Annotated in this window: 43 protein-coding genes and 1 pseudogene (2 of these 44 only partly in view); 9 read left to right on the top strand and 35 right to left on the bottom strand. The window is 46.0% G+C overall.

Going from position 1 to position 57671, the window contains the following annotated elements:
- Together ACL9RM_RS03095 and ACL9RM_RS03090 are read right to left on the bottom strand one after the other, a co-directional pair.
- On the bottom strand, window positions 1-423 hold the 5' portion of the coding sequence (locus ACL9RM_RS03095; protein ID WP_250266774.1) for a stalk domain-containing protein. 1491 nt of this gene lie to the left of the window's left edge; 423 of the gene's 1914 nt are visible here — the first part of the coding sequence; the start codon lies at window positions 421-423; the stop codon falls past the left edge of the window.
- A 49-nt stretch (window positions 424-472) separates the two neighbouring features.
- Window positions 473-1717: a S1C family serine protease gene (locus tag ACL9RM_RS03090; protein WP_250266775.1), complete on the bottom strand. Its 1245-nt coding sequence runs from the start codon at window positions 1715-1717 to the stop codon at window positions 473-475.
- A gap of 359 nt (window positions 1718-2076) precedes the next feature.
- Between ACL9RM_RS03090 and ACL9RM_RS03085 the strand changes: the two genes are divergently transcribed.
- On the top strand, window positions 2077-3702 hold the full coding sequence (locus tag ACL9RM_RS03085; RefSeq protein ID WP_250266776.1) for a nitrite/sulfite reductase: 1626 nt from the start codon (window positions 2077-2079) through the stop codon (window positions 3700-3702).
- 112 nt (window positions 3703-3814) lie between these two features.
- Here the strand turns inward: ACL9RM_RS03085 and ACL9RM_RS03080 are convergent, their stop codons facing one another.
- From ACL9RM_RS03080 to uvrB, 3 genes are all read right to left on the bottom strand, one after another.
- Window positions 3815-5026 carry a hypothetical protein gene (locus ACL9RM_RS03080; protein WP_250266777.1) on the bottom strand — a complete coding sequence of 404 codons (1212 nt, stop codon included), beginning with the start codon at window positions 5024-5026 and terminating at the stop codon, window positions 3815-3817.
- Window positions 5027-5436: 410 nt separating this feature from the next.
- Complete coding sequence (gene uvrA, locus ACL9RM_RS03075; RefSeq protein ID WP_250266778.1) at window positions 5437-8298, bottom strand: excinuclease ABC subunit UvrA; 2862 nt, start codon at window positions 8296-8298, stop codon at window positions 5437-5439.
- 172 nt (window positions 8299-8470) lie between these two features.
- Window positions 8471-10462 (bottom strand): excinuclease ABC subunit UvrB, encoded by a 1992-nt coding sequence (gene uvrB, locus ACL9RM_RS03070; RefSeq protein ID WP_250266779.1) that lies wholly within the window; start codon window positions 10460-10462, stop codon window positions 8471-8473.
- Window positions 10463-10670: 208 nt separating this feature from the next.
- On the opposite strand from uvrB, the gene ACL9RM_RS03065 reads away from it, so the two are divergent.
- Together ACL9RM_RS03065 and ACL9RM_RS03060 are read left to right on the top strand one after the other, a co-directional pair.
- The gene (locus tag ACL9RM_RS03065) at window positions 10671-11498 is read left to right on the top strand and encodes a flagellar motor protein (RefSeq protein ID WP_013312221.1); all 828 of its coding nucleotides are present in this window, start codon (window positions 10671-10673) and stop codon (window positions 11496-11498) included.
- Window positions 11482-12297, top strand: coding sequence for a flagellar motor protein MotB (locus ACL9RM_RS03060; RefSeq protein ID WP_414126190.1), 816 nt, complete (start codon window positions 11482-11484; stop codon window positions 12295-12297). The genes ACL9RM_RS03065 and ACL9RM_RS03060 overlap by 17 nt, the downstream gene beginning before the upstream one ends.
- Before the next feature lie 236 nt (window positions 12298-12533).
- On the opposite strand, the gene ACL9RM_RS03055 is transcribed toward ACL9RM_RS03060, so the two are convergent.
- Together ACL9RM_RS03055 and ACL9RM_RS03050 are read right to left on the bottom strand one after the other, a co-directional pair.
- Window positions 12534-12761, bottom strand: a complete 228-nt coding sequence (locus ACL9RM_RS03055; RefSeq protein ID WP_023990607.1) for an aspartyl-phosphate phosphatase Spo0E family protein — start codon at window positions 12759-12761, stop codon at window positions 12534-12536.
- A 232-nt stretch (window positions 12762-12993) separates the two neighbouring features.
- Window positions 12994-14376, bottom strand: a complete 1383-nt coding sequence (locus tag ACL9RM_RS03050; protein ID WP_103744794.1) for a DNA-binding protein — start codon at window positions 14374-14376, stop codon at window positions 12994-12996.
- Window positions 14377-14632: 256 nt separating this feature from the next.
- On the opposite strand from ACL9RM_RS03050, the gene ACL9RM_RS03045 reads away from it, so the two are divergent.
- Window positions 14633-15013, top strand: coding sequence for a helix-turn-helix domain-containing protein (locus ACL9RM_RS03045; RefSeq protein ID WP_235308282.1), 381 nt, complete (start codon window positions 14633-14635; stop codon window positions 15011-15013).
- Window positions 15014-15102: 89 nt separating this feature from the next.
- Here the strand turns inward: ACL9RM_RS03045 and ACL9RM_RS03040 are convergent.
- Together ACL9RM_RS03040 and ACL9RM_RS03035 are read right to left on the bottom strand one after the other, a co-directional pair.
- A pseudogene (locus tag ACL9RM_RS03040) lies at window positions 15103-16458 on the bottom strand (DNA-binding protein).
- 66 nt (window positions 16459-16524) lie between these two features.
- On the bottom strand, window positions 16525-17898 hold the full coding sequence (locus ACL9RM_RS03035) for a helix-turn-helix domain-containing protein (RefSeq protein WP_414126189.1): 1374 nt from the start codon (window positions 17896-17898) through the stop codon (window positions 16525-16527).
- Window positions 17899-18194: 296 nt separating this feature from the next.
- On the opposite strand from ACL9RM_RS03035, the gene ACL9RM_RS03030 reads away from it, so the two are divergent.
- Both ACL9RM_RS03030 and ACL9RM_RS03025 read left to right on the top strand, forming a co-directional pair.
- The gene (locus ACL9RM_RS03030) at window positions 18195-18770 is read left to right on the top strand and encodes an RNA polymerase sigma factor (protein WP_061829961.1); all 576 of its coding nucleotides are present in this window, start codon (window positions 18195-18197) and stop codon (window positions 18768-18770) included.
- Window positions 18742-19878, top strand: a complete 1137-nt coding sequence (locus ACL9RM_RS03025; protein WP_414126188.1) for a DUF4179 domain-containing protein — start codon at window positions 18742-18744, stop codon at window positions 19876-19878. The genes ACL9RM_RS03030 and ACL9RM_RS03025 overlap by 29 nt, the downstream gene beginning before the upstream one ends.
- 72 nt (window positions 19879-19950) lie before the next feature.
- Here the strand turns inward: ACL9RM_RS03025 and ACL9RM_RS03020 are convergent, their stop codons facing one another.
- The 9 genes from ACL9RM_RS03020 to ftsE all read right to left on the bottom strand — a co-directional run bounded on the left by ACL9RM_RS03020 (window position 19951) and on the right by ftsE (window position 32466).
- Entirely contained in the window at window positions 19951-20310 is a 360-nt protein-coding gene (locus tag ACL9RM_RS03020) for a hypothetical protein (protein WP_069290510.1), read from the bottom strand.
- Between the two features lie 279 nt (window positions 20311-20589).
- A complete protein-coding gene (locus ACL9RM_RS03015; RefSeq protein WP_414126187.1) occupies window positions 20590-24654 on the bottom strand; it encodes a glycosyl hydrolase in 4065 nt (1354 codons plus the stop codon).
- A 303-nt stretch (window positions 24655-24957) separates the two neighbouring features.
- Window positions 24958-25341, bottom strand: a complete 384-nt coding sequence (locus ACL9RM_RS03010) for a hypothetical protein (protein WP_023990615.1) — start codon at window positions 25339-25341, stop codon at window positions 24958-24960.
- A 273-nt stretch (window positions 25342-25614) separates the two neighbouring features.
- Window positions 25615-26172: a class I SAM-dependent methyltransferase gene (locus tag ACL9RM_RS03005; protein WP_023990616.1), complete on the bottom strand. Its 558-nt coding sequence runs from the start codon at window positions 26170-26172 to the stop codon at window positions 25615-25617.
- 177 nt (window positions 26173-26349) lie between these two features.
- Window positions 26350-27666 (bottom strand): PDZ domain-containing protein, encoded by a 1317-nt coding sequence (locus tag ACL9RM_RS03000; protein WP_061829954.1) that lies wholly within the window; start codon window positions 27664-27666, stop codon window positions 26350-26352.
- A gap of 164 nt (window positions 27667-27830) precedes the next feature.
- Window positions 27831-29297, bottom strand: a complete 1467-nt coding sequence (locus ACL9RM_RS02995; RefSeq protein WP_061829953.1) for a S41 family peptidase — start codon at window positions 29295-29297, stop codon at window positions 27831-27833.
- 206 nt (window positions 29298-29503) lie between these two features.
- On the bottom strand, window positions 29504-30787 hold the full coding sequence (locus tag ACL9RM_RS02990; RefSeq protein WP_023990619.1) for a M23 family metallopeptidase: 1284 nt from the start codon (window positions 30785-30787) through the stop codon (window positions 29504-29506).
- Window positions 30788-30872: 85 nt separating this feature from the next.
- On the bottom strand, window positions 30873-31790 hold the full coding sequence (gene ftsX, locus ACL9RM_RS02985) for a permease-like cell division protein FtsX (RefSeq protein WP_013312238.1): 918 nt from the start codon (window positions 31788-31790) through the stop codon (window positions 30873-30875).
- Window positions 31780-32466, bottom strand: coding sequence for a cell division ATP-binding protein FtsE (gene ftsE, locus ACL9RM_RS02980; protein WP_023990620.1), 687 nt, complete (start codon window positions 32464-32466; stop codon window positions 31780-31782). Before ftsE ends, ftsX begins: the two co-directional genes overlap by 11 nt.
- A 223-nt stretch (window positions 32467-32689) precedes the next feature.
- Here ftsE and ACL9RM_RS02975 point away from each other — a divergent pair, with 223 nt between their 5' ends.
- Window positions 32690-34108 carry a VanW family protein gene (locus tag ACL9RM_RS02975; RefSeq protein WP_250260295.1) on the top strand — a complete coding sequence of 473 codons (1419 nt, stop codon included), beginning with the start codon at window positions 32690-32692 and terminating at the stop codon, window positions 34106-34108.
- A gap of 71 nt (window positions 34109-34179) precedes the next feature.
- Here the strand turns inward: ACL9RM_RS02975 and ACL9RM_RS02970 are convergent, their stop codons facing one another.
- Window positions 34180-35343: an S-layer homology domain-containing protein gene (locus ACL9RM_RS02970; RefSeq protein ID WP_069290516.1), complete on the bottom strand. Its 1164-nt coding sequence runs from the start codon at window positions 35341-35343 to the stop codon at window positions 34180-34182.
- Window positions 35344-35609: 266 nt separating this feature from the next.
- On the opposite strand from ACL9RM_RS02970, the gene ACL9RM_RS02965 reads away from it, so the two are divergent.
- On the top strand, window positions 35610-36398 hold the full coding sequence (locus tag ACL9RM_RS02965; RefSeq protein WP_414126186.1) for an alpha/beta hydrolase: 789 nt from the start codon (window positions 35610-35612) through the stop codon (window positions 36396-36398).
- Between the two features lie 77 nt (window positions 36399-36475).
- On the opposite strand, the gene ACL9RM_RS02960 is transcribed toward ACL9RM_RS02965, so the two are convergent.
- The 13 genes from ACL9RM_RS02960 to argC all read right to left on the bottom strand — a co-directional run bounded on the left by ACL9RM_RS02960 (window position 36476) and on the right by argC (window position 52834).
- Entirely contained in the window at window positions 36476-38110 is a 1635-nt protein-coding gene (locus ACL9RM_RS02960; protein WP_250260293.1) for a glycosyltransferase family 39 protein, read from the bottom strand.
- Between the two features lie 103 nt (window positions 38111-38213).
- Window positions 38214-39815, bottom strand: a complete 1602-nt coding sequence (locus ACL9RM_RS02955; RefSeq protein ID WP_250260292.1) for an ArnT family glycosyltransferase — start codon at window positions 39813-39815, stop codon at window positions 38214-38216.
- Window positions 39812-40231, bottom strand: a complete 420-nt coding sequence (locus ACL9RM_RS02950) for a GtrA family protein (RefSeq protein WP_061829947.1) — start codon at window positions 40229-40231, stop codon at window positions 39812-39814. Before ACL9RM_RS02950 ends, ACL9RM_RS02955 begins: the two co-directional genes overlap by 4 nt.
- Window positions 40194-41201 (bottom strand): glycosyltransferase family 2 protein, encoded by a 1008-nt coding sequence (locus ACL9RM_RS02945; RefSeq protein ID WP_250260291.1) that lies wholly within the window; start codon window positions 41199-41201, stop codon window positions 40194-40196. Before ACL9RM_RS02945 ends, ACL9RM_RS02950 begins: the two co-directional genes overlap by 38 nt.
- A gap of 23 nt (window positions 41202-41224) precedes the next feature.
- A complete protein-coding gene (locus ACL9RM_RS02940) occupies window positions 41225-43684 on the bottom strand; it encodes a glycosyltransferase family 2 protein (RefSeq protein WP_069290519.1) in 2460 nt (819 codons plus the stop codon).
- Window positions 43677-43928, bottom strand: coding sequence for a hypothetical protein (locus ACL9RM_RS02935; RefSeq protein WP_069292030.1), 252 nt, complete (start codon window positions 43926-43928; stop codon window positions 43677-43679). The genes ACL9RM_RS02940 and ACL9RM_RS02935 overlap by 8 nt, the downstream gene beginning before the upstream one ends.
- A 449-nt stretch (window positions 43929-44377) precedes the next feature.
- Window positions 44378-45790: an argininosuccinate lyase gene (gene argH, locus ACL9RM_RS02930; RefSeq protein WP_013312248.1), complete on the bottom strand. Its 1413-nt coding sequence runs from the start codon at window positions 45788-45790 to the stop codon at window positions 44378-44380.
- 87 nt (window positions 45791-45877) lie between these two features.
- Complete coding sequence (locus ACL9RM_RS02925) at window positions 45878-47113, bottom strand: argininosuccinate synthase (RefSeq protein ID WP_250260290.1); 1236 nt, start codon at window positions 47111-47113, stop codon at window positions 45878-45880.
- 63 nt (window positions 47114-47176) lie between these two features.
- Window positions 47177-48133 (bottom strand): ornithine carbamoyltransferase, encoded by a 957-nt coding sequence (argF, locus tag ACL9RM_RS02920; protein ID WP_103047454.1) that lies wholly within the window; start codon window positions 48131-48133, stop codon window positions 47177-47179.
- A gap of 48 nt (window positions 48134-48181) precedes the next feature.
- Window positions 48182-49444 (bottom strand): acetylornithine transaminase, encoded by a 1263-nt coding sequence (locus tag ACL9RM_RS02915; protein ID WP_250260289.1) that lies wholly within the window; start codon window positions 49442-49444, stop codon window positions 48182-48184.
- A 53-nt stretch (window positions 49445-49497) separates the two neighbouring features.
- Window positions 49498-50337, bottom strand: coding sequence for an acetylglutamate kinase (gene argB, locus ACL9RM_RS02910; RefSeq protein WP_061829941.1), 840 nt, complete (start codon window positions 50335-50337; stop codon window positions 49498-49500).
- A 116-nt stretch (window positions 50338-50453) separates the two neighbouring features.
- Window positions 50454-51680, bottom strand: coding sequence for a bifunctional glutamate N-acetyltransferase/amino-acid acetyltransferase ArgJ (gene argJ / locus ACL9RM_RS02905; protein WP_250260288.1), 1227 nt, complete (start codon window positions 51678-51680; stop codon window positions 50454-50456).
- A 104-nt stretch (window positions 51681-51784) separates the two neighbouring features.
- Entirely contained in the window at window positions 51785-52834 is a 1050-nt protein-coding gene (gene argC / locus ACL9RM_RS02900) for an N-acetyl-gamma-glutamyl-phosphate reductase (RefSeq protein ID WP_250260287.1), read from the bottom strand.
- A 416-nt stretch (window positions 52835-53250) separates the two neighbouring features.
- On the opposite strand from argC, the gene ACL9RM_RS02895 reads away from it, so the two are divergent.
- On the top strand, window positions 53251-54171 hold the full coding sequence (locus ACL9RM_RS02895) for an SMP-30/gluconolactonase/LRE family protein (protein ID WP_250260286.1): 921 nt from the start codon (window positions 53251-53253) through the stop codon (window positions 54169-54171).
- Window positions 54172-54269: 98 nt separating this feature from the next.
- On the opposite strand, the gene ACL9RM_RS02890 is transcribed toward ACL9RM_RS02895, so the two are convergent.
- From ACL9RM_RS02890 to secA, 3 genes are all read right to left on the bottom strand, one after another.
- A complete protein-coding gene (locus ACL9RM_RS02890) occupies window positions 54270-55169 on the bottom strand; it encodes a YitT family protein (RefSeq protein ID WP_250262164.1) in 900 nt (299 codons plus the stop codon).
- Between the two features lie 97 nt (window positions 55170-55266).
- Window positions 55267-56380, bottom strand: a protein-coding gene (gene prfB / locus ACL9RM_RS02885) for a peptide chain release factor 2 (protein ID WP_155765234.1) whose coding sequence is annotated in 2 segments (ribosomal slippage) — window positions 55267-56307 and window positions 56309-56380 — 1113 coding nt in all. Because the reading frame shifts where the segments join, the coding sequence is not laid out codon by codon here.
- Window positions 56381-56837: 457 nt separating this feature from the next.
- Window positions 56838-57671: the 3' end of a preprotein translocase subunit SecA gene (secA, locus tag ACL9RM_RS02880; protein WP_250260285.1), read on the bottom strand. The gene runs 1617 nt beyond the window's last position; only the last 834 of its 2451 coding nucleotides appear in the window; the start codon falls outside the window, past its right edge; its stop codon occupies window positions 56838-56840.

Here is a 57671-nt window from a genome sequence, read left to right as displayed (position 1 = left end):
GCCAAGCCCTTCTGCTACTTGACGCAGAGGCACCATGAGAATACCTGATGACATTTCCGGTGGAGCTGGAAGTGTCACCTTGTGACCTCTCACCCAAGCAGTACGGCTACCAATGGTCAGCGATACAACATGAGTTCCACTAGTGATTTTAACCACATTATCTTCAGCCAATCGAATTTTGCTGTTAAATGCCTTTTTAAAAATACCAGCTGGAACCATCAGTGCACCACTTTTTGAATATGGCTTCGTAATATTGGCATTATGGCCGTTCACGATGGCTGTATTGCTGCCGCTTTGCAACCGCAATTCCAGCATGGTTTTATCTTGATCTGCTGCAACTGCTGGCAAAGCGGAAAGCAGAAGGGACAATGCGACAGCGCCGACCCCCAGCTTACGCATCATTTTTCTTTGAATATGCTTCACAGTAAATCTCCCTTTAGCTTTATTTTATAGATTCAAGAGCCGTTATTGTTCACTTTCCAGTAGTTGCCCCTTGAGCTGGCTCCGATGTTTCCTTAGGAAGCGCTACGCCGCCATCTTCAGCGGCCTCCGAACCGTTCGAATCTTCACCATCTTCTCCAGACTGAATGGACTCATAGATTTCACCATTATCCTGTGTCAGTACTAGCTTGCGCTTCACAATATCACCGTCCGACTGCATTAGTACACTCACCGTTTGACCTGGTTGATAGTTTTTAAGCAGCTCATTGACATCAATGGCTGAAGCTACACGCTTACCGTTAATGCTATACAGCTCATCGCCTTCCTTGATTTTGGCCTGAATGGCATTGGCTGAGGTAATTTTCGTAACTTTCAGAGGGTCCTCGGTAGGTAATCCAACGATAGCTGACCAGCTCTCTTCCAGACTCAGACCAAGACTGGCGCGCCGAACCTCTCCGTATTTGAAAAATTGGCCGATGACATATTTCACCGTATCCGACGGAATCGAAAAGCCCATATTTTCAATGCCGACCGCCGAGAATTTCATCGTATTGATCCCAATGACCTCACCCTTGAGATTGACCAGCGGACCGCCGCTATTACCAGGATTGATCGCGGTATCACTTTGGATCAAACGATAAGCAGCGTTGACACCACGGTTCAGCCCGCTAACAACACCTGAGGTTGCCGAATTGCGAAGTGAAAAGGATATAGGCGTACCAATAGCCACTACCTGCTCACCTACCTGTAGACTGTTCGTTGAAGCTGCCAAGGTGGCGGGTTTGAGGCCGCTTGCCTTGACTTTGACTAATGCCAAATCACTGATCGGATCGCTGTAGCTGTCGGTGATTCCGTAAGATTTTCCGTCCGAGGTTACGACCACGGCATCACCTAATCCTTCGATAACATGTGCATTGGTCACAATCCATCCATCGGTACGAATGATAACACCCGTGCCGTGAGCTAGGTTGTATCGATCTCCTCCTGCTACGGTCTCTCCCGTGGCTGAACGGCCAATGATACCGACCACAGAAGGAGATACATTTTTAACCACCTGCGGCACACGATCGGCCGATAACGTATATGTACCATTTGCGCTGTTATATGCGCCGCTGGTTCCTAATGCTTTATTCATATCGCTTACGTTAACATAGACCCCACCATTAATGACTTTGGCCTTTAACGCAGTTCCACTGCTGGCTGCACCTGCCGTTCCAGAAACACATAGAGCACTGCCCAAAGCCAGAACAACTGCCCTTTTCCCCATCTTACGCATATACTCACCATTTCCTCTCTTACATGACCCTGTTCTATCAGTTAGTCCAAATCTACCATAGAGGGGACACGTATACAATCGCTTTAAGCCCTATCTTTTTCTAAAAGGCGCCGTTTGCTACATCCCTGTCCTCTCATGCTATTTATATTATAAATTTTCCAAATCCTTATATCAAAAAAATAAGCAAAAACGATAAATAATCGTTATACCGTTTAGGTCATTCCTTCGTTTACGGGCATAACCAACTATGATACCATCACATTATATCTTAGTTTTATTGTCGGAAATAAAGAATAAAATCATGAGTCCTCTATCCAAAACACTAAAGTATAAATAAGCACCTACAGGAGGTTAAAAGAATGGCCTACGAACCAATCTGGAACGCTCATCCCGATAAGCTTAACAAATTCGAGTTAGTCAAGCTGGAAAAGGACGGTCTCGACGTTATCCGTACCATTATCGAAAACTATGCCAACGAAGGCTATGACTCGATCTCTGCGGACGATATGGACCGTTTCAAATGGGCTGGGGTATATCAGCAAAAGCCCAAGGATGGTCATTTCATGATGCGGGTCCGCATCAACACAGGGATCATGACTTCAGCACAGGCACATGCATTGGCGGACATATCCGCGCTATATGGACGCGGTCTTGTGGATGTCACCACTCGCCAAGCGATTCAATTTCACTGGCTGACGGTCGAAAGCTTGCCCGATATTTTCGAAAGACTGGAAAAAGTCAATTTGTATTCCTTTGAAGCCTGTGGAGACTGCCCACGTACCATTGTCGGTAATCCGCTGGCTGGCATCGATCCCAATGAATTGGTGGATACCCAGGAGATTGTAGATGAAGTAAACCGCTTTTTCTTATTAAATCGAGACTTCTCCAATCTGCCGCGTAAGTACAAAATGTCTATCTCCGGTAATACGTATAACAATGCACAGGCTGAAATTAACGACCTGTCCTTCACTCCGGCCACCAAAATCCTCGACGGAAAAGAAGTGATCGGCTTCCATGTGATGGTCGGTGGAGGTTTGTCCGCTAAGCCACATATGGCACAGTCTCTGGATTTGTTTGTTCGTCCTGAGGAAGTACTGAAGGTTGCTATTGCTGTCACCACCATTTTCCGTGATTACGGCTATCGGGAAAAGCGGCACCATGCCCGCTTGAAATTCCTCGTTGCCGATTGGGGCCCAGACAAATTTCTGGCTAAACTCACCGAGTACATCGGTGAAATGCCCGGACGAGGCGAGGACAAAACGATTGGCTGGCAAGCCGCCTATTTTGACGGTGTGCATCCTCAAGCTCAAAAAGGTCTGAACTATGTCGGTCTGAACGTTCCTGTCGGTCGCCTTAGTGCTGACGAGTTACATGAACTGGCCGACCTGGCTGACCGCTATGGCGATGGTCAGATTCGTACCACGATGTCGCAAAATATTTTGCTGAGCGGCGTACCGGATGAGCAGGTGGATGAACTACTGGAAGCCCCCGTGCTGCAACGCCTGACACCACAGCCCAAGCATTTTATGAGTCGTACGGTATCGTGCACAGGAAATGAGTTTTGCAATTTGGCGATTGTGGAAACCAAAAAACGGGCGGTTGACGTTGCCGAGTATTTGGATCAGCACGTACAATTGGATGAAAAGGTGCGCATTCATTTTATCGGTTGCCCGAATTCCTGCGGTCAAAAGCATATTGCGGACATTGGTCTGCAAGGCTCGCTTATTAAGACACCGGAAGGCTTGGTCGACGCGTTCGACATCGCTGTCGGCGGAGCGCTTGGAGCAGGCGCCCAGTTTAACAAGGCGCTCAAAGGTCGCGTACGTGGGGATCAGGTTGGACCTGTACTGGCAGAGCTCATTCTGTTCTACCAAGAAAACAGGAGCGCTGGCGAAAGCTTTTACGCATATGTACAGCGTGTAGGTATTCCGACTTTCCAGGAAAAGCTGTCTGCTATTTTACAGTCCAGCCACGTTGCATCCTAAATATAGAGTCTATTAACAGCCTGCTTGTATCACATATACAAGCAGGCTGTTTCTTATCGTCATAGAGCCCCGCAATATCGTTTCCCTCACTTTCACAAAAAAAGACACCGGATTACTCCGGTATCAATATTTTCGCAAAATCCAGTACTGTTGGCTTATGAGCACCTGTTGTAGATGTCACCACCGCGTAGCCTGAAGGTATCTTGTATATCAATCCCGTATCGTATCGGATGCCGAAGGAATTATCCTCCTTATAATGAGTCCTCGTTTCCCACACCTTCGTACCGTTTCCTTTTAAGCCTGTGATCGTGATGCCATGCATCTTCGTGGTTTTACCCAGTGGATCATATTGATCACTGAACTGGACATACAACTGCTCCTCAGGCAGATACACCCGGTCAGCCGCATAGTCCTCTGTATTACTAAATAATTGTAGACCATTACTAAGCACCTGTGTACGCTTGCTGTCTCCTTTAAGCCCTGTTACAGCAATATGACCGCTCGGCAACTCACGTACTGCGGCAATTTCTTTACCTGATCCTAAGTCCAGATGGATGTCACGAATATCGCGACCATATACATCTGCTTGTACCCCAACAGGACCATCTGAGCTGTTCAAAAGCGCATAATATCCATTGTGACTGCCGACCAGCCAACCCGAGGTCACTCCGGCCGTCGTTCGATTCCATTGTAGATCGCCAGTTTCAGTGTATTTGAGTACAGTGAAGGACTGCTCAGCAAGGTTTAGATAGGAGACCAGGAAACTGCCATCCTCCAGTGTCTCCAAACCAACCTGAGAATCCTGCCCATGAGATATCAAGCCATCTGTGGGTAATGTTTTGGACCACAAGGTGTTTCCATCCTCGTCCAATCGGGAAGCCTGCAAATCTCGTATTCCGTTCGGTTTTGTATAATCAATCAGAAACAGCAAGCCCCTATCCGATGTCTCCCGCTGGACTCCCCTGCTGCTTGTTCCGGGTTGTACGTTCAGGTCCTGTTGATGTTTCCATACAGGCTCCACAGAACTGTCCAGCTTGCCATATGTGACGTGTACTACACTTGCTTCTGTATCGTCTTCGACGTTCAGCATTAAAAACCCACCATTCGCTGCGGGTTGAATGTAATCATGAGCGTTTTCTAAATCCTTAATACTGCCAATTGCTGCACTTGTTTCGATTTCGGCTTGTTTGGGCGCAAACGCTTCAGACACCTCGGAGGCATAGGACGGTGCAGCACTATAACCCATCAAACATGCCGCCAAAGCAGCTCCTGCTGCCCATGAATATACACGTGTACGTAAAACTCTACTTTGCTTAATCTTCAAGCGTTCCAGCTCCCTTCATGACTTCCTCAATGATGTTGTATGAACCTTTGATGTGATAAAACTACAGACGGTTTCGCTTCAACTTGTAATGGTTGTCACGCGGGCAAGGAACTCCGTATGATGCTAAGTAATCATAAATTATATATTTACCTCTTCAAGCCCGAGCCTAAACATCCAAAACTCCAAAATTTAGAGACTACTCAGAGACTTTCTGTCGATGAATATACGTATAGATTTATTATTCCAGCGCTTGGTAAACTATGTGTCACATGCTTTAACGCAGGAATTTGATAAAAGTTTTCTTTTTTTACAAAAAAAATAAAACCCTGCAAGACGAAGGCATCAATACACTAGTTCGTATTCTGCCTTCCTGCCTGTGCAGGGTTTTTAAATCATACGTTAAATGGTATTTATAGATCGACTGCCTGAAGCGATTGACTACGCTGGGTATCCCGTTCAAGGATCGGCTTTAAGTATCGACCTGTATAGGATTCTTCGACTCTCACGAGTTGCTCCGGTGTCCCGGTAGCCAAGATCGTTCCACCGCCGCTTCCGCCTTCCGGTCCCAAATCAATCAGATAATCGGCTGTTTTAATCACATCCAGATTATGCTCAATAACCAGCACCGTCTCTCCTGAATCAACCAAACGATGCAGCACCGTCAATAATCGGTCAATATCGTGAACATGCAGACCGGTTGTCGGCTCGTCCAAAATATAAATGGTTTTGCCTGTGCTACGACGATACAATTCAGAGGCCAGCTTCACGCGCTGTGCTTCACCGCCAGACAAGGTAGTCGCAGGCTGACCCAGCTTGATATACCCCAATCCTACATCCATCAGCGTCTGGATCTTGCGATGAATCTTCGGAATATTTTCAAAAAACTCCGTTGCATCCTCAACCGTCATCTCCAGCACATCGGCAATACTTTTGCCTTTGTATTTAACCTCAAGGGTCTCCCGGTTATAACGCTTGCCTTTGCACACTTCGCATGGAACATACACATCCGGCAGAAAATGCATCTCAATCTTGATGATACCGTCGCCTCTACAAGCTTCACAACGGCCTCCCTTAACGTTAAAGCTAAAGCGGCCTTTCTTGTAGCCTCGTACTTTGGCCTCGTTCGTCTGCGAGAATAAATCACGGATATCATCAAATACACCAGTATACGTTGCAGGATTGGAACGCGGTGTACGGCCAATTGGCGATTGATCGATCTCAACAACCTTTTCGATATGTTCTAGCCCGCGAATTTCTTTATGCTGCCCTGGACGTACTCTCGCCCGGTTCAGATCACGCGCCAATGTTTTGTACAAAATTTCGTTGACCAGTGTCGATTTTCCAGAGCCGGATACACCAGTAACAGCTGAGAAAACACCCAGCGGAATTTTGACATTCACATTTTTGAGATTGTTCTCCTTGGCTCCGCGAATCTCCAGCCACTTATCAGCAGGCTTGCGCCGCTCGGTATTGACCGGAATGAACTTGCGTCCGCTCAAATACTGCCCGGTTAAGGAATTCGGGTCTTCCATAACTTCCTGCGGAGTCCCCTGCGACATGATCATCCCACCATGGATTCCAGCTCCTGGCCCAATATCAATGATATAGTCCGCCGCCATCATCGTATCTTCGTCATGCTCCACCACAATCAACGTATTGCCGAGGTTCCGCATATGCTCCAAAGCACTTATCAGACGGTCATTATCTCGCTGATGCAGCCCGATACTAGGCTCGTCCAAAATATAAAGCACACCCATCAGACTGGACCCGATCTGTGTCGCCAGCCGGATACGCTGTGCTTCACCGCCTGACAACGTGCCTGCCGCACGGCTTAAAGTCAGGTATTCCAGACCAACGTTAACGAGGAATCCCAGACGGCTGTTAATTTCTTTTAAAATGAGATTGGCAATCGACTTCTCCTTCTCACTCAGCTCCAGTGTATGGAAAAAGTTTGAGGCTTCACCGATAGACAAAGCTGTCACAAAAGCTATATTACGCTCTTGAATGGTTACCGACAGACTTTCTTTTTTCAGTCGGTGTCCCTTACAGGTGTTACATGGCTTTGCACTCATAAAGCCTTCAATAAATTCACGTATACCTTCAGAAGCCGTATCACGATAACGACGCTCCAGATTGGGGATAATCCCCTCAAAGGTCACATAGGCTTCCTTACGTTGACCAAAATCATTCTCATAGCGGAAACGGATCTTCTGCTCACCCGTTCCATGTAAAATGAGGTTCATTTGTTCTGTCGTCAATTGACTAACAGGAATGTCCTGCGGAATACCGTAGTGCTCGCATACTGACTGTAAAAATTGAGGATAATAAGTGGAAGTTCCACCACTCCAAGCCTGAAACGCTCCATCTTCCACACTTTTTTCAGGATCGGGAATGAGCAGATCAGGATCAACTACCATTTTAACTCCTAACCCATCACAATCTGGACAAGCGCCAAACGGACTATTAAAGGAAAACATTCTTGGAGACAGTTCATCTATGCTGAATCCACAAATAGGACATGCAAAGTTGGAGCTGAAACGCAACTCCTCTTGCCCCATAATGTCTACAAGCAACTGCCCACCTGAAAGATTCAGTGCCGTCTCAATAGAGTCAGACAGACGCGCACGCACATCTTCTTTAACTACGATGCGGTCTACGACCACTTCAATCGAGTGCTTCTTGTTCTTTTCCAGCTCAATCTTCTCAGATAATTCACGTAGTTCTCCATTCACACGTACCCGTACAAAGCCCTGCTTGGCTATATCCGTGAACAGTGTTTTATGTTCACCTTTGCGGCCGGATACCAATGGAGCGAGAATCTGAAGTCTTGTCTTTTCAGGATACTGCAAAATACGGTCTACCATCTGTTCAACGGTCTGCGAAGTAATTTCAATGCCATGTTCAGGACAATGAGGATGACCCACCCGAGCAAACAGCAACCGCAGGTAGTCATAGATTTCGGTAACCGTTCCGACAGTAGAACGCGGATTCCGACTTGTTGTTTTCTGGTCAATGGAAATGGCAGGAGACAGACCGTCAATCGAATCAACGTCTGGTTTCTCCATTTGTCCGAGGAATTGACGGGCATACGCAGATAAAGATTCCACATACCGCCGTTGCCCTTCCGCATAGATCGTATCGAAAGCCAGCGACGATTTACCTGAGCCGCTAAGCCCTGTCAGGACGACGAACTTGTCCCGTGGAATTGTCACGTCAATATTTTTGAGATTATGCGCGCGTGCGCCTTTGATGATGATGCTTTCATTCGCCAAATGTTTCATCTCCTTAGCCGTAGTTCACGTCATGCTCTATCGCATTGGATTATCCCATGGAAGTGATATATCGCAAAGAGAACGACCACATAGGCCGCCCTCACTATTTTTAAAAGCAAAGCAATCAAACATTTTATTTTCATATGTTTTGCTTCTAGCTTATTCTCAATGTTTAATCAGCTCGTAACTCCAGCAAAGCGTCACGCAGCTCGGCTGCCCGCTCGAACTGTAGGTTCTTGGCGGCGTCTTTCATCTCTGCTTCCAGACGCTGAATGAGTGATTGACGCTCCTTCTTGGAAAGTTTACCCGTCTCATTAGGAAGGTAATCATTCTTAGACTCTGCCACCTTGGTTGCTTCAATAACATCACGAATCTTTTTACGGATGGTTTGCGGGGTAATCCCATGTTCTTCATTGTACTGAGTTTGGATCGCACGACGACGTTCCGTTTCCTTTATCGCTTTATCCATAGAATCGGTAATCTTATCGCCGTACATAATAACACGACCGTCACTGTTCCGTGCTGCCCGTCCGATCGTCTGTATCAGAGAGCGCTCAGAACGCAGGAAGCCTTCTTTGTCCGCATCCAAAATCGCGACCAGCGATACTTCCGGCAAATCGAGACCTTCCCGCAATAGGTTGATCCCGATCAATACATCGAAGGTCCCTAGACGAAGATCCCGCAAAATAGCCATCCGCTCCAACGTCTTAATTTCGGAGTGCATATACCGAACCTTGATGCCTACTTCTTTTAAATAGTCAGTCAAATCTTCAGACATCTTCTTCGTAAGTGTGGTCACCAGCACCCGTTCTTCACGTTCTATGCGAAGCCGTATTTCACTAATGAGATCGTCAATCTGCCCCTTGCTCGGACGCACCTCAATAATCGGATCAAGAAGCCCGGTAGGACGAATAATCTGCTGTACCATCGTTTCGCATTTCTCCATCTCATAGGGTCCTGGAGTAGCCGATACATAGATGATCTGACTTACCTTGTCCTCGAACTCTTCAAACTTCAACGGGCGATTATCCAATGCGGATGGTAGACGGAAACCATGTTCTACCAGTACATTCTTACGTGCTTGGTCACCGTTATACATGGCACGAATCTGCGGCAACGTAACATGGGACTCGTCAATGACGATCAGCATATCATCCGGGAAATAATCCATCAGTGTATATGGTGTCGCACCTCGCTCGCGGAATGTCAGTGGACCTGAATAATTCTCGACACCGGAACAAAAACCAACCTCTTTCATCATCTCGATATCATAGCGGGTACGTTGCTCCAAACGTTGCGCCTCTAACAGCTTCCCTTGCTCCTTCAGCTCCGCTAACCGTTCTTCAAGTTCACGTTCAATGTTGACCAATGCTACCTTCATCGTATCCTCATGAGTAACGAAGTGAGATGCCGGGAAAATGGCAATATGATCACGTTCACCGATCAATTCACCCGTAAGCACATTAATCTCGGTAATTCGTTCAATTTCATCCCCGAACAGTTCTACACGTATAGCGTGTTCCCCATGGGAAGCCGGGAATATCTCCACAACATCTCCCCGTACACGGAAAGTACCCCGCACGAAGTTGATATCGTTCCGCTGGTATTGAATATCGACCAAGCGGGACAAAATCTGATTGCGGGGTTTCTCCATGCCGACTCTAAGCGAAAGCAGCAGGCTTGAATATTCTTTCGGGGAACCCAAACCATAAATGCAGGAGACACTCGCTACAATAATAACGTCACGACGCTCAAACAGAGAGCTTGTCGCTGAGTGGCGAAGTTTATCAATCTCCTCATTAATGCTGGAATCCTTCTCAATATACGTATCGGAAGACGGAATGTATGCTTCCGGTTGATAGTAATCATAGTAGCTGACAAAATAATCGACTGAGTTATTCGGAAAAAACTCTTTAAACTCACTCGCCAGTTGAGCAGCCAAAGTCTTATTATGTGCAATAACCAGCGTAGGCCGATTCAACTTGGCAATGGTCTGTGCGATGGTAAACGTCTTACCTGTTCCCGTAGCACCCAATAGCGTTTGATGCTTCTTTCCTTCTGCAATTCCCTCTACCAATTCAAAAATGGCCTGAGGCTGATCGCCTTGAGGTTGGAATTCCGACTGAATTTCAAAAGTCTTATCGCTAACAACGATATCACTCATTGCCCTGCATCACCCTTATCGTCTAAAATGGAAACATCATGATTTTACACCAGTCGAGCTTTAACGTCTTTACCTGTAACTCTATGTCGATATTTCCCGAGCAATGATACTTGGGAAATATGGTTGGATAAGAATGTTTGTTCCCGTATTATACCTCTTTCTTACCGTGGATGCAAACGATAAGTCTTGAATAGGAGTGAATTAAATTTTGGATATCACCATCGTATTGGGCATCATCGCCGGAATCATAGCATTAATCGGTGGCTTCTTATGGGAAGGCGGCGAATTTACAGGGCTGCTTCAAGGTACATCGGCTCTCATTGTATTTGGGGGAACTTTCGCCGCAGTTGTGATCAGCTACCCAGCTTCCAAGCTGAAGACGATCCCCACCGCCCTACGGATGGCATTTAGCCGTGAGGACAATCCTACGAAGCAATATATAGAAGATTTGGTTTCCATGGCTGCCACCTCACGCCGATCCGGTGTGCTTGCGCTAGAGCGTACTTCATCAGAGCATCCGAATGCATTTTTGCGTGAAGGTCTTCAGTTGGTCATCGACGGCACCGAGCAGGAGCAGATCAAACAGATTTTAGAGCTTGAGTTAGATGCCATTGAACACAAACATGAAGGGTACGCCAAAATATTCGAATCCGCAGGCGGTTATGCCCCTACGATGGGGATTATCGGTACTGTCATGGGCCTGATCCATGTACTGGGCAGCCTGACCGAGCCTACTGCGCTTGGTCCGTCCATTGCTGTTGCTTTTATCGCAACACTATATGGCGTTGCTAGCGCCAATCTGATCTTCCTGCCCATCGCATCCAAAATAAGAGCTGCCAGTGAGAGTGAAATTATCACTATGGATTTGCTGCTGCAAGGTATTCTGGCTATCCAAAACGGAGAGAATCCAAAGCTTGTACGCAAAAAGTTGGAGTTCTTTATCCGCTCAGAGCAAAATATAGATCGCAAACCGCCTCGTCGCTCACGCACAGAGGACGCTTCTCCAAAGGAGGACTTCCATGAGAGCGCGCGGTAAGCGCCGTGGGGGTCAAGGAGGCGGCGGAGACCATCGTGACCGCTGGATGATTACCTATGCCGATCTGATCACCCTGCTGCTCATATTTTTCGTTGTGATGTATGCCATGAGTAGTCCGGATGCTAAAAAATACGATGTCGTTGTTCAATCCCTCCAGGATACGTTCCACAAGGGAGATTCTATTTTGGAGCAAGGCTCGGGTATTACAGGTACTGCCGATCGTTACACCAGCAAAAATCCACCCACGACCAAGCAACCAGCAGCCGATAAAAAGGAAGCTGGATCGACCAAGCTCACCGAACGTGAACAAGCATTCCGCACGCAGGAAAAAGAGCTGCAAAATCTAATGGGTGTCATTCAAGAATATATTACAGACAACAAACTGGAAAACCAGATTTTCGTGTCAGATCAGCCGCGTGGTATTGTCATTACACTGAATGACCGCTTTTTATTCGATCAAGGTAGAGCTGCACTCAAGCAAGGCTCTGCCAACACGCTATCCAAGTTGGCCAGTCTATTTCGAGATTTGAAAACACCGATTAGCATTGAGGGCCATACGGACAACATTCCGTTCACTCGCTCCTCGAACTCATCGACGTATAAGGACAACTGGGAGCTTTCCGGCGCACGGGCACTATCTGTACTCCGATTCTTTCTCGACAGAGAGCAACTTTCACCCTCAGGATTTCAGTATGCGGGGTATGCAGATACCCGGCCGGTTGGTGACAATAGCACCGAAGCTGGACGACAAAAAAACCGTCGTGTCGAAATCACCGTGCTTCGCCAGCTTCAACAGTAAAACCCAAAAACCTCCTGAGTCACGCAATAACGTGAATCGGGAGGTTTTTTTGATACATACTCATCATTAATACATGGCTTCCGCTCTGATGTAGACGCAAAACAATAAACCGTACGAACAACGTGTATAAGAGCGGCGTACGAGATGCAATAGAGATTATTTTGTTTATTCTATATCCCACTATGTATTAGAAGCCCTGTTGAAGTTAGGTTTTATCTTGTCATAATACTTGATAATTAATAAGATAGGACAAGCTCGTGTTGCTTCTCTTGTATTTGTGAACTTTGGGGTATACTCTGTTGTCTGCGATAGCTATATTTCCAGTCACTGTATTTATTAAGGAGTCGATCCAACTCCATGGACTTGATTAACACCCGCCGATCCTTCAATCCCACCTCATTCGCCAAATCATTTAGTTCCTTCCGCTTTTCTTCGATGCATTCCTCCAATTGTTTCCATTTCACATCAATAAACCTCCTGTTCGGTGTGGTATTTACATTAGTTTACAAGCTGATACCTTCCCTACAGGTTAAAAATATAATAAAACCCAGTTCATTCCTTTAACGGGATGAATCAAAAAACCAGCCTCAGTAAGGCTGGTTTTTTGATAACTATTAACCTCCTGCACCATGTCCAAAAACAACAATGTTATGAGAGAATGCTAAAAAGCTAAAAAAACCCATAATCAGCATGTATTTAAGGTTTTTTACTCGCATTGATTAAAACCTCCTCCATGATACCTTCATATTCTGATTTTTGGTCTTTTGTTGCTTTGTTTCTAAACCTTTCAAATAATGCTGTACAAATCATAAACTTTTCTTTACTGCTGATTTCCAGACATTTCTTCAAGCTTTTTAAAACATAATAGATGCCTTTTTCATGGGAAAGGTTATTAAACATATATATGGCCAGTTGGTAACACAAATCAGCATAAGTGTCATAACTAAATGACTGTTTATAGTAGCTGGCTTTCATAGATAATTCATTATTAAATGAGGCCAATTCATGAGAAAACTGTTGGAGAATATGTTCAATTAAAAAACCGTGCTTGTTAGCCGACTCAACTATCGTTAATAAACCCAACAAAATCTCGGGTGGGTTATTTTTCAGAAATTGAATATACATTGGTAAACTACTTGTATCGCCCATAAGAATTTTCAAGCTAAGTTGATTAGCATTTGCCCAAAGGGTGAACTTTTGTACTTCTTTTTGTCCAATTTCCCCTAAATCTTCAAACCAACTCAGATCAGCATAGCCAGAAATATACTTCATGGCCTCCTCATATCTTTCTTGTTTTTCCAATGCAATTCCCTTCATCAAATAACCTTGACCATAGTAGACAACTAAATGCCTTTCAGTTTTCAATGTAAAACTCTTTTTATTAGTTTCTCTACTTTTACATACAATAGTTGTAAGCGCTCTTAATTCATCCGCATAACGCTCCGCTTCTTTCCATTGATGCAAATTGTGATAAAGATTTAACAGTTTAAGCAAACCATCTAAATGATATTCTAAGGGTACCCGATTTCTAAAGGGTACAAATCTTAGTGCGGCCTCCAAATTTCTTTCCATACTTTCACTAACAGAGATTGAAAAAATTCTATAATGACTAATTGCCAACCTCTCTGAATGTTGGTATTTCTCATTTTCAATGACACATTCATAGAAAGGAATTGCCTCTTTTAACTTCCCTTCTTCATAAAGCTCCTCTGCCAAAGCAAAGATTGTTGGAATGTGGTTAAGATCTTCCATTAAGCGTGAGAGCACTTTCTCCACGCATCGCAGATTTCCTACTTCAACACAACGAATCAGGAACGGCTTGACCCTTTTCCAATGTGGTCTTCCATCATAAAAACATTCATCCACATACAGGTCATACAACCAGCCTTCTGGATAATTAAACGCTTTGGTAATCAAGTCCATTTGTCTTACCGAGATAGGTTTAGGCGGATTGCCGTTAAGCATAGCACTAAATATGCCCCTGTTAAGCCCCGTAGCTTGTCCAAAACTATTAAAAGTGTAGCCACCTAGTTTTAATTCTTTCTCAATTTCCGAACGGATCGTGGTTGCATTTTCCAATAAAAACACCCCCGGCGTATTCAGAGGATTTTAAAAAATCACCCTCCTCGACAATCAATTACAATATACTAGAAATTATATGAATAAATTGGATGACGGTCAACCCCTTTTCTACACTGTTTTATTATATTATGGAATTTGATGTTTATTAAAATAGTTCTTACAAGAACTAAATATCGACTAATTAAGGTAATTTAATTACCTCCAAGCTTAATCTAGCTTTGTCTACACTCTTACTATAGGAGTGTGGGTGTCTATGGAAACAACGAAACTATTAGGAACGAAAATCCGTCAATTTCGAAAATTGCGGGGTATTACACAAGAACAGTTAGCAGAAGCATCCGATTCAACAGGTTCCTATATCGGCAAGTTGGAGCGCGGTGAGGTCAATGTACAAATTAAAACCTTGGAGAAAATAGCCGAAGCGCTAGACACCAATGTATTTGCATTTTTTGATTTTAATCCTTTTAAAGAACTCAAAAGTCAGCCCTGGATATGGGAATGCATTCATATCCTTTCCCAGCAGAGTGAAGCGGATCAAAATAAAGCTTATCGGATTTTAAAGGAACTTTTCTCGTCAGAGAGTGAGCTTTTAGAGAGTAACTCAGATGATTCACATGCTAATGTAAAAAATTAAATTTTCCATATTAGTCATGCTCTTTAAATGTCAGAAAAGCTATGTTTCTCTACCTAATAGCAGAAGAGAGCACATAGCTTTTTAAAGTTTTAGGAAGTCATTTGCTTTATGTTATACTCGACAGCTTTAAGTATTTTTTCATATTCTGCCCGTTGTTCATGTGTCGAACGGTCTTTGTATTTCTCAAACAACAACGTGATAGACTTGATATAGAAAGCTTTATCATTCAGTTGTGAGGATGCTTTGAGACTGTTCAGCATACTATCAATCGCATCAGAGTAGTTTCCCTTACTAAAATACTAGCGACTAAGCTCAAGAAAAAAACAGGAATAGTTTACTAGATTATAATTCGTCTTGTAATAAGAAATATTTGTACGTAAGTCTCTAAATTCATTAATATTCTCAGCAAAAAGAATTAGAATTTTGTCTATCATATGATTATAAGTATTGGCCGACTCTATTATGGTTAGTAACCCAAGTAATATTTCCTGAGGATTATTCCTAATAAGTTCTACATAGGCGGGTAAATTAGTCATATCTCTCATTAGAATTTCTAAATTCAAGCGGTTTTCTTCTGCCCACATTTCAAATTTCCGTGCCTCTAACATGCCAATCTCATCTAGACCTTCAAAATCAGTTAAATTTGCATAGTAGGGGATGAACTTCATAGCTTTTTTGTATAGCCCATGTTTCTCGTAGGCATTCCCCTGCGTTAAATAGGCTTGGCCATAATAGACGATTAGATGTCTTTCTGTATTTAGAGGCTTAACTTCACGTTTTTTTAATCTAGCCTGAATCTGCTGCTGATAAATATTTGTGGCAACTACCTCAAGTTCTCTTGTATATTGTATAGTTGTCTCACAGTCATCAACTTGGTAGTACACATTTGCTAGCTTTAATAAAGCATCCAGTTGAAGATTTTCAGGCAAATTTTTGCGATAAATAGCAAATTTTATAGCTTGTTGACGATTATTCTCCAGATCTTTGTTTAAAGCGCAAGAAAATAGCCTATACTGGCTGATAGCCAACCGCTCCGAGTGATAATACCTTCCGTTCTCTACCACACACTCATAAAAGGGGATAGACTCCTTTTTCTTACCTGATTCGTGTAGTTCTTCTGCAAGCTCAAATATCGTCGTTACATAGGACAAGTCCTCGGTAAGTCTCGACAACACCTTTTGAATGCACTCCTTCCTTCCCAATTCCACACAACGCAATAAAAAAGGTTTGATCCTTTTCCAGTGCCCTTCCCCCTCGTGAAAGCATTCATCTATGTACAGCTCATACAGCCAGCCTTCTGGATATCCTAATGCCTTAGTAATCAAGTCCATCTGCCGAACGGAGATCGGCTTGGGTGGGTTACTGTTCAGCATGGTGCTAAATGTATAGCCTCTCTGCTTGAGTTCGGTCTCTATCATCGAGCGGATCGTAGGTGTATGTTTCATGTTAGCACCTCATTTTCAAATAATACTGTTAGCTCAAAATGGACTTCATATTCCTTGATCGTTGGCTTAAAACGCAAAATTAAAGTCCTTCCCAAAATTCTCTTTATGAATTGTAAGTTCATTATACTGACACTCTGTAGCAAAATTTTTGTACTTCTCAAACAATATAATAGATTGTGCAAATATACTTGAATTATTTACCAATGTAGCCAGTTTTATATTTTTAAGAATCGTGTTTATTCCAGCCGTATAATCGTTAAAATTAAATTGATAGATGGCTAGTTGCAAATTAAAATTACAATAATCATCCATATATAATGCATCCTCATTTTCAGAGAACTTTTGAATGTAACCACTAAAACGCTTTAATATATTGTCTATATTAAAAGATTGCTTATTAGCCACCTCTAATAATGTGAGAATTCCTGGCAATATCTCTTTCCCATTCTCTTCCAGTAGTAAAATATACTTTTCTAAATTACTTTTATCCCCCATTAATAAATCTAGTACATATCCATTAGCTGTTGCATACATTTTTAATTTTTCAACTTCTCTTTGGCCAACCTCATCCAAACCTTTGAACCAACTTAAATCTGCGTATCTCGAAACAATTTTTTTAGCCTCCTGATACAATTCTTGCTTTTGTAGTGAGAAAGCTTGCATTAATAACGCTTGCCCATAATACACTACTAATGATCGTTCGCTGGAATACGGCTCAAGTTCTTCATGATTTAAATTATCTTTAGCAACTCTATATTGGTATATACGTTTTGTGAGTTCCAGCAACTTCTGGCTAAAAAAAATGGTTTGACGCCACTTGTGTAAAGAAGAATAAATATTGGCCATTTGCAATAAAGCGTCCAACTGATAAACTTCAGGTAAACGATCTAGAAAAGGAGAAAATAAGATAGTTAGCTTTAAATTCTCCTCTGCATTGGTACCTAATTGTATGCGAAACAACCTGTATTGACTAATAGCCAGGCGCTCCGAGTGGTAATATCTTTCGTTCTCTACCACACACTCGTAAAAAGGGACAGCTTCCTTTTCCTTCCCCCCTTTATGCAGTTCTTCTGCAAACTCAAATACCGTCGACACATAGGACAAGTCCTCCGTTAGTCTCGACAACACCTTTTGAATACACTCCTTCCTCCCCAATTCCACACAACGCAATAAAAAAGGTTTGATCCGTTTCCAGTGCCCTTTCCCCTCGTGAAAGCATTCATCTATGTATAACTCATACAACCAGCCTTCGGGATACCCTAATGCCTTAGTAATCAAGTCCATCTGCCGAACGGAGATCGGCTTGGGTGGGTTACTGTTCAGCATGGTACTGAATGTACCACGGTTAATACCGGATATTTTGCTAAAGCTGCTAAATGTATAGCCTCTCTGCTTGAGTTCGGTCTCTATCGTCGAGCGGATCGTAGGTGTATGTTCCATTTCAATCCCCCTCAATATAGTTACAGATATATCGTAGGTCATACTTAACATGTGATTTCGACCATAAGAACTTCATTACATTACAAAATAACTAAAATAGTGAAATATATGGTCTATAAAGTCATTTTATTTTATGATGCCTTAGAAGGAAGTCTTTTTTTAATGAATCCCGTGATAATTGAAAAGTTAAATGAGGTACATCTGGAGAAGCATTAAAAGCAAACTTCAAGTTTTTTTAGTTGAATGTCACAAATGCATATCTTTTTCAGTTATATAGGCAGAAGGGAGGGACGTTAATGGAAAAGCTAAATACAAATAATCAAAACGCAGATATCAATCTTGTCATAGAGCAGGTCCAAGCAGGCGACAAACAAGCATACACACATATCATACGGCGTTATCAACAACAGATTTTTTTATACTGCTACTATTTACTTAAAAATCGGGAAGAAGCGGAAGATGCTGCTCAAGAAATATTCATTAGAGGGCTAGAACATATACATCATTTTGTACCTACCGTCTCTTTTTCAGCTTGGCTTTACAAAATCGCTCAAAACCACTGTACTGACTTATTAAAAAGAAACGCTAGAACATTCAAATCCTTCATTCAGTACAAACTGAATCTAAAGCAACAGCCGATACACGAATATACAAATTTAATTCACGAGTTACTGGATCAGCTATCATTAAAAGATCGTCAAATTTTATTATTACGTTCGCTTGAGGATTACAACTACGAAGAGATTGCTACAATTATGGGGCTGAAATCATCCACGATCCGAAAAAGATATGAGCGACTCCGTAAAAAGCTAATCAACTACAATGAAAAGGGAGGAAAACAAATTGAGCACTCATTTAAACCCGGAAGATAAAGAAATTGAGCACTTACAAAAGCTTATTCGGAATACCCCATTACAAGTGGATTTAATTGATAGAACTATGGAACGCTATAGTATAATGAAAACAAGACGCTATAAGCAATATAGCTCTCGTTCAAAAAGGGTTCGCAATACTTTTTTCGGAACCTCCGCTGCACTTGTAGTAGCGTTTGCACTTGTAGTTAGTACTGGTTTTATTTCACCAACAATGGCTGCATCCTTAAAACAAATTCCAGGTATTGATTCTATATTCCAGCTTGCTGGTGATCTTGGTTTACAAACAGCAGACGAAAAAGGGCTAGTATCAAAGCCCAATCTTAGCGATACTCACGATGGCCTGACTCTCAGCGTACCAGAGGTCATGTTTGACGGAACACGTGTATCCATTGCCTTAGAACGACAAACCACTGACAAAAGATTTACAAAAGAAACAGTATCATCACTGATCAACGATATAATACTTACTATTAATGGGAAAGAAATAAACTCTTATGCACCTGCTAATACAAGCAACTCCATTGATCCTTATATGATTCCTGGAAAAAGCTCCAACTCAGTAATTATACAGTTCTCAGATTTACGTAACCAGGGGGGAAAATCCTTTCCAGATAAGTTTGATTTAACACTTTCCATGCCCGTGGCAGGGGTTCAGCAACCGTTCAAAATTCATATCCCTGTCGAGAAGAATACCAAAAACAACATAGTACAGACACCTGGCCTCAAGCGCCAGTATGAGAAAATTCATTATACATTGGAAAAGATTGAGCTGACCCCAATTACAACTAATATAACTACACGTATTGAATTACCCAAACCCCTAAAAATCTCTACTTTACCTTTAATAAGTTATGAACTTTATGATGATAAGGGAAATGAAATAAAACAAATCGGGGGCAAAGGTTGGAGTGCAACAGACGGTAATGTTCTAATGACTGATTCTCAGTTTGAACCCTTTATATCCCCTCCAAAAGTTATTACTATTAAAGTTTATAAATACATTTTTAAAGAAGGGAATAAAAGTCAGTTTGAATTGGATAAGGACGGCAACCCAATAAAGGAGTATTTCCCTGATCTAGAGATCAGCTTACCAATAAACTCATAAAAATAGCTGTCGAGAGGAATCTCGACAGCCTCAGTGAAGAAAGTGAAAGTATATTTCTCTTTCTTCACTAGCTTATCTTTTAACTATAAATGTATAAACGCCTAACTTGTCACCATTAGATTTATATGCCGCCACTTGGGCTGTACCATATCCAATAACTGTAGCTTTATTGCCAGTGAGCTTAATAACGTTACTTCCATACAAAAGCATCCAGTTTGAACCTTCCATGTAGAAGTCACTTCCCATACCAAGAGGTACTTCTGTATCTTGCAGTTTAATAGGTGCCTTTTCTCCGTTAGCAGGCACAAATGTTACTTTCACTGTGGCAGGAGCTCCAACAGATATTGTTGAACTTACTGGTGAAGCGGATGCTACTCCCCCTAAAGATAAAGCTAACGCAGAAATTGATAGTGCTAAGATCGCTCTTTTCATTTGTCATTTCTCCTCTTTAAGTATTTTTACTGATTAAACATTAGACTTCCAAGCAATTGTAGACAGTAGACATCACCAAAATACTAGTTTTTTCATTTTTTCATCTCCTCCCTACTAACTAATTCCATTCTAATTCTTGATGTGTTACAAAAAAGATTAAAATAAACATATCATTTCATTTTTTACAGAATAATCATATATGATTTTTCTCGTAAAAATAAATGAGCAGGTAGGATACTAAATCCCCCTGCTCATTTCAGCGATAGTATTTATATCATTTTAATTAGCTGTCGGTTCGGTTCCCCAAACAAGTACGCCATTATGATACAACGTAGCTTTCGTATGATCGGCGAATGAAGTCTGCGTGCCTTTATACGAGTAATCGTCACTTTCGTTATAGTTCGACCAGTCTGCTTTATGAATACGGGTTTGAATTCCGCCTGTGCTTCCTCCAGGTGCTAACACGCCTGCATCCGAGTTGAAGCTGACTTCCAAATAATAATCAGCACCGGTTGCAGCGTTATCCATTTTAACCAGCTCACCATTCAGCTTCGAGCAGCTCAGCATTGCATAGTCGCAGTTGAATGTCTGCGCGCGCTCGCCGTCGATCGTGTAGTAGTAGCGAATTTTCAACTCGTTGATCGGTACAGAGGCTGTGCCTTTGTTTACAATTTGGAAATGCGGGTTCAAGTGATTGTCGTTCACATTTGTATCCGCTGTGCGATACTGGAGCACCAGTCCCGTTGTCGGCTGCTGAGTATCCGCTTTCGGTGCTGCGCTAGCCGTGTTCGAAACCGTTTGACCTGCATCGTTCTTCGCTACGACTTGGTAATAGTACATCGTTTCTGCCGTTACGGCTGTGTCGATGTAGCTGCTTCCGTATACATCGCTCGCTACTGTGGCGAAAGCGCCGTTTTCAGCCGTCGAACGCTTCACTTCATAGCTTGCCGCATTCGCCGATACTGTCCAGCTCAGCTTAACTTTCGCCGTTTCGCCCGCTGCGTCCAGCGTGAAGCTGCCCGGTACTGATGGCTGCTCGGTAATGCCATACGTTTTTAAGTTGGTCGGGAGCTTTTCAAGCGTGATGACGTTCGGATGATTATACACTTTTTTCAGATGCTCAAGACTGTTTTGTTTGCCGTCTCTCAGGAAATCCCCATACCATGTAGCGAACCAGCTCCAATCGGCTTGATACGCCTTCATCAGGTCAGGGTCCGGGATAGGTCCGTTTTCGCTCATGGAAACTAACTTTTTGTCCTTACCCAACGTAACAAGGTCTTCGTATTTTGCAATTTGTGGGTTGTAGTCGCCTGCTTGCGGATAAGAGTCGAAGCTCAAAATATCCACATACTCATCCCCTGGATACCAGTCGGGAGCAACAGAGTTCCAGACCCAGATCAGATTGTTCAATTTGTGCACATTAGTCAAACGATCGTGCATCAAAATATATAATTTTTTAACAGGCTCAGGACCTTTGGCGCCCCACCAGAACCATTTCCCTTCCGCTTCGTGCAAAGGACGGAACAGCACAGGAACTTTCGCATCCTGCAACTTCTTCAATTGCCCTGCAATCACATCGATGTCCCGAATAAGCAATTTATAATCTTCGGACTCTGGATTGTTCATCGCATATTCTATATCGAATGTAGTCGAATCGGCATAGAAGCCTCTCCACCATTCTTTTCCCTGCGTATCGATCAGACCTTTCGGCGCGTTCCAGTGCCATGCAAAGGTAACAATGCCCCCTTGCTTATCCCATTCGATCGCCTTTTCCGTCTCTGTGGAACTAAGACCGTGTTCCGCTCTACTTGGCGAATAGTCAATCAGGTCAAGCGCCGCAATAGCCGGCTTTTTACCTACATTGGCTTGAAGCCAATCAATTTCGGTTATTTCCTCTTGACCGGAAAGCATATTCTTCCCGTATTGATCAACCAGATAGTTCATCAATGCTCTTGCTTCTACCGTCGCATTCGGATTGGTGAGCGTTTTGGTGACCGCATGTGGTGGACGGTCAGCAGCTGGCTCCAGCTTGACGTAGTCGATATCATACCAGCCCCAGCCTGTTTCAAAACCGATCGTGTTCGCCCCTGCATTCAACAGAAGCTTGCCTCCGGAAGTTTCTTTAAAATCAGCCGATTTCGAAAGTATCAGCTCGCCAAACGCTTTGCCGTTTAAAGAGAAGTTGGTGCGTTTATCATCATGAGGCGAACGGTAGCCGATTGTAAGATTGTACAAGCCTGCCGCCTCTGCCTGGATCGTCATCGTCAGGGAATCCCCTGCATTGTGGAAATTAGTTACATAACCAGTACCAGAGAAGCCGGTTCCGCTGGATTCCACAATGGTTCCCTTCAGCGTGCCATCTTCGGCTTCATAGCGATCCGGTCCGTCTACAGGCGTTCGCGGAACCGCTTTCAAAACATTGGATTCGCTCGTTCCCGCCTTTGTTTGTGCGGTTATTTTATAATAATAAGAAGTGCCGTTCGTTACGTTCGTATCCGTATAAGACGTTTCGACCAAGTTGGATGCTACAGCAGCAAAAGGACCGTTTTCATACGTTGCCCGCTGTACACTGTAACTTACAACTCCGCTGGAAGCGTCCCAGGATAAATCGACTTTCCCATCGCCAGCCTCAGCCCTCAGCGCAAAGCTTTCAGGACCTTCCACAGGTGGCACAGACGTATCATTGCCAGCAGTCAAGACGATGTGATAAGCCGTCAAAGGCGGTACTGTATAGGTAAAGCGGTTGCCTGAAATTTGCGTAATTGGCGCTGCTTCTTTAATTTGTGAGCTATTTTTGTCGAAGCCCCATACTTTACCGGAACCGTAAGTCGTCTCACCGGAAAGATCAAATTGGGCGTCGAATGCACTGTCCATGCTTTTATTTATGACAACGAGGTGCAGTTCTTTGTAGGATGCATCCGTTACGGAAGCATGCACCGAGCTATTAACAATATCCGACGTTTGCGCATTAACGCTGATATCACCGAAAGTAGAGCTTTTTCCGTCATAATTGCGATAAAGCTTGTAAGCGGCACTAACGTAGTTGTTGGCACCATCCTTTAACTTCCAGTAGTTTGCCATATAAACGTCGTTTTTGCCCAAGATGCCCAACACATCGGTCATAGCGATACCGCCGGAAATATCGTTTTCGCCGCCATAGCTATACTCAGTCAAAGCCAGCTTGGTTCCCGGGTAATACTGATCCACCGACTGCTTTAATCGAGGCAGTAAAGGCAAGAATTCACTGTTCCATTGAGCGATCCAGCTATCTTCCTTGTAGGTCGGGTCCCATAAGGTACGAGGCGCCTGCATTCTGGCCTTCTTCGTCTCGTCATTGCCTACCTCATTCGTAATTCGTATGCCTCCACCCATCGCTTCGGGATACCAGTGCACATCGAAAACATCCAGCAATCTCTTGCCTTCAGCTTGCGAACTGAGGCGCATTTGATCCAGGTAATAGTCCACGAACCAGCTGTAGTTGCCTTTTACAGAGTTCCAATCAGGTGCAGTTTGAAGATCTTTATAGGCGCCAAAACCGTAAAGGACGGGCCCAAAAATTTCCGCACCCGCGTCAACCGCCTTAACGGCTTTGGATAAACTTACCGACCGCTCTACCAACTCTTTCGCTCCGACCTTTTCACCATGAATGCGCGGATGCGTATGCGACCAGAGAGCGGGTTCATTGTCGAGCGAGTATCCTTTCACACCTGTTTTTGTTGAAGCAGAGCCATACTTTTTCACTAAAAAGTTGACGAATTCATCCGCATAAACCTGATTGTCTTTCAGATCAGGCTGCAATTGAAACGGCGCATTTTTGGCGTTTACGACCTCATTCCACCGAGCGGAAGGAGCCTTTTCGCTTTCCTGCACACTTCCGTTTCCATCCTTGGCCACATAACCGGCCATCGGCAGTGTGACTAAAGAATATGTGTCCTGCTTCAGCGATTGATCGTGAAACGAGGTTGCCACCGCACCTGGCTTTTCACATTCGGCTTTTGTCAATCCGGCGTTGTCGCATAAATAGCTATCGCTGGACTGCATCCAGTCGCTTCCTGCATTGGACATATTGTTTTCCCAGTTATATCCGGTCATTCGATTGCCACCAAGTCGTCTGGCAGTCAGATTTTCATCTCCGGCCAAGTCCTGATTCGTACCGTATATATAAGGACTAATGGGCTTACGATCCTTGGATGTATCGACCTTAATAGTAACAGTCTTTGCCGTTTGACCGTGAACTACAGCTGGAGCCGGTACAGCCCCCACTGCTATAATCGTGCATGCCATAACGATCGGCAGCCATTTGGAACGCTTGGACAAAATACCCCTGCAATTTTTCCCCTTCATGCCTCTTCCTCCCTTCAATTTAAAAGGAGCGGCACCCATACGAATGCCCCTCCTTGAGGCTTTAAGGCCCCTTCCCTGTCCCCAAACGAGCTTATCGTTCCGTTGCAGCGTCATATCCGTGCTTGAAATGTTCCAGCCGAAAACAACACCCTCTTTCTTTGAAACTGGAATTTATAATATCACCTTAACACAAAGGTATATTGACATTTTTAACTATTGTTTTAATTAGCTAGTATTAATTTCTTAAATAACCATATAGCTTGAGGTATCCCAATAGCTCTTGCTCATCCACACTCGTCTTCCCTAGCGCACTTTATCCTTTTGAATAAGCTTATAATAGATGCGTGCAGGCTCTGACTCTCCAGTGGATAAAATGTATTCTGCCAAAGGTGCGCACAGTTTTTGGAGATAAAAGGAGTATAGCAGCTCGGCCGTGTCAAAATGAATTTTCAACACTTGCTTCATCAAGCCTTCGAATTTGGAGTAATCCAGTTCTTCCGGGGTAATATCAAACGGGTATTCAGGGAAGGTTTTTTTCTGAATTTCAACAAACTGCTCCCTAAGCTTCGGTTGATTGCCTGAACGGGCAGCCGAGAAATTCATCATAAAAAAAGATACAAAATCCGTCTCACGGTCACTTAACTCATAGTACTCACACCAACGCATGAATATCAGCGGTTTTACCATATATAAATCTCCTTTAACAAAAGTTCAGATTTATCATGAATCTTACAAAAATCTAGCAGGTTCCATCTTATGTAATATATAGGTTAAGCCCCATTTTAAAATATGATTCCTTAAATGAATTTTGCTTTTTAACATATCCCCTTCTTATATATCCATAAAAGTGCACAACAAAAAAAGACCGTTTCAGCATCTCAATGACGCTGACCAAGTCTTCTCATAATCATCCGTATATTCACATTCGTATTTATTCTAATCCTCTACATAGCTGCAAAGTTACAGGCTGCAAGTGAACACATAAGCGGGCGGAACATTGCAGTTTACCTTTTTAATCTGAATGTCAGCAAAAAAGGTGCGGAAAAAGTTGTGTTTGACCTTGCTGTACTGGAACGTAATAAATTTGCCTTCCTGGCCCAAAACCTCAGCCGTTTGTCCCAAAATAAGGCTGGATAATGCAGCGGGCAAGCTGGTGAAAGGGAGCCCTGACACGACATAATCCACCTTTGGGACCTCATACTGTCGTATATACTGAGCTACATGCTCAGCCGATCCATGAATAATGTGTACCCTCTCCAAGTGTCCGTACTTGCTTTGTAGCGTTTTGTAAAACGATTCATTAGCTTCAATCACTAAAAGTAGCGTTTCTGGACGCTTGTTCAAAATAAGCTCTTGCGTAAACACACCGGTTCCTGCACCATATTCAATAATGCACGATGCTTTGTCAAAGTAAATCGGTGTGGCAATTTGTTTGGCCAACTGTCTTGAGCTGGGTATAACAGCGCCTACGCTGCGTGGATGCCTGATGTACTCTCGAATAAAGTGGATCGCGTTCATCTTTTCCTCTCCCTGCTTGACACACATGATAGGCATTCGGTTCATCAACGCTTCTTATTACATATTCATTGTATACCGATCAGAATATTGATTTCAAGCAGGCTACTGTCGGCATATAAAAAGAGCGTAGTCTTATTCGACTCTAATCAAATAATGACTACCCTCTTGTTGTAACATCTATTTGTCCATGGTATCCAAATGTGCCTTCTCTGCCTGCGATGCCTGTCCAGCTTTACGTTGGCGTGCGCCTATGTGCATGGCAACAATCCGGTAGATGGAGGCTGGCTGTATGGATACGGCCCAGCTCGCGTCTGCATCAGGTGCAAGCACAACCCCTAGCTGGTGATGATCGCCATCGTACATGCCTCGCTGCACAAACTTGCTCTCGCCCTGCAGATTGCGTACCTCCAGCTTACAAAAAGCAGAGTTGATCCGCAAGGCTTGGTGTAACTCGGCACGGGTATTCACAACAATCCCATTCACGCGGTAAATGGCCTCGCCCGGCAGTATGCCCATGGCTGTCGCCGGACTGTCTGGCAGCACAGCGAGAACACGCATCCCTTGCTCCGGATGGACAAACATCGGGCTAAGACGACTTTCCTCTATATTACCATACCAGATCAGCGCCTCATGAGCCAGAAAGGAGAATAACGCTGCTAACAATATCAGCGGACTCCACCATGCAGCCAGCAAGCTCAGCAGAAGTAAAGCCACACTGTACAGGAGCAAACGGTTCGAAGTAAGTACCGCCTTCTGTCGTGGTAGCTGGCCTAGCGTCACGCTGCTGAAGCCCATCAGGACTGGCAAGGCTGCCAGCATATACCCGGTTCCGGCATCACCGCCGAACAAAGGTGTCCAGGGAAGCGTAAATCCTCCCTGGGTCGGTACCAGCAACAACAACGGAATGGGCCAGAGGTCTTCCATACGATAGCCGCCAACCAATCTTCCCCGTTTGCCCTCGACAAACAGCGGAGTGGCCGCCTTCCCCCCTTGCCAGCGAACCAACAGCGCCTCAGCCACATGCAGCACGGCGACCAACACCAACAGTGCTGGAATATCCAATCCGCGGATAGCTGCTACTGATGTTCCGAGCGCTCCTCCAGGTTGCCAGCCACTGGCCACGTTTAGGAAAAATTGAACCACACCTAGCAGACCTACCGAATAAGCGAGACACAGGTAACGGACGCGTACCAGCATGAGCAGTAATGTCGCTACCCACAGGCATACGATGGAAGCCGAGTTCAGATGCACGCTGACGAACATTCCCAGAGCAGATAGCGCCATTCCAGCAAGCAAACCACTCCATACGACACGCCAGGTCTCTGAAGCCCAGCTATGCATTTTGGTATGAAATAGCTTGCGCTCCAGCAGCATTTGCCGACGATAACCAAGTGCTACAATGAGTATTGAGATATAATAAAACGGCTGCAAAAGCAGGTACAAGCAAGCATTTAAGACGCTCCATCCCCATTGTAATGCCCATTCCAAGTCCATTCACACTCCTTATGCCCCTGGCCCGCTGTATAGCGGATCACGTACATTTCATATCCATTTATTCTATATGAAATTGCCAACGTAGGGAAGACAAACCGACAGACTGCAAATAAATCCCAATATAAAAGGAGGCTGTTTCCAGCCCCCTTGTTGTAGCCTCACTATTATTTCGCTACGCTTGTCTTCATTTCCTTCCGAATCTCTTCAATCCCCTGCTTGAGTTGATTATCATTTTTCGGATCACGAATTTTCTCAATCAGCTTGGCTTCCATCGCTGCTGCTGTCTTCGCATCAATGATGCCGCTAGCCGTCAGCTTCGCTTGTTTTTGAAAAGCAATAACAGAGCTTTCAGTTACTTTGTCAAAATAGCCATCCTCGCGACCTGGGTTGTAACCCAAGCCTTGTAGAATGATTTGTGCATTTTTCACATCACTGCTATTCATATTGTATTTCAGGGACTTTTCCTTGTTCAGCGGTGCTGCTGTGAAGTATTCAGGCTGTTCCACCGCAATATTCGGCTTAATCCCTTTTTTATGAATCCACGTTCCATTTGGCGTTAACCATTTGGCAATCGTGATTTTGAGCAGGCTACCGTCACCCATTTGCTTGTCATAGCTGGTTTGTACAGTACCTTTACCAAAGGAATTTTCCCCGATCAACACGGCACCCGCTGATTGCTGGAGAGCACCTGCCAGAATTTCGGATGCACTTGCGCTACCTTTATTCATTAGCAAAGTCACAGGATAATTTTTGCGTGAACCTTTGGATTTTTCTTCTTCACGCTTCTGATTCTTGTCTTCCACTTGTACAATCGTTTTGCCAGAAGGTACAAATTGCTGTGCAATATCAATGACTACGGAAAGCACGCCGCCCGGATTATTACGCACGTCAATGACGAGCCCTTTAAGCCCTTGTTTTTCGAGCTTCGCTAACTCTTCCTTGAAACGTTCTGCTGTATTCAAGGAGAACTGGGTGATCGTGATGACGCCTACACCGTCGCTTTCCATATGAGCCGTTACAGTTTCCATATCAATGTTGTCACGGGTAATCGTGTATTCGAGCGGATCAGGAGAGCCACTGCGCTGAATTTTGACTTTCGCCTGACTGCCTTTAGGTCCACGGATTTTGGAAACAGCCTTGTTTAGATCCAATCCGTCCAGTGTTTCACCATTAACAGACAAAATAATATCCTTAGAGCGTAATCCTGCCTTCTCTGCCGGGGAGCCTTTAATTGGCGTGACTACAACTACTTTCCCGTTTTCCGCTGCTACTTCAGCTCCGATCCCGGTAAAAGAACCTTCTATGGATTGCTCGAATTGTTGTGCGGTTTCTTTACCCATATAAGAGGAATACGGGTCACCGAGCGACTCCATCATACCATTGATGGCGCCATCCACCAGCTTGGTACGATCCACATCCTGATAATATTGTCCCTGAATCAAGTCCATCGCCGTCTCAATTTTGCGGATATCACTTCTGGAGGTAGAACTGCTACCTGTCACACTCGCCAGCAGTCCTTCGCCCAGAGCGCTGTTCCCTACTGTAGTCGTTCCAGTATAGGCAAAAGTGAGCAGACTGCCGCCAAGCAGCCCGATCACCATCAAGAGTATCGCTGTACTTTTTTTCAACATCTAATCGTCCACCGCCTTCTCATTATCTTGTATCCTATTGCCTTACAACGCATGTCCATCCACGAAGTATACGTCTAGCTTGTACGGAATATGTTAATTGTATCCTACTCTGTGTCTCAATGCACATGTTCTTCATCGGATATTAACCATTACAGCAAAGCCCTATCTACAACCGTAATGGCTATAAATAGGGCTTACCTTATCTACTATAAATAGTTCATCGGATTTACAGGTTTGTTATTTTCGCGCACCTCAAAATGACAGTGAGGTCCTGTGGAATTGCCCGTCGAACCAACTTCTGCAATTTTTTGACCACGTTTCACAGTCTGCCCGGTATGAACCACCGTACCGCCATTGCGAATGTGTCCGTATAGGGTCCATAGTCCGTCTCCATGGTCAATCACAACTGTGTTTCCATAGCCACTCCACCATTCGGCAACAATGACAACACCATCTTCGGCTGCATGAATATCGGTTCCCTGCGGAGCCGCCATATCAACACCTGTGTGGCCTTTAAGCTTGCCAGTAATCGGATGTACCCGCATGCCAAAAGTAGATGAAAGTCGGTAATGGGATACAGGCGAAGCCAATGTACCCGTTCCGCCTGTATACGTGCTGGCTGCCGCATGGCTGGAATTCGAGGCGGCACCTGAGGATGAAGATGCATATCGTTTGGCTTCAGCCGCACGTGCAGCCGCTCTAGCACGTGCTGCTTTGGCAGCCTGCTCCGCTCTAAGCTTGTTCTTCTCCTGCACCAGACCCACACGTTTGTTAGCGAGTGCTACCAGCATGTCATTTTGCTCTTCGCTGATTTCATCTGACTCAGCAATATCATGATCATAATTGGAAATCAGTCTTTGCTTCTCTTTCTCTTTCGAATTCAGTTCTGCCTTAGCGTCCTGCTTGAGCGCATACAGCTTCTTGGCATTTTTATATTCCGTGTCCAGCTGTTTCTTCTTGCTTACGACCAATGCCTTGTCCTTTTTATGCTCGTCCAACAGGATTTGATCCTGTTCCACGATCGTTTTCAGGGAATCTACCCGGCTGAGAAAGTCACTAAAACTGGACGAAGACATAAGCACGTCCATATATGAGACGGTTCCATCCGTATACATCAAGCGCACACGGGTTTCCAGCATTTTTTCCCGTGACTGGATACGATCAATGGCCTCGGCTAAATCTTTTTTAGTCGCACGCAGATTATCTTCCGTTTGATCAATCTGAACCGCAACACGAGTCAGCTGATCACTGACGCTGTTAATCTGAGCAAGCACAATTTTCAGGTTTTGCACGGTTTTATTTTTGTAATGTTGGGCATACTGTTTATCTTGAGCAGCCTTTTCCTGTTGTTGCTTGGCAGATTGGGCCTGCTTTTCCAATTGGTTCAGCTGCGAATTGATTTCACTCATGCTTTTGGCATATCCGTCAGAAGGCTGGATTAGCAATGCGGCTACCAAGGTAGCGGCCAACACAGATCCTGTTTTTTTCAACTTGCACTCCCCATCCTTTATCGCAAAATAACACCGGGCTTCCCCGTTCTAATTGATATCGACCACGACGTCCAACCAGCGCTTCTTATACTTTTAAGAACTTGCGCATGGACAGGGTACTGCCAACAATTCCGACCAGCATCCCCAAAATAATCAGCAATGCACTCAACTGAATCCAAATGCCTTCAAGTGGCATAAGCTTCAACATATTCAGAGCTATATCACCCTGTACGGCTGTGAGCAAACGCTGATAGCCAGTAAATAAAATACCTACGGTAATCAAGGAACCAATGAGACCGATAAGCGCACCTTCGATAAAAAACGGCCAGCGTATAAAAAAGTTGGTCGCACCGACCAGCTTCATAATGCCAATCTCTCTGCGTCGTGCCAATATGGTCACTCGAATCGTATTCGAGATAAGGAACATGGACATGATCGCCAGTCCGGCGACGAATATAAAGCCTACATTACGAATGAGCTTCGTAATCGTAAAGAGCGTCTCTACGGTGCCTTTACCATAACGAACCTTTAAAATCGGCTTCTCAGGATGCAACGTATTCAGCTTCTCAATCTTTTCGGCCACAAATGGAACCGTTGTTGGTTCAATTACCTCTACCACAATTTTGTCCGGGAGTGGATTGCTGTCCTTGTCAAAGCCCTCCAGCAGCTCCTTGCCGCTGTCTCCCAAATCTTTACGCAGCTCCTCCAAACCCTGAGCTTTAGTCACAAAGGTCGTTTTGCTGATTTCCGGCATCGCCGCAATTTCCTTTTGCAGCGTTTCACGCATGTTCTGCTCTACATTTAGCTCCAGAAATACGTTAACCTCCACCTGACTATCTGCCTGATCAGCCAGGGAATTGACGTTGAGCACCAGCATGATAAATACGCCCAATATAAGTAATGACACAATAATCGAGGTGACGGATGCCACGGACATCCAGCCATTGCGGAATATGTTTTTGAAACCTTCCCGCACATGACGTAAGAAGGTGTTAAAAGTCATATCCGTACTCCCCTCTTACCTGATCCCTTACGATGTTGCCATTTTCAATGGCAATGACACGTTTACGCATGGAGTTCACGATGTCCTTATTGTGGGTCGCCATTACAATAGTCGTACCCCGAAAATTAATTTCGTCCAGCAACTGCATGATCTCCCAGGATGTTTCGGGGTCCAGATTACCCGTAGGTTCATCGGCAATGATCACGGAAGGATTGTTCACGATCGCCCGTGCAATTGCTACACGCTGTTGCTCCCCACCGGAAAGCTGGGCAGGCTCACGATTCATTTTTGTTTTCAAGCCAACCAGTTCAAGCACTTCTGGTACCCGTTTGCGAATCAGCTTCTTGGGAGCTTCAATAACTTCCATAGCAAAAGCCACATTCTCATAAGCCGTCAAACGCGGCAAAAGCCGGAAATCCTGAAAAATGACTCCGATGTTACGACGAACGTAGGGAATTTTACGCTGCTTAAGCTTCCCAATATTAAAACCATTAACTGAAATTTGCCCCTTGGTAGGTACTTCTTCTCTATAAATAAGCTTCATAAAAGTCGATTTCCCCGCTCCAGACGGGCCGACTACGTATACAAATTCATTACGGTCAATTCTGACCGATACTCCTTGAAGTGCGTGGGTTCCGTTAGTATAGGTCTTCCACACATCCTGCATTTCAATCACTCGATCACTTCCCGTTGCTTAATCATATTACGCATAACCTAATATCCATTCGACATATTCCATGCATTTCCTTTAAAAACTTCTCTATTTCATCATACCGTTTATCATTGTAACAAATTTGTTACCTAAATAGTACCGAAAGTTTTCTGCTTTTGGCACATATATATGAATATTATGGCACACGAATCGCTATCAAGCTTATCAGACAGGAGACATCTGCATTATGAAAAAAATTCATTTATCTGTCATTTGGATATGGTCTGGTGTTCTGGCGCTGGCCATGTTGTGGGGAGGACTTCATCTGTACGCCGACAGACAAACGCTGCCGGAGGGAGTGAGGGTCGGAGGAATGAACGTAGGAAGCATGGATCACACAGCCGCTCTTCGGCTGGTGGATAAAAAATTGGATGCATTGAAGCAACGTCGACTGCTTCTGACGGACAGTGACAGCAGTGCACAGGATATAAAACTTACACTTGGGGAAGCAGGAATTCATTATAAAGCGGAGGCATTTCGGAATGCCGTGAAGGCACTCAGCTCGGAGCATCTATGGACTCGTGTGCAGACACGTTTTAGCTTCGAAAAAGAATGGTCTATCATATCTTTCCGACAGGAGGAGATATTAAGGGCCCGATTCGGAGCCGATTGGGAGGAGCAACGATACGGCATGCCTATCAATGCTGTGCGTCAGATTGACGGGAATGATCAGGTTCGTTATATTCCAGGGCGCTCTGCCCGACGCCTAGATTGGCCCAGATTGGACGCTGCACTAGATAAGGCGCTGCCCAAGGATTTTACCGCTTCGGAAGAGCCCGTACGAGTGGAATTACCTTTCCGTCAGCTGGAACCGAAAATTTCGGTGGACAGTCTACGGAACGAAGGGATTGAGCGCAAAATCGTACAGTTCTCCACCAGTCTCGGCAGTAGCTCGGAAGGACGCGTGTATAACGTTAATTCAGCGGCAAGCACCGTTGATGGTCTAATTCTTAAGCCAGGCGACATATTCGACTACGGTCAATTGATCGCCAAGGCTGAGCGCACTCATGGCTTTCGTGAAGCTCCAGTGATCGTCAACGGTCAGTTGGAGTCCGGCATAGGCGGCGGGATTTGTCAGGTATCCAGCACGGTGTATAATGCAGCGCTGCGAGTCGGCTTGGACATTGTTGAGCGCCGCAACCATTCTTTGCCAGTCAGCTACCTGCCCAAAGGTCAGGATGCGACTTTTGCTACAGGGTCCATTAATTTTCGTTTTAGAAACAATACAGGCAAGCATTTACTGCTTCGTGCCGCTGTCCAAAACCGAACGCTTACTGTTAAATTTTTTGGTACATTTCCATCCAATGTTTCGTATGAACTGGAATCCCATACGGTTCGCGTACTTCCCATACCAGAGAAGAGACTCCGTAATGACTCACTTTCCCCCGGCTTCTATCAAGTACTTCGGCAAGGCAAAGAAGGGTATGTGGTAGAAACATTCCGGGTAAAAAAGGTAGACGGAAAAACTGTAGATCGCACCCGAATCAGCCGCGATACGTATCGAGCGCAGCAACGCATTATAGCTAGTTATGGCGGTGGCACATCGTCTGAGCCACAAACACGTGAACCCGAGAAATCTATTGTCGAGGACGGTATAAGCGAATAAACGAAAAATCCCCCTTCCACTGTCGGCTGGACTTGTTCCAGGCAGAGTGAAAGGGGGATTTTAGCTATAAATTACTCGCTGCGTTTACCCAAAACAGAAATTTCTACAGGCTCACTTTCGTTACCGTCTGCATCTTCAGCTTTGATTACCAGCCTAACCGTTGCTTTTTGAGCAAGCACACTGATACTAAATGTGCCATCATCTTTGGCTACTGCACTACCGATAGGCAGTTCGTTGGAATAGGCGGTTACTGTGGAACCTGCTTTAGCTGTCCCCGTAATTGTACCTTCTCCATCATACACATTGTTGACTTTCAGAGCTTCCGTAGTTGCTACTGCGTCAGTAGCTGTGTCTGTAGTGCTATCTGTAGTCGTATCCGTAGTTGTGTCTGTATCTGTGTTGGTATCTATTGTTGTAGAGTTGTCCGTAGTCGTGCTATCTGTGCTGGTACTTGTGCTGCTATCTCCTGTTTCGCTGCCAGAAGTAGTTGACGTGTTACCATAAGTGGAATCTGTCACGTTGCTGTATGTGGAGTCCGTCACCGTTCCACCAGGAGTCGTCGTCAGATTATCGACAGAGCTCAGGTTGTAACCGGAAGCAGCGTCCAGAATAGCAATCGCCTCTGCACGAGTCAGCGACTTCAGTGGCTGGAATTTACCATCCGGATAACCGTTGATGATTTTTTGCTCCGCAGCTGCCGCTACACTTTTCTTCGCCCAAGATCCAATTTTGTCGGAGTCAATGAATTTAGTAACATCTGCTGCGTTACCCGCAGTCAGTCCAATAGCTTTGCCTACGATAGCCGCAGCCTCTTGACGTGTTACCTTACCATTTGGTTTGAGCTTGTTATCTGCATAGCCGCTTATGTAGCCTGCATTCACGGCACTTGTCAGCTCGTTGTATGCCCAGTGAGAAGCTGGAACATCTGTGAACGTTCTGCTTCCATTACCGTTTACTTTCACACCACCCGCATATGTTACGTCTGTCACTGCTGGAGTTTCCTGTGTGAACGTTCCCAAGCTGCGATTCAGAAGAACAATAAATTCTGCACGTGTGATTGCCGCATCCGGTTTCACCGCTCCGTCCAATTGTCCTGTGGCTGACCAGCGTTGCACCTGATCTCCTGCCCAATGTCCGCTTGTAGTTTGGGGAGCAGCTGCCGCTGCGCTGAATGCGCTAAGAATAAGACCTGTACTCAATACACCTGTAACTGTGTTTCTTAACTTTTTTCCCATGCTATAAATTCCTCCTCTGATTGGATTCATCATTCTTTTTTAAACACTTTACCAGAAATCAAACCCAAATAACCCCCAAATTAAAAAAATCGTCCCATATAACCATACCCCCACCTAATGTAGGATAAATAAGAAACGGGACTTAATACCTAGTTATTCACTTGGATATGTATATTTAGACAGGCTAAGATATACTGAATGAATACTCGGTCATATGCTGGAACACCGCAATGAGGTCACAAAACCCTAAGAAAAGAGGTCTTCTTATGGCTCTTATTCAATGTCAGTTTTATTCGGAAGTTCTAGGTTTGAGCACATCCATGAATGTTATTCTTCCTCAGGCAACCCGTTCGCAAATCGGACTGGAGGGCAAGCAAGGAACCGGGCCACATCCGACGCTATATTTGCTGCATGGCCTGTCGGACGATGATTCAACCTGGTTGCGTCGAACCTCCATTGAACGCTATGTCGCCTCATTGGGCCTAGCTGTCGTCATGCCCCAGGTACATCGGAGTTTCTATACGAATATGGAGCAAGGAGCGGCTTATTGGACCTTTATCAGTGAAGAATTGCCATCTTTGGCACGTTCATTCTTTCCTCTGTCCGACAAGCGTGAAGACAATTTTGTAGCCGGGCTTTCTATGGGTGGATATGGTGCTTTCAAACTGGCACTCCAGCATCCAGAGCGTTTTGCAGCTGCTGCCAGCCTTTCGGGAGTCATGGATTTACACGCATCACGCACCGATCCTATGCAAAATGCGATGAGTCCAGCGGAGTGGCTTAACATTTTTGGTCCAGATGAAATACGTGGAACGGATCACGACTTGCTGGAACTGTTACAACGTCATGCTGCCTTGGGGACCTCGCTTCCCCGGCTTTACCAATGCTGCGGCACGGAGGATTTCCTATATAAGGGAAATCGGACTTTCCGTGAAACATGTAATACTACCGGAGTTCCGCTGACCTACGAAGAAGGTCCTGGGGCTCATGAATGGGGATACTGGGACGCGAAAATTCAGGATGTACTGGCGTGGCTACCACTCAAAGAGCACTAAACAGGTTAAAAAAATCCCCGCAGCTTCCCTCATCGCACCATGGCGAAGGGATAGGCTCCGGGGATTTATTATGCACATTACGGATTTGTCGTGGTCTCCGTCGAGGGAGAGGCTTTAGTTAGTGACTTGGGTAGCACCTTGTACAAGCGCCACTCACCGTTAAACTCACGTTCAAGCTGGACCCATGGAGCGCCTTTTTCATATAAATTCGGATATACCATGTTGATTTTACTCAGTGGCATGCCTGACATGATCTTAGGTACAAGGATATAATCCACATGGTTATCCTGCGGATAACTTAATGCCTTATTGAACGAATAATCACTGGTGATCAGGAAGCGTTTGGGATATTGGCTGTAGACAATCATGGTGTAGGCTGAAGCCGAATCGGTCATAATGGTAGACTTCGGCAGATGCTCATCCAACCAGACGGCAATCTTACGATCTGACTCCTGTCTCACATAGTTCACATTACCCGTTCGTGTGAGAAAGCTGTTCTCATCCGGTGCAATATCCGGGCGAGTCAACGCATAGGAAAGTAATCCAGCGGTAAGCAGCAGACTGACGGATACCAGGCCAAAGGCTGCCCTCCGCCATCGTCCCTGAAGCTGGCTCAGCTCATAGGGCAACCAAGCTACAGTAATTGGGAACACGTACATAAAATAACGAAACCACCCATACGAAGATTGCTTCATCATGAGTAAAAATTGCAACCCCGGCACCGACAGGAACAGCAGCAAAATAATCAGTGTTCCCCATCGGAACAAGCGCCCACTTAACAGACGAATGAACAGAATAGCAAACAACGGTACCGAATACCAGAGTGTTTTGGAAGCAATAAATTTCAAGGCCACCAGCGGATTGGAGAAAATCTCTACAAACTTATCATCATTCAGCAGCTCTGCCGATTGGGCTGTGTTCGAATACTCCGAATTCAGGAAGTAAAAAGCATTCCCCATAATGAGATAGTTGAAGAAAATCCACAACAGCCCGGAAAAGACCACCGGGAGCAGAAGCAGTAACCAAGTTGCCTCGACCTTGTGCAGTTTTTCTCGCAAGGCCAGCTCACGTCTGCCCATGTTTCGATGTAGAAACAGGATCGCCAATACCACTCCACCCGCCATTGCCACGCCCAGAGGAACCGCTTCATAACGAGTCCAGAACGCCATGGCAAGCGCTAATCCAGAAACAATCAGGCTTGCCGTCATGCGATCCTTGAGCCACAATGCAAACTCAATCACCGTCATCATAATGAAATATATGTATAGCGAATCGCTCAGCCCATTGGCACCAAACAGTAAAATAAACGGATTCAGTGCATACAACAGTGCCAGCAAGATGCTCATCCCTGAGCTAAGCCCTGTTCTGACCCCCGCCCGATACAGCAGCATAGCGGTCAAAGCGGAAAAGGTAGCACTAAGAATGACAGCAGCCAATCCATAGGTGGCTAATGCCGGAAAGATTGGATACAGCAGTAGAATCACCATTTCCAGAAGACTGGGTAGTGGATTCCAGATAAATCCGATTGCGCCCAGATGCGGGTCGCGGCTGTACAACACATAAAATGCATTAGCTACGCGACTGAGTGCATCTGTGTGCATATATCCCAGAACATAGCTAAAATAGATGCCCGCAGACAGCTCCAATGCAAGTATAAATACAAACAGACCTATAGCCATCCATCTGCTTGCAGACCATTTGCGAAAGGACATTCCTCTCGTTCCCCCTCAAACTTCTTGCGGCGATACAGCTGTAGCCCACTCACACCCTACAGCTGTATTCTTCCCTCCGCTACGATGCACTAAAATATAATAATTATTTCGATTCTTCATGCTTTATTTTGTACAGTCGCCACTGCCCGTCAAAGTCATGTACCAGTGAGGCCCACGACGCTCCCTTTTCGAACAAATCAGGATAGTTCCGATTTACCTGATCCAGCGGTACCCCATCCACCAAGCGCGTGACCAAGACATAATCCACCTTGGAAGCAGGCAGATCCATTAAAGATTCCCCAAAATCAAAATCACTCGTAATCATAAACTTCTTCGGGATTTTGCTGCTCAAAATGATCGGATAGGCGGCATAAGAATCTGTCAAAATGAGAGATGAACCATAATGCTCATCCAGCCACGGCGCTATTTTCCGCTCAATAATTTGACGTTCGTAGCTTTCATTACCACTATGCGTCAAATAGCTGTGTTCATCTGCTGCAATCGCGGGGTTCGTCAGTGCGTAGGATAACAAGCCTGCTGTTACCAACATTCCTGCTGTTACCAGAGAGATTCCGATCCCCCTCATTTTCCCCTTCAATAAACTTAGCTCATACGGCAACCAGGCAACCGTAATCGGGAACACATACATAAAATATCGGAACCACCCAAAAGAAGAGTGCTTGAGCATCAGCAAAAGCTGAAGTCCAGGCACCGATAAAAAGATTGCTAATAGCGTAAGCGTGCTCCAACTCAACAGACGTTTGTCCAACAAACGTATGAGCAAAATGGCAATCAACGGAGCAGCATACCATAAGGTTCGTTGCCCGATAAACTTTAGCATCAGCACAGGGTGGGCAAACATGGCCACAAAGCGTTGATCCTCTAACAAAGCCGCTGATTGTGTGGAATTGGAATATTGCGAGCGTAAAAAGTAAAGCGGATCGCCCATGATAATCCAGTTAAAAAAGAGCCACAGCAGACCGGAAAAAACAAGTGGCAACAACAATAGAAGCCATGTCGCTTCCACCTTGTACAGGCGCTCTTTTAAAGACAATTCCGTTCTAAACATCTCTCTGTTTGTACGCCACCTATGCAGAAAAAAGATCGTCAGCAATACACCCAAAGCCATCGCAACGCCAAGCGGAACCGCTTCATAGCGTACCCAAAAAGCCAGTGCAAGCGCAAAACCGGATACGATCAAATTCGCCGCCTTGCAATCCTTCAACCACATACAAAATCGACTCACTGTCAACAGGATGAAAAAGATATATGGCGAGTCACTTAAGCCGTTGAAGCCAAACAGAAACATAAATGGATTCAGTGAAAATAATAGCGCAATCAGCAAGCTGGTTGCACCGTGGAGCCCCAACTGTTTGCCCGTCGCATACAATAATGCCGCGCTGGCCCCTGCAAACAGGCTGCTCACAATCACTGCCGCCAGCCCGTGGGAAGCGAGTACTGGAAATAAAGGATAAAACAACAGCACAATCAGTTCCATCAAACTGGGCAGGGGATTCCATACAAACCCGATAGCACCCAAGTGTGGGTCACGACTGTATAGCACATAAAATGCGTTAGCCACTCGACTGAGCGCATCGGTATGCATATAACCAAGATACCATGCAAAATACACGCCCACGGCCAGTTCAAGAGCAGTAATACAAGCAAACAATGATAGAAATTTTCCGTGTTTTCTTAAAATCATGAAACCTCTTTCTGACGCTGTTGCGGAACGGAGAAGATCCAGTAGCGGTTCCAGAAATAATTATGAACAGGCACGATGATGGTAGTTAGTACTTCACCGATCAGATACGACCAACCGATCCAGTGAATGGTCACGTACATCAGAGCGGCATTTAAGAGCAAGCCACAGGTACAGACCAATAAATATTTAAGAAACTGGGTGCGGCTTCTCTCGCCGGTAGGCTCGAACGTCCAGTTTCGGTTCAGCACATACGAAACGAGCAATGTAACTACGAATCCGATTGTAGTAGCCATTACTGCTGGTACCGTAAACAGCTCCACCAGTAGCACAAGCACACCCACATGGATACCTGTACCCAGCAATCCCACAATACCGTATTTAATGATTGGATACTTTAGATATGAACGTCTGATCATGTTGATTAAACTCCCTGTCCACCCACAATCGGTCAGCATTCGCCCGTTTATCTGCTATCAGATAGCGAGGCCTAGCTTTAACTTCGTGATATATGGCGGCAATATATTCTCCTACCACTCCAATCGACAGCATGAGTACACTGCCAATTATCAAGAGCAGCAAAATCACAGTGGTAAAACCGGTCACAGCGTCACCCGTTAATTTGCGCATTAAGGTCTGAATCCCCAATACGACTGAAATCAGCATAAAAATGAGGCCCATCAGACTTACTACCCGCAACGGTACTGTCGAGAATGAAACGATCGCTTCTGCTGCTAGTCGAATCAGCCCTAACGGACTCCAGCGGCTTGGCCCCTCTTCGCGTGGAGCCACCCGGAATGAAATCTGGGTTTTGCGGAAACCTAGCCAGGCTGTCATCCCGCGGAAAAACGGCATCCGCTCTGGCATCGCCATCCAGGCATCCACCACTCGTCGATCCAGTAGCTTATAATCGGAGGCATCCTTGAGATTAAAGCCTGTCAATCGGTTCAAGGTCGCGTAGAACAAAGAAGCTCCGAGCTTTTTGCCCACCGACTCTTCTCCCCGAAATTCTTTCACACATTCGACCAAATCATAACCTTCATTTTGCCATAAACGTACCATTTCTCCAATCATTTCAGGAGGATGCTGCAAATCACCGTCCATGACAATAATCGCATCGCCAGAGGCATTTTCCAGACCTGCGCACAACGCCAGCTCCTTACCGAAATTCCGACTCAGCCGGAGCGCGAGCAAAGAGGGCATACGACGGGACAATTCGGACAGCTTAAGCCACGTATCGTCTTTGGAACCATCATCTACTATGATGAGCTCATAGCGTGAGGTGACAACAGACAATAACCCATCAATTACCTTAAGCGACCGCTCGAGATGCGAGCTTTCATTGTACATGGGAATGACGACGGATAAAAAAGGTGTTTTTGTCTCCATTCTTGCTCCTTCTTTCTTCATATTCAGGAGGACTGTGCCGGGGTATCATCCAAGTCGTGCATATCGGTCAGACCATGCGTGGTCTTCTCCCAATAGAACGGCTTGGTAATGAGCTGCCAAGCGGCTTTCACCGCAGCTATACTCATAAGTACCCAATATAACGGCGAGAGTAGCCCGTATTTGACCATCGCGTATGAAAATGTTCGTTCACCGCGCTCTTCCAGTTCCCCGATGACCCAATACATTCCGGCCACATTACTGAATACGAACAGAAAGTTACCGATATAAAACTCCGCGCTGGCCAGGTAATACACATAACCCGGGAATAGCTTGGGAATAAAGGACAACTCCCAGCCAAACCATAAAATAAGCAACCCCCAAAAAATCGGATTCAGCAACGGCAACATCGGAGTTGCCAGAATCATCACCTGAAAGCCGAAAAAGCCTTTCCAGCCCACTTCGCGCACCAGCTTAACCGGATTTCGCATATGAACCAGCCATGTCTGCATATACCCCTTGATCCAGCGTGACCGCTGACGAATCCAGTTGCCCACGCGGCTGTTAGCTTCCTCCCATGTGCGGGAATCGACAATAGCAGTTTTGTAGCCGCCTTTATACAGACGTATGCCCAGATCAGCATCCTCGGTTACATTGTAGGGGTCCCACGCATTAATATCTTTTAATACAGATACCCGAAAATGATTGGATGTGCCGCCTAACGGAATTGGGGTATCTAACTGCATAATACCCGGTAGCAGTAACTCGAACCACATACTGTATTCTTGAGTGAACCAGCGGGTCAGCAGATTTTGTGTACTATTAAAATAGTTGAGCTTCGCCTGAATACACGCATAATGCTCAGGGAGTGAATCGAACGCTGCAATGACCTTTTTAAGCTGATCAGCGTCGGGACGATCCTCAGCATCGTAAATCACGACAAACTCGCCACGTGCCCGAATAAGTCCGTAATTACATGCCTTCGGCTTGGTTTTCGGCAAACCGTCTGGAACGACCAGTGTCGTGTAATAGGCCGGCAGCTTCATTTCCCGAAGTAGCTCAATCGTCTCTATGTCGTCCTCTTCAATCAGCAGCCGCACATCCAGCTTGGACTTTGGATAATCCAGTTGCTCCAAATTCCGCAATAACATCGGAAGCACGCCCGCTTCCTTATACATAGGTACAAGAATGGTATAGATCGGCAGTTTCTTTTCATCCATGGCGTCAACCTCTTCCTTCGTGAAACGAAGCTGCGCCCCACGTCGGGAACCGAGATAAATGATGCCAAATTTAAATAGCGTCATGGCAAAATAAAACAGCTGAATCATCATATTGATGATCAACACTGTTTTCCAACTGTTCCAGAGGAGACCGAGCAGTGTAATCATACCCATGGCCGCGAACACCCAGAGCTGTCCCTTTGTAAAGGTCGTCCGTGCTGAATTGTGTGGTTCTTTTTCCAATAGCCCGGTCGTGCTCTCCTGCATCATTTCTTCACCGTAGATTTTACCCCAGAGTTGCTCCATCTCTTCCTTCGTAGCAAGCACCTGCTCTACCGGCATACCCAAAATTTCCTCCAGCTTCAAGCGTCGCTCTTCTGGCAGTGGATCGCTGACCGCCACAATATAACGGTTCATATATTGATGGATGACGACCACGCCATATGCCATCGCCACTTGCTCGGGTAGTTTATACGCCGCATCCAGCGCGAGTTCCTCACCAATACGCCCGATTCGGTTCTGTGTAGCAATCGCGCGGTACAGATCCGCAGGTTCCAGCATTTGCAATGACAGCAAGATGTCTCCCAGTAGTCCGCCGCTCTTCGCCTGGAACTCCAGTGCGCGCTCCAGTTGTTCCGGTAATATATAGCCGGAACGAACCAGCATATCGCCTAGGCGCTCCTTGGACTCGTCGCCGCCAACCTGTTCCTGTAGCTGCTCGGCTGTAATGAAGCCCATTTCTACAAGAATATCGCCCAGCCTGCCACCGTAACGCTTCTGGTTGCGGATGGCATCTGTCAGCTGATCACGGGTGATCATCCCGTTCTCCACCAGTTGATCCCCCAGACGGGCCTTGCCGTTTCGTCCGCTCTGCATTCCTCTTACTGCCTCTTCGCCTTCCGTACCAGAGATACTGGAAGCAGCGCCCATAGCGGTTCCTGCCGCTACCTGTTCCTGCCCAGATGCATATTGGACTTGAGCCTCCTGCACCTGTCCATCCTGTAACCCTTCATCCAGCAATTGTTCCACAGCTGCTGCTGTATCATTGGCGTTCTGTATCGCCTGGATACGTAGTTCTGTATCCTGAAGTCGCCGTTCCAACTCTTCGATATGAAAATCAAGCTTGTACAGCACCGGGGCCTGCTCTGACCGCTGAGCCTCTAGCTGTTGTTGCAGTTGTTCGATTCGCTGACGCTCTTCTTTTATTCTTCTCTTTGTTTGGCGAATTGAAACTCCTCCAACCTGCCACCTAAGCTTGTCACCCATGAATTCCCGCCCTTTCAATCCAGCGCCGCTCTTCCGCAAGCGCATCCGCAAGCAGCTGCTTTAACTCCGCATCCCGCTGCTTTTTCCGTTCCAGCGCCGCGTGGAAAAGTTCCCGCTCCTCACGCAGTAACTCCTCCGCTTGCACCCGTTCCTCATGCAATGAAGATATCAGTTGATCGGCTTCAGAAGCGCGATAACCGATCCAAGCGCTCTTTAACTGACGCGCCGTCCTTTTAGTTCTCATAATACCTCCCTGGATCATCCCGACTCTGCCTTCAGCTACGTCGCTACTTTAGAGCTTTTACTTACCGTTCTCCTAAAAAACCAGGACATACCTATGTTCTCATTCAAGCCCTTCATTTACACATTTATGAAATTCGCCTGATCAAAAGAGCCCCTAGTAACTTGACATTTATTTATTGAATATAGTTCTTGTCCTATTGAATTGGTAATTCGATGAAAAACTTAGTGCTATTCTACCATAATCATCATAGGTGTAGTATACAAAAATGTAAATTCTAGAAACTTTCACACCAGTGTATTAATAGGCATTTAGAACCATGAATTAATGCCCCAAAAAACACAAAAGACACCGCGAACGGTGCCTTTGAAACTTAGATTGCTAATTCCTTAAAATTTGATTTTACACAGCATCCCGCTGCTATGCAAGAGAATAATATCTTTCTTTACTGATTAATTTTTCGGCTTGTGCCCTTCAAACCATGTTGATGTATTCGCCAGGAGCTGTTCACTGCGCCCAATAGCTGCCTGTACCTGTCCGGTAGCGGTTCCGCCATATACATTCCGTGCATTCACTACCGCTTCTGGTTGAAGTACCTCATAGATACGTTCGTCAAACAGATCCGAAAACTGCTGGAATTCGTCCAGTGTCAGATCAAGCAAGTATTTTCCATGCTGGATGCAATACAGTACGGTTTTGCCAATGACCTCATGCGCCTGACGGAACGGAAGCCCTTTTCCGACCAAGAAGTCCGCAATATCCGTTGCGTTGGAAAAATCCTGATTGACCGCTTGACGCATACGATCCTTGTTCACCTTCATCGTGGCGATCATCGGTGCGAACAGTTGCAAGGCTCCTTCCAGCGTGGCAACGGTATCGAACATCCCTTCCTTGTCCTCCTGCATATCCTTGTTGTATGCCAGCGGCAAGGATTTCAATACAGTCAACAAGCCCACGAGGTTTCCATAGACACGTCCGGTTTTACCACGTACCAGCTCCGGTACGTCCGGGTTTTTCTTCTGCGGCATAATGCTGCTGCCTGTGCAAAAAGCATCATCCAGCTCGACAAAACCAAACTCCGTGCTACTCCATAGCACCAATTCTTCGCTTAGACGAGACAAATGCGTCATAATCAGCGAGGCGCCAGCCAGGAACTCTACGATAAAATCCCGGTCGCTGACGGCATCGAGGCTATTTTCATATACACCATCAAATCCCAGCTGCTCGGCTACAAAGTGACGGTCGATCGGAAAAGTGGTCCCGGCCAAAGCGCCAGCACCGAGCGGCAACACGTTAATCCGCTTATAGCTGTCTTTGAGTCGGTCAATATCACGTTCCAGCATAGACACATACGCCAGCAGATGATGTGCAAATAAAATAGGCTGCGCACGCTGCAAGTGCGTATATCCAGGTACAATCGTGTCCAGATTATCCTTTGCCTGGCCGATTAATGCAGCTTGTACGTCATGCAGCATACCCACCAGCGATACCACACGTCCACGCAAATACAAGTGCATATCTGTTGCTACCTGATCGTTACGGCTGCGCCCCGTGTGCAGCTTACCTCCGACCGGACCAATGGCCTCGATTAGATTTTTTTCGATATTCATGTGAATATCCTCATCCGAAACGGAAAATTCAATTTCCCCACGGCGGATACGCTCCAGGACCGTGTGCAGTCCTTCCTTGATCGTGTCTGCATCCTCCTGCGGAATAATTCCGCATTTTCCCAGCATGGCCACATGAGCCAAACTGCCTTGAATATCTTCTTCTGCCAATGCCTGATCAAACCCGATAGAAGCCGTATACTCCTCTACCAACTTGTTCGTTTGCTTCGTAAACCGTCCGCCCCATAGCTTACTCATTGCATGATCCCCTCTCTGCAATACAAGCCGCCCTCGTCGTTTGGACAAGAACGGCCCGCATCCCGTACATTTTTTTAGGTTACATCATTATTTATGATTTTGTGTTACGCCCGCGTTGACCTTTAAACGCAGAGCATTCAAGCGGATAAAGCCTGTTGCATCGCCTTGATCGTAGGCTTGTGTCGGGTCGGCTTCCATGGTTGCAATGTCCGGGTTGTACAAGCTAACCGGGCTTTTAACGCCTGCACCGATAACGTTGCCTTTGTACAGCTTCACACGCACGGTACCACTGACATTTTTCTGACTCTCATAAACCAGGGCCTGCAAAGCGACACGTTCAGGTGCGAACCAGAAACCGTTATAAACCAAGGTAGCATAACGGGTAATCAGACTATCACGCAGATTCATAACTTCGCGATCCATCGTGATGGATTCCATTTTGCGGTGAGCTGTGAACAGGATCGTACCGCCCGGCGTCTCATAGACTCCCCGACTTTTCATGCCGACAAAACGGTTTTCTACCATATCCACGCGTCCGATACCATGCTTGCCACCGAGCTCATTCAGTTTTTCCATCACTTGCAATGGACTTAGTTGTTCTCCGTTCAAAGCGACGCAGTTACCTGCTTCAAATTCCAACTCCAAATATTCTGCTTCATCAGGAGCGTCCTCAGGCGCGTTGCTGAGCAAGAACATTCCTTTATTTTCAGGAGCACTTGGATCAAACCAAGGGTCCTCCAGCACGCCGCTTTCATAGCTGATATGCAGCAGGTTACGGTCCATGGAGTATGGCTTGGCTGCAGAAGCAGTTACCGGAATGTCGTGTTTTTCCGCATAGGCAATCATTTCTGCACGGCCCGGGAACTGATTGCGGAACTCTTCCAGCCGCCAAGGTGCGATCACCTTGATATCCGGCGTCAACGCCGCCGCGTTCAGCTCGAAGCGTACCTGATCGTTACCTTTGCCTGTTGCCCCGTGAGCAATGGCTGTTGCTCCCTCGGCAATCGCAATATCGACCATCCGCTTAGCGATCAATGGACGTGCAATACTCGTTCCGAGCAAATATTGTCCTTCATATAAAGCACCCGCCTGAAACATCGGATAGATAAAATCCTTGGCGAATTCATCACGCAGATCATCAATGTACACTTTGGAAGCCCCTGTAGCGAGTGCTTTTTCCTCCAAACCGTCCAGTTCTTCCTTTTGACCGATATCTGCGGTGAATGCGATGATTTCAGCATCATAAGTTTCTTTGAGCCATTTCAGAATGACCGACGTATCCAGACCGCCGGAATATGCGAGTACGATTTTTTCTTTTGCCATTGTTGAAGTCCTCCCCGAATGCTTCTAGCCTTTATCTTCTTTACCTATCAATACCTATCAACCTTATGCCATTAAAGCAACTAACAGCGCTTTTTGCGCATGCAGACGATTCTCTGCTTCATCAAAGATGACCGAATTCGGACCATCGATTACGCCTGCGCTTACTTCTTCCCCACGATGCGCAGGCAGACAGTGCAGGAATAAATAATCCGGCTTCGCCAGCTTGACTAGCTCCTCATTCACCTGGAAGTCGGCAAAAGCAAGCTCCCGCTCCTTCTGCTCTTCCTCAAACCCCATGCTCGCCCACACATCTGTGTAGATCGCATCCGCATCTTGTACTGCTTCCTGCGGACTCTGGGTTATAACGATCTCACTCCCTGTCTGTTTGGCAATTTCACGGGAAGCTGCGACCACACTCGGGTCCGGCTCGTATCCAACTGGGCTTGCAATGGACACATGCACTCCAAGCTTTGCTCCCCCAATTAAGAGGGAATGAGCCATATTGTTACCGTCTCCGATGTAAGCCAATTTGAGCCCTTTTAGCTTCCCCTTTTGCTCATACAAGGTTTGATAATCAGCTAGCACTTGGCATGGATGCGCCAAATCACTCAATCCATTAATCACAGGAACGGATGCATAACGTGCCAACTCTACCACATTATCGTGCCCAAAGGTACGAATCATAATGCCATCCAGATAACGTGACATGACTTGAGCCATGTCGCTAATCGGTTCGCCGCGTCCCAGTTGAATGTCATTTTTGCTGAGGAAAAGGGCATGCCCGCCCAATTGATACATACCGACTTCGAAAGATACCCGTGTACGTGTAGAGGATTTTTCGAAAATCAGTCCGAGCGTTTTCCCTTTTAGCGGCTGATAAGTTTCCCCGTTTTTGTGCTTACGCTTAATTTCAATGGCGAGATCAATTAAATACTGGATTTCCTCTGGAGAGTAATCGTCCAGCTCCAGGAAGTCCCGTCCTTTCAAATTCATCTGCTGCAGTGCGCCGCTCTGGCTCATGCTATCGTCTCCTTTTACACTCTAGTCTATGATAATTTGGCCTTTACACTAAGCCAAATGCTCCCGAAACAATTCAGCAATCAAGGTTACAGCCTGATCTATTTCGTCTTTCGTTACATACAAGTTAGGCAACAGACGAATCACGTTTGGTCCTGCTGTAATGAACAGAATGCCCTTCTTCTGTCCTGCCAACACAAGCTCCGCTACCGATTCCGCACACTCAATACCGACCATCAGACCTTTTCCACGGATATCCTTTACAAAAGGGCTATCTCCAAGTTGCTTTTGCAGACTATGGAAAAGGTAATCTCCCATCTCAGCTGCACGTTCTGGTAGCTTGTCATCAATAATCGTTTCAATAGTAGCTTGAACCGCTGCCATAGCAAGTGGCGTACCTCCAAAGGTAGAACCATGACTGCCCGCTGTGAACGCTTCACGCAAATATCCTTTGCCTAGCATTGCACCCACAGAGAAACCACTGCCCAGTCCTTTCGCCAATGTAAAGATATCCGGCTCTATACCATAATGCTCAAAGGAAAACAGTTTGCCCGTCCGTCCCATACCTGTTTGTACCTCGTCAATGATCAGCAGCAAACCATGCTCGCGGCACAGCTTTGTAATCACATCTACGAAAGCAGGGTCTACCGGATACATGCCACCTTCGGCCTGCACCATTTCCAGCATAATTGCCGCCGTGTGCTCACTAATGGCTGCTTCAAGCGCCGTCTGATCATGAAGCGGAACACTTTTGAACCCGGCAGGAAGCGGTAAAAATCCCTCTTTAACTTTGTCCTGACCCGTAGCGGTCAAGGTTGCCAGCGTCCGTCCGTGAAAGGATTGCGTGAACGTAATGATTTCGTAGCGACCGGTCTGCTTTACCTTCTGGTGGTAACGACGCGCCAGCTTAATTGCAGCTTCGTTCGCTTCGGCCCCGCTGTTGCAGAAAAACACGGCATCTGCGCTGCTGTTTGCTGTCAACAAGGTAGCGGCCCGTTCCTGCCCCGGAATATGAAACAGATTAGATACATGCCACAATTCATCGATCTGTTTTTTCAATCGTTCAGCTACTGCTTGAGGCGCATGGCCGAGATTGGTAACGGCAATGCCTGACATGAAATCCAGATAACGCTTGCCCTGATCGTCCCACAGCCAGCTTCCTTGTCCTTTCACGAGTGTAAGCGGGTATCTTGCGTAGGTTGGAAAAAGGGCGCTTTCTGTCTGCGCTTTTGCCGAAACCTTTTCCATTTGCACTCCGCTTCCATCCGTACTTGGCATTTCCTCGCTCACCAGCGTATTCGGTTCCTTACTCATTATGTTCACGCTCCTTTATCGTTTGGTTATATAGGTCGAGCTATATATTGTAATTACTGCATACGCACGATGCGTGTTCCAATCGATTCTCCGCCCAGCACACGGCTTAGTACCTGCGGTTCGCTACCGTTCACAATGACGACTTCCTTCACTTTGCCATGGATACAGGCAATAGCCGCTCTCACTTTCGGGATCATACCACCGTATATTTCACCTGTGCTGATCATATCCTCAATCTCCTGTACGGTGATAGAGTCCAACACCTTCTTTTCTCCGCCATACTTCTTCAATATGCCTGGTACATCTGTAACGACGATCATCCGACTGACCCCCAGATGAGAGGCTACCGCACCCGCCGCTGTATCTGCATTAATGTTGTAACGCTGACCAGATCGATCTATCCCGATGGGTGCAATAACAGGCATATAGTCCATATCCAGTACACCTGTAATAATCGAGGCTTGAACGGACGTTACCTCTCCGACCCAACCGACCTCAGCGGCGTTCGACACAGGCTTGGCTTCGATTAAATAGCCATCACTGCCTGACAACCCCAACGCTCGGCCCCCATGCATCCCTATTCTACGTACAATCTGCTTGTTAATGCTGCCTGCCAGTACCATTTCCACGACATCCAGCACGGGTTCGGTCGTTTTGCGTAATCCATGAATAAACTCTGTTTCGATCCCAAGCTTCGCCAAGTTGTCGGAAATCGCAGGGCCACCGCCATGTACAATGACAGGTTGAAGACCTTCCGACTGCAAACGCGCCAAATCTTCAAAAAAGGAATCAGGTAACGCAGCCAGCGTACTTCCTCCGCATTTCATCACAAAATTACGACGAGCCACTCCCGCATGATTCGCTTGATCCGCGTGTTCCACTGCCGATTGCATATCATCTCTCCTTTTCTTCTCTGCATATCCGTGCAATTTTCAAATGATACTGGACTTCCATCCGCCCGTTGCTTCTATTATCTACTATCCTTATTCAATCCGTATTATTCTGGTCTCTATGTCCGATAAGCAGCGTTAATCCGCACATAATCATAGGTTAAGTCACAGCCCCATGCTGTAGCAGTTCCGTTCCCGTGATGCAAATCAACAATAATTTGCACCGTATCTCCCCTCAAATAGGCTAGCGCCTCTTCTTCGTCAAAAGCGACCGGACTCGATTGGCTTAGCACAACAATATCACCCAAGCGAATATCTACCGTATCTGGATTAACTGGCTCTCCAGCACGCCCTACGGCCGCAATAATCCGTCCCCAATTCGCATCTGCTCCGAAGACGGCTGACTTGACCAGACTGGACCCAACCACCGTCTTGGCTATCGCTTGAGCGGACGCATCGCTTACCGCTCCGCTTACAGACACCTCTACCAACTTCGTAGCACCCTCTCCATCGCGAGCAATTGCCTTCGCCAGCTCTCGGCAGATATAGGTGAACGCCTCGGCAAAAGCGTCCCAATCGGGATGCCCAACGTTCAGCTCACGATTGCCAGCCAGTCCGCTCGCCATGGCGATTAGCATATCGTTCGTGCTCGTATCCCCATCCACCGTAATCATATTAAAGCTGGTATCCGTTGCCTGCTTTAATAGTTGATGAAGCGCCGTCTGTCCGATCGCTGCATCACAGGTCATAAAAGCGAGCATTGTTGCCATATTCGGATGTATCATGCCCGAGCCCTTGGCCGCCCCAGCGATGTGTACGGTCACACCGTCCACTTCAACCGCCACACACGCTTCCTTTTTAACTAAATCCGTTGTCAGAATGGCTTGCGTAAACTGCTCTGCTCCATCGTTTGCCCCGTTCATACGGTCAGGTAAGGAGGATATACCGCCAAGTACACAATCCATTTTCAAATGCTCGCCGATCACGCCCGTCGAGGCGACGGCTACATTGCTCTCAGCAACACCCAGTTCATGAGCCGCAGCCGAACGCATAGCGTAGGCATCCTGCTCTCCTTGTTGTCCCGTGCAGGCATTGGCGTTCCCGCTGTTCACCACTACTGCCTGCAATCGGCCATCTGCCAAGCTCTCGCGGGTCACCTTCAGCGGTGCAGCCTGAAACACATTGGTGGTGTACACCGCAGCAGCTGTCGCTTCTACCTCGCAACGAATCGCGCCCATATCGTTGCGGTACGAATTTTTCAGTCCGCAGTGTAATCCTCCGGCTGTAAAGCCACGCGGAGTTACGATGTTGCCTCCGTTTACTACTGTAAACTCTACTTTGCCCATAATTATGTGCCCTCGTTCGCAACATATTCGATGAATGACAGCTGCCTGTATTCGAAATTCCGCTCGCTGACGTTTCCGTATCCAATGTTGCGGTTACTTGCTACTTACGGATATACCGGTATGAAGCCCAGCCCGAGGTTCTCCTCCCATCCCATCATCAAATTTAAATTCTGAATCGCCTGTCCAGCGGCACCCTTCACAACATTATCAATGACGGAAATAATCGTAAGGCGCCCGGTTCGAGCATCTGCTGCAAAACCGATGTCGCAGTAATTCGAACCCAATACTTCCTTCGTTGCTGGCCATATACCTTCGCCACGTACACGGACAAAAGGATGCCCTTTATAATAATCCCGGTATAACCCGATAAGATCCTGATCTGTATGGTCACCCTTCAGCGTGACATAAATTGTACTCATAATTCCTCGGGTCATGGGAACAAGTTGTGTCGTAAACGTAATCGTTACGTCCTCGCCCGCAATATCACCCAGTACCTGTTCGATCTCAGGGATGTGCTGGTGCTTATTCACCTTATAAGCCTTAAAGTTCTCGTTCATTTCCGCATAATGCGAAACGAGACTTGTTCCCCTACCTGAGCCGGATACCCCGGATTTGGCATCTACAATCAGCGACCGATGGTCAATCCAATCCGCTTTCAGCGCAGGAATAATGCCCAGCAATGTTGCGGTCGGATAACAGCCTGGATTAGAAATAAAAGAAACGCCCGCCAGCTTTTCTGCATACACCTCACTGAGTCCGTATACTGCTTGCTTGAGATACTCGGGTGAAGCCGCAGGCTTTTTATACCATGCTTCATACGTTTCTCCGCTTCGAAGCCTGAAGTCCCCGGAAAGGTCAATGACCTTCAGTCCGGCATTAAGAAGCTGCGGCACTAACTTAGTACTAACGCCCGATGGCGTAGCAGTGAAAACCAGATCGGCCTTGGCAGCAATTTCGTGGACTTCGACACCGTCCAAATCCTGCACCACAATGTCCGTCAGATGTGGAAACCCGTCACTGATTGGGACACCCGCGCTGGATGAAGAAATAACAGATACAATCTCTACTTGCGGATGATGAACCAAAAAACGAATCAGCTCCACCCCGCCATACCCGGTGGAACCGACAATTGCCACTTTTAACTTGCTGCTCACAGACCTTCCTCCATTCCGTTCCTATGAAATATGTATTATTATACGACTCTATTCATATAAATACAACACCTCATGTCATGTTATTCCTCCAAATTTAAAATATGCGCTCTTACCTATTCTTTTGACGGGCAGGCAGTACAGGCTATAATAAAGGAAATAAAAAATAGACAGAGGGCCTCTTGAATACAGTCTGCCGTTTTGCATAAAGAAAAGGGGGATATTCCCTTTAAATTATTTCACATATTGGTATTCATCTCGATTGGTCATTTGCTGCACTATATGAGCTTGTTGAACATGAAGGGAGTACACGCAGCACTACACACAAGAGCAAATCACATGGGCTGCATCTAGTGAATCTGCGCAGAGGAGCCGCTGAAGCGGATAATTAGGGTCGAAAATAAACCAAAACGTTAGGAGTGCTACACATCGAAACATGTACAGCGAATATCGTTATAGATGCAAAAGCAAAGTTAGGCGAGGGTCCCAGCTGGGATCAGCGGTTTCAGCGTTTATTTTGGGTCGATATTGAAGGCTTTCAATTGCATATCTATGATCCTTCTACGTGCACAGATCGTACAATAGATGTTGGTGAACATATTGGTGCAGTTGTACCTTATCTCAAAAATAAAGTGATCGTAGCGCTGATTAGCGGTCTATATTGTTTGGATATTGAGACAGGGGCCAAAGTATTGATCCATGATCCTGAGGAAGGTAGACTAGGTAATCGTTTTAATGATGGAAAATGCGATCCTGCAGGGCGTTTTTTAGCAGGAACAATGAGCCTAAATGACGAACACGCGCAAGGGGCATTGTATAGTTTGAGCACAAAAGGCCATGTCTCCTTACTGGTTGATAAAGCCTCCATATCTAATGGATTAGCCTGGAGCGCAGATCATCGTACAATGTATTTCATTGATACTCCAACATTGGAGGTCGTCTCCTTCGATTACGATGTGGCACAAGGCACGATTAGGAATAAGCAACTGGTGGCTAGATTGGATGAAAGTGAAGGGTATCCAGATGGCATGACAATCGATGCAGAGGGCATGTTGTGGATCGCGAGATGGGGCGGTAAACGGGTCTCCCGTATCCATCCTGCTCATGGAGAAGTGATTGCTGAGGTGTCACTCCCCGTCAATTGTGTGACTTCGTGCGCTTTTGGCGGTGAACATCTGGATGAGTTATATATTACGACTGCTCAAGATGATAATAGTGCCGATCAACCCTTAGCAGGCGGTCTATTCATGGTGAAAACAGGCGTAAAAGGGACGCCAACCTCGTATTTCAATCAAGGACAAACGGCAAATTGGCTTGAACGATTAGTAAAAAGAAACTAGCTAGTAAAGCCATTCTGAAGAGAGAAGAGCCCACTACATTAGTGGGCTCTCCTGCATGGATTCAGTTAAGAGCATGCCTCCAGAAGGCCCTCTTGGTTTCAGCTTTCCTTCTTAAACCCTTCACCCAATACCTCACGAGTATTACTAATAATCACAAAGGCTTCTGGGTCTACCAAGCGGACGAGCGTTTTAAGGCGAGTTACCTCGTTTTGTCCGACTACAACCATAAGCACAGGACGTTCTTCGTTCGTGTACCCGCCCCGTCCCGCCAGCTCTGTCAATCCCCGGTCCAAATCCTGCAAAATAGCCTGCGTGATCGTTTCTTTCTGATTGGATATGATGTAAGCCACTTTGGAGTAGCTCAGTCCCATTTCCACGGCATCAATGACTTTGCCCGTTACAAACAAGCCGATCAATGCATACAGCGCCCGTTCCGGCGAGAGGGTGAAACCAGCCAGTGTAATCACCGTGCCATCCATCAACATGACACAGAGAGAAAGACTAAAACCCGTATACTTTTGAATAATCTGCGCCAAAATAGCCAGTCCACCCGTCGAGCCCCTGCCCCGAAACACGGTACCTAAACCCAACCCTACTCCGATTCCACCATATAGCGAAGCCAGCAACGGATTTGTTGTCGGTACTGCCCAGTCCTTCGTCACATAAACGAACAGCGGAAGCATAATACTTCCCAGCAAAGAACGCAAACCGTATTTTTTCCCTAACAGCAGGACCCCTGCGATAAATAATGGAATATTCATTCCCCACTGCGTATAGGCGGGTTCCAGGCCAAACAGGTCCTCGCCCAAGATAGACAAGCCCGATACACCTCCGGATGCGATCCGGTTTGGGAGCAAGAACATGTTAAAGGTCAGCGCTGTAATGAAAGAGCCGAGTATAATCAGCAAAATATCGGTCATGTTGCGTGCGGGTCCGCTGGCGGCAATCAGAGGCTTGCGTCGTCTTCGGCGGGCAGCGGGAGGATTCAATTGAAACATCATTCGTGTTCTCCTTTAGTTAAAAAATACCGTTACACAAAAATTCCTACAGTCCGCAGGCACATGGTCTGCAGACTGTAGGAAAACGTACAGGCTATTATTCTGCGTCCAGCTTAATTTGGCTGCGCAGGTAACCATCGATGAATGGATCGAGATCGCCATCCATGACAGCTCCTACGTTGCCAGTCTCCACGCTAGTACGGTGATCCTTAACCATGCTGTATGGATGGAACACGTAGGAGCGAATTTGGCTACCCCATGCAATATCGGACTGTTCTCCGCGGATTTCGTCCAATTGCTGACGCTGCTCTTCGATCTTACGCTCGTAGAGCTTGGAACGGAGCATCGTCATGGCACGCTCTCGGTTCTTGATCTGGGAACGTTCATTCTGACAGGTCACGACAATACCGGAAGGTAAATGCGTAATCCGAACGGCTGAATCGGTCGTATTAATATGCTGACCGCCCGCACCACTGGCCCGGTACGTATCAATTTTGAGATCTTCCGTGCGGATTTCAATGTCCACATCATCCGCAATTTCAGGCACCACATCACAGGATACGAACGATGTATGCCGACGGCCGGAGGAATCAAATGGAGAGATACGAACCAGCCGATGCACGCCTTTCTCCGCTTTCAGGTAGCCGTAGGCATTATAGCCTTTAATCAATAGTGTTACACTCTTAATCCCTGCTTCATCACCCGCTAGATAATCCAGGGTCTCTACCTTAAAGCCCCGTTTTTCAGCCCAGCGTGTATACATCCGTAGCAACATTTGTCCCCAGTCTTGGGACTCAGTTCCGCCTGCTCCCGGATGCAGCTCCAGAATGGCATTAAGTTTGTCATACGGCTGATTCAAAAGCAATTGCAATTCAAACTCCTGAAGCTTGCTCAGCAGAGAAGTGACACTGTTCTCGATCTCTCCAGCCAGTGTTTCATCGCCTTCCTCATCAGCCAGCTCAGCCATCATACCAGCGTCTTCATATTCCTGACGAAGCTGTTCATAGCTGTCTACTGACGACTTAACAGCATTCATTTCTGCAATTACACCTTGAGCCTTATCATTATCATCCCAAAAGTCAGGTGCAGCCATCTTTACTTCAAAGTTTGCGATCATTTCCTGTTTGAGATCTAAGTCAAAGAGACCCCCTAAGGTTTGTTAGTTTCTTGCCTATTTCTCGCAAATCATGCTTTACACTTGGATCAATCATGATGTCATTCTCCTTTTAATATATGGTTAGGGGGATGGAGCGTTGTGAGTTACGGCTGGGTGAGGAGACGCTGCGCGAATGATTTGATCTTACGATCGCTGACGCTTCTCCAGATTCAAATCCTCCGCTTCGCTACCGACCGCCGTAAACGCCGTAAAGTCAAACTGCTTTTTAAATACCTGGCTCTGGTTATGTGAGCCAGATTAACTGCTGAATTAACTGACAAACAAGCAGATACCTGCTTGCTTGTCATAATTGTTTTAAAAGAATTGAGAGCAATCTAGCCATTCATCAATATTCAAACTGACCCTCAAACAGAAGAGCTATAAGTTGAACACATCAGTCTCACCCCTGTATGGCACAAAATGGCCGACGGTCAGTGGTTGAACTGCCGCCTGCCATTATATGCACTGCAGGGAATAGTGTATCTCAAGATTTCTCCCTTAATTTCAATCCGTTATTTTCTACGCGGACGCGAAGGAGCGGATTTCTTTTTAGGAGCCGCGGGTTCACCACTCGTCGAGATTTTGTCTTCGTCGATGACAGCTTGACGCTCTTGATTGGATTCAATTTGTGCTTTCATGATGTATGTCGCTACTTCCTCTTGGATGCTAGCAATCATAGCATGGAACATTTCGAAGCCTTCAAATTGATATTCGCGCAGCGGATCGGTACCGCCGTAAGCACGCAAGTGAATACCTTGACGCAATTGATCCATAGCATCAATATGGTCCATCCATTTGCTATCGACTGCACGCAGTACGATAACTTTCTCGAACTCGCGTACCATATCTTCGCCAATCATTTCTTCACGGCTGTGGTATCTGTTGGTAACTTTCTCGAAGATCATATCCACGATCTCCTCTTTTTCCTTGCCCCACAGGTCGTCACGTGTAAGTGTATTTTCCTCAAGCAGGTTGTTGTTCACATACTCTGCTACTTCTTCAAGTTCCCAGTTTTCAGGAATGTCATCACCGCAATGAGCTTCCACCACACGCTCAATGACAGGTTTGATCATGTCAAACACAATTTCCTTGATGTTTTCTGATTCCAGCACCTCACGGCGTTGCTTGTAAATAATAGCACGCTGCTGGTTCATTACATCATCATACTGGAGAACGACTTTACGCTGATCAAAGTTGTTACCTTCGACACGTTTTTGAGCTGATTCGATAGCACGTGTAATCATACGGCTCTCGATAGGTTGGTCTTCCTCGAAACCCAACCGCTCCATCATATTCAGTACGTTGTCCGCACCAAAACGCTTCATTAACTCATCGCCCAGCGATAA

The organism is Paenibacillus sp. S29 (genome assembly GCF_049319765.1).
GTDB lineage: Bacteria > Bacillota > Bacilli > Paenibacillales > Paenibacillaceae > Paenibacillus > Paenibacillus polymyxa_B.
This window is presented reverse-complemented; position numbering and strand designations above follow the sequence as displayed.

What these genes read in the sequence shown, in the direction of transcription:
- ACL9RM_RS03090 (WP_250266775.1), bottom strand. Translation starts at nt 1,717, where the DNA reads ATGCGTAAGATGGGGAAAAGGGCAGTTGTTCTGGCTTTGGGCAGTGCT.
- ACL9RM_RS03085 (WP_250266776.1), top strand. Translation starts at nt 2,077, where the DNA reads ATGGCCTACGAACCAATCTGGAACGCTCATCCCGATAAGCTTAACAAA.
- uvrB (WP_250266779.1), bottom strand. Translation starts at nt 10,462, where the DNA reads ATGAGTGATATCGTTGTTAGCGATAAGACTTTTGAAATTCAGTCGGAA.
- ACL9RM_RS03060 (WP_414126190.1), top strand. Translation starts at nt 11,482, where the DNA reads ATGAGAGCGCGCGGTAAGCGCCGTGGGGGTCAAGGAGGCGGCGGAGAC.
- ACL9RM_RS03045 (WP_235308282.1), top strand. Translation starts at nt 14,633, where the DNA reads ATGGAAACAACGAAACTATTAGGAACGAAAATCCGTCAATTTCGAAAA.
- ACL9RM_RS03035 (WP_414126189.1), bottom strand. Translation starts at nt 17,898, where the DNA reads ATGGAACATACACCTACGATCCGCTCGACGATAGAGACCGAACTCAAG.
- ACL9RM_RS03030 (WP_061829961.1), top strand. Translation starts at nt 18,195, where the DNA reads ATGGAAAAGCTAAATACAAATAATCAAAACGCAGATATCAATCTTGTC.
- ACL9RM_RS03020 (WP_069290510.1), bottom strand. Translation starts at nt 20,310, where the DNA reads ATGAAAAGAGCGATCTTAGCACTATCAATTTCTGCGTTAGCTTTATCT.
- ACL9RM_RS03015 (WP_414126187.1), bottom strand. Translation starts at nt 24,654, where the DNA reads ATGAAGGGGAAAAATTGCAGGGGTATTTTGTCCAAGCGTTCCAAATGG.
- ACL9RM_RS03010 (WP_023990615.1), bottom strand. Translation starts at nt 25,341, where the DNA reads ATGGTAAAACCGCTGATATTCATGCGTTGGTGTGAGTACTATGAGTTA.
- ACL9RM_RS03005 (WP_023990616.1), bottom strand. Translation starts at nt 26,172, where the DNA reads ATGAACGCGATCCACTTTATTCGAGAGTACATCAGGCATCCACGCAGC.
- ACL9RM_RS03000 (WP_061829954.1), bottom strand. Translation starts at nt 27,666, where the DNA reads ATGGACTTGGAATGGGCATTACAATGGGGATGGAGCGTCTTAAATGCT.
- ACL9RM_RS02995 (WP_061829953.1), bottom strand. Translation starts at nt 29,297, where the DNA reads ATGTTGAAAAAAAGTACAGCGATACTCTTGATGGTGATCGGGCTGCTT.
- ftsX (WP_013312238.1), bottom strand. Translation starts at nt 31,790, where the DNA reads ATGACTTTTAACACCTTCTTACGTCATGTGCGGGAAGGTTTCAAAAAC.
- ACL9RM_RS02975 (WP_250260295.1), top strand. Translation starts at nt 32,690, where the DNA reads ATGAAAAAAATTCATTTATCTGTCATTTGGATATGGTCTGGTGTTCTG.
- ACL9RM_RS02970 (WP_069290516.1), bottom strand. Translation starts at nt 35,343, where the DNA reads ATGGGAAAAAAGTTAAGAAACACAGTTACAGGTGTATTGAGTACAGGT.
- ACL9RM_RS02965 (WP_414126186.1), top strand. Translation starts at nt 35,610, where the DNA reads ATGGCTCTTATTCAATGTCAGTTTTATTCGGAAGTTCTAGGTTTGAGC.
- ACL9RM_RS02960 (WP_250260293.1), bottom strand. Translation starts at nt 38,110, where the DNA reads ATGTCCTTTCGCAAATGGTCTGCAAGCAGATGGATGGCTATAGGTCTG.
- ACL9RM_RS02955 (WP_250260292.1), bottom strand. Translation starts at nt 39,815, where the DNA reads ATGATTTTAAGAAAACACGGAAAATTTCTATCATTGTTTGCTTGTATT.
- ACL9RM_RS02950 (WP_061829947.1), bottom strand. Translation starts at nt 40,231, where the DNA reads ATGATCAGACGTTCATATCTAAAGTATCCAATCATTAAATACGGTATT.
- ACL9RM_RS02945 (WP_250260291.1), bottom strand. Translation starts at nt 41,201, where the DNA reads ATGGAGACAAAAACACCTTTTTTATCCGTCGTCATTCCCATGTACAAT.
- ACL9RM_RS02940 (WP_069290519.1), bottom strand. Translation starts at nt 43,684, where the DNA reads ATGGGTGACAAGCTTAGGTGGCAGGTTGGAGGAGTTTCAATTCGCCAA.
- ACL9RM_RS02935 (WP_069292030.1), bottom strand. Translation starts at nt 43,928, where the DNA reads ATGAGAACTAAAAGGACGGCGCGTCAGTTAAAGAGCGCTTGGATCGGT.
- argH (WP_013312248.1), bottom strand. Translation starts at nt 45,790, where the DNA reads ATGAGTAAGCTATGGGGCGGACGGTTTACGAAGCAAACGAACAAGTTG.
- ACL9RM_RS02925 (WP_250260290.1), bottom strand. Translation starts at nt 47,113, where the DNA reads ATGGCAAAAGAAAAAATCGTACTCGCATATTCCGGCGGTCTGGATACG.
- argF (WP_103047454.1), bottom strand. Translation starts at nt 48,133, where the DNA reads ATGAGCCAGAGCGGCGCACTGCAGCAGATGAATTTGAAAGGACGGGAC.
- ACL9RM_RS02915 (WP_250260289.1), bottom strand. Translation starts at nt 49,444, where the DNA reads ATGAGTAAGGAACCGAATACGCTGGTGAGCGAGGAAATGCCAAGTACG.
- argB (WP_061829941.1), bottom strand. Translation starts at nt 50,337, where the DNA reads ATGCAATCGGCAGTGGAACACGCGGATCAAGCGAATCATGCGGGAGTG.
- argJ (WP_250260288.1), bottom strand. Translation starts at nt 51,680, where the DNA reads ATGGGCAAAGTAGAGTTTACAGTAGTAAACGGAGGCAACATCGTAACT.
- ACL9RM_RS02890 (WP_250262164.1), bottom strand. Translation starts at nt 55,169, where the DNA reads ATGTTTCAATTGAATCCTCCCGCTGCCCGCCGAAGACGACGCAAGCCT.